Below are 57,671 nucleotides of genomic sequence, written 5' to 3' on the forward strand. Positions count from 1 at the left end.
CCGCGGTCGGGCACGACCTGAAGTTCGCGCTGATGTGGGCGAACCACCATTGGAGCAACATCCATCCGTGGAAGTCCGCCACGCCCGCGACCCAGCTGGAGTCCGGCAGCGTCGACGCGGAGCAGTTCGAAGCCGCGACGGATTACATGATCGAGCGGTACTTCGGTCACCCGGCGTACCTCCGGATAGGCGATGCTCCGTACCTGTCGATCTACGAGCTGGAAACCCTGGTCGCGGGGCTCGGCGGGGTCGACGCGGCCAAGGCGGCGCTGGACGGTCTGCGCACCCGTGCCGCGCGGGCGGGCTATCCGGAGCTCCATCTGAACGCCGTGATCCGGGAACGCGCGGTGCTGCCAGAGGACGGGGTCGCGCTCGACGGTCCGGCCCTGGTCAGCCGGCTCGGCTTCGACAGCGTCACGTCGTACGTGTGGGTGCATCACCATCCGATGCCGACCCGGCTGACGCCGTACGCCGAGATGCGCGCGCAGGCGGCGGACGGCTGGAAGCGGTACGCGGCCGAGTACGACCAGCCGTACTTCCCGAACGTGACGGTCGGCTGGGACTGCTCACCACGAACCGTGCAGTCCGACCGGCACAACCCGGCGTGGGGGTATCCGCACACCAACATCATCTCGGACGCGACGCCGGAGCAGTTCGGGCTGGCGCTCGAGCAGGCGCGAACGTTCGTTGACGCGACCAACGTTCCGCTGCTGACGATCAACGCCTGGAACGAGTGGACCGAGGGCAGCTATCTGGAACCGGACACCCTGCATCGGCACGGGCACCTGGAGCAGATACGCCGGGTGTTCGGAAGCAGCCGCTGAGGTGCCGGCGGTGAACAAGTACACCGGCTGGACGCGGGCGGAGCTGGTCGAGCTGGCCGACCGATCGTTGCTCGCCCTGCGGCCGTGGGCGACGCCCGGGCACGCACGGTTCGACCTGCCGGGTGCGGCGGGGCAGTCGGGTCCGATCGTGGACGGTTTGGAAGCGTTCGCGCGTTCGTTTCTGGCCGTCGGGTTTCGCTTGTCGGCGGCCGACTCCGATCCACACGATCACGCCAGTTGGTACGCGCACGGCCTGATCGCCGGCACCGACCGGGCCGGAGCGGCCGAGCGGGGCGGAGGGGCCGACCGGACCGGGCGGGCCGAACTGGGCGCCCGGGCCGAGCGGTGGCCGTCGTTGGTGGATACGCCGCAGGCGCGCGTGGAGGCGGCCGCGATCGCGATCGGGTTGCACGAGAGCCGCCGGTGGATCTGGGACGCCCTGCCGTCGAGCGCCCAGGAGCGCATCGTCGAGTGGCTCGCCGGTTCGGTCGGCGCGTGGTACCCGGAGAGCAACTGGCAGTGGTTCCACAACGTGACGCACGCTTTCCTGCGCTCGGTCGGCGGACCGCACGACCAGGCGAAGGTGGACGAGTACCTCGAGTATCTCGACAGTTGCTACCTGGACGAAGGTTGGTACACCGACGGCCGCGGCGGCAACGTCGACTGGTACGCGGGTTTCGTCATGCAGTTGTTCTCGTTGTGGTACTGCCGGATGTCCGGTGATCACGAACGGCAGCTCCGGTACGCCGCGCGACTCAAGGCGTACGTGGCGAGCGCGGCGGATCTCTTCGGCGCGGACGGTGCGCCGCTGTACCAGGGCCGATCGTTGGTGTACCGGCATGCCGTCGTCGGTGCGCTGTGGACTGCCGCCGTGTTCGACGCGAGTCCGCTCCCACCTGGTCGTCTCCGCCGGACCTGCTTGGGAGCGATCAAGTACTTCGTGGATCGAGGCGCGTACGACGAGCACGGACTGCTCAGCCAGGGCTGGCACGATCGCTTCGAACCGATGCGGCAGTCGTACTCGGGGCCGGGATCGCCGTACTGGGCGAGCCTCGGTCTGGCCGGACTGGTCCTGCCCGAGTCTCATCCGGTCTGGACCGAACCCGAGGAGCCCGCGCCGATCGATGTCGGCGATCACGTCCACGCGATCCGTCCGATCGGCTGGATCGTCTCCGGTACGGCGTCGGACGGAATCGTCCGGGTGACCAATCACCGGGCCGAGACACCGGACGGCGAGAACCAGCTCTACAGCAGATTCGCGTACTCGACAGTCACCGCCCCGGTGCCGTTGCCTTCAGGTGCAGCCGACCAGGCCGTGGACAACCAGGTAGCCGTGATCGACACCCACGGCCGCTGGTCCCAACGCCCACACATCAAGCTCCAAGTAATCAACACCCACCGAGCCGAAAGCCAACACGTCGCAACCTTCGCGAAGCCATCTGAGCCCGGGCCGACGCTCACCTGTGTGTCGCTGGTGCGTGGAGCGGTTGAGGTTCGGGCGGTTCGGGTTGAACCTGGTGGGTCGTGCGTGGCGCTGGTTGTGTCCGGGTATGCGGTGCCTCGTAGGCCGGCGCCTGGGGCGCGGGTGGGGCTGGTCAGTGGGGTGACGGCTTTGACCGGCGGTGGGCGGACTGGGCACTCGGTGCATTTGCTTGCGTCGCCGTTCGGCGCCGAGCTTGAAGTGCCTTGGTGCCGGTTCGATTCACCGGCGGCTGACCAGTGGTACGTGGTCGCGGTGTGCCTCGGCGGCAGTACGCCGACGTGGCCTATCTTCGACGCCGATCAGGCGAAGGTGTGCTGGCCGGACGGCTCGGTCGACGAGCTGTGACCGTCGGCGAATCCTGTCCTAGTTTCGGTCAACTCAGTCGGTGGTGTGGCCCGGCAAGCGCTCAATAACATCCCAGCATCGACCGGCGAGGAGGTGGGAAATGCAGCAGCGGGTGCAGCGGTTACGGCAGTTTCGGCGGGACAAGGTGCTGGTGGCGCTCGGGTTGCCGGGTGCGATCGCGCTGATCCTGTTCCAGTACCTGCCACTGCTCGGCAACATCATCGCCTTCAAGGACTACCAGCCGTACCTCGGCATCAACGACGCGCCGTTCGTCGGCCTGCGCAACTTCTCGTTCCTCTGGGACGGCAACCCCGAGTTCCTGAACGCGCTGGTCAACACGCTCATCCTCACGCTGGTCCAGGCCGTCTTCGTCTTCCCGATCCCGCTGGCGCTCGCGCTGCTACTGAACAGCCTGGCCGGCGAGCGCCTGAAGCGACTGCTCCAGTCGGTGCTGTACCTGCCGCACTTCCTGTCCTGGGTGATCGTGATCGCGATCTTCCAGCAGATGCTCGGCAACGCCGGCATGCTGAACACGTTCCTGGTCCAGAACGACTTCCCGATGATCCACATCATCGGCGTACCCGAACTGTTCAAGGCGCTGCTGACCACGCAGGTGATCTGGAAGGACGCGGGCTGGGGAACGATCATCTTCCTGGCCGCGTTGTCCCAGGTCGATCAGGAGCAGTACGAGGCGTCGGCGGTCGACGGCGCGAACGCGCGGCAGCGACTGTGGCACATCACGTTGCCGTCGCTGAAGGGGATCTTCATCCTGCTGCTGATCCTGCGGCTCGGTGACAGCCTGTCGGTCGGCTTCGAGCAGATCATCCTGCAGCAGGGCCCGGTCGGGACCGATTCGAGCGAAGTGCTCGACACCTGGGTCTACAACAACGGCATCATCGGCGGCGACTGGGGCATGTCCACCGCGGCCGGGCTGGTGAAGAGCATGGTCGGCGTCCTGCTGGTGATCGGTGCGAACAAGCTGGCTCATCTGTTCGGCGAGCAGGGGGTGTACCAGAAATGAGCACACGTCCGATCTGGATGGAGCCGCCGAATCCCCTGGTGCAGCTGGTCAAGTCGATCGCGCTGGGTATCGCGGTCCTGCTGGTCATCGTCCCGTTCTGGTCGGTGATCGCCACCTCGCTCGCGGATCAGCCGACGATCGACGCCTCGGGCGGCGGCATGGTGCTGTGGCCGGGTGGGGTGTCGATCGGCGCGTACAAGGCGATCTTGTCCGGGGGAGTGGTCACGCGGGCGTTGACCATCTCGATCGCGGTCACGGTCGTCGGCACGCTGTTCTCGCTGACGGCCACCTCCGGACTGGCGTACTGGCTGTCCGGGCGCGGTACGTTCGGCGCGCGGCCGATGGTGCTGGTCGTACTCGGCGCGGTGCTGTTCAGTCCGGGCCTGATCCCCAGCTATCTCGTGGTGAAGCAGTTGGGGCTGCTGGATTCATGGTGGTCGCTGATCCTGCCGGTGATGGTGAACGCCTTCAACGTGCTGGTGATGCGGGCGTTCTTCCAGCAGTTGCCGCCGGAGCTGTTCGAGTCGGCGGCGATCGACGGCGCGTCGAGCGCCACGGTCCTGGTACGGATCGTGCTGCCGCTGTCCAAAGCAGTGCTCGCGGTGATGGGCCTGTTCTATGCGGTCGGGTACTGGAATGCGTTCTTCAACGCGATGCTCTACATCCAGAGCACCGACAAGTGGCCGATTTCCCTGGTACTGCGGACGTTTGTGGTGAACCAGACAACCATCGGGGGTGACCAGGTCGGCGCCGGGGCGGAGGCGATGCCGCCGCAACTCCCGCTGCAAATGGCGATCCTGGTCGTCGCGCTGGTTCCGATCCTGATCGTCTACCCGTTCCTGCAGAAACATTTCGCCAAGGGAGTCATGATCGGCGCCGTCAAAGGCTGAGGCCGGCGGCTGAGAGTTCGGCGGTCGAGTACAACCGGGGGTCGTTCAACAAGGAGGAAGTGATGGACAGGTCTATCGGGCGCCGGTCGTTTCTGGCCGCCGCCGGTGGCGGTGCCGCGGCGCTGCTCGGCGTCGGGTCAGTTGCCGGCTGCAACAGCAGTGGTGGCGGCGCGCAGGCCAACTCGGCGGAGTCGAACACGAAGGTGAAGCTGCCGGCGTACCTCCCGTACACCGGGATCACCCCTGATCTGGCAGCGACTGCCGCCGGTGTCGAGGCGGCGTTCCGGCACTTCCCGAAGGAGCGGCCGAAGTCGGTGCCGGACAAGCCCGGGAGCGGCGAGACGGTCAGCGGGATGAGCAACATCTTCTACGCCGTCCCGCCGGGCCTGGATCGGAACAGTTACTGGTCCGGCCTGAACGACCGGCTCGGGATCGACCTGAAACTGCAGATGGTCGCGGCCGCGGACTACGAGCAGAAGTTCGCCACCACGATCGCGGGCAACGAGCTGCCCGATGTCCTGCAGCTGCGCCCGGTGGCGAACCTGCCGTCGCTGCTGGACAAGCGCTTCACGCGACTGGACGAGCACCTGGCCGGGGACGCGATCAAGAAGTACCCGAACCTCGCCAACATTCCCACCCGGACCTGGAAGTCGGCCGTGTTCAACGGCGGCATCTACGGCGTACCCATCCCGCGCGGCGCGGTGCAGTTGTACAGCTTCATCCGGCAGGACCTGTTCGAGGCAGCGGGCGTGTCGCCGGAGCCGAAGAGTCTGGCCGAGTTGACCGAGACCGCGAAGGCGCTGACCGACCCGAAGTCGCGGCGCTGGGCGTTCGGCTACTGGATTCATGTACGGGACTTCCTGCAGATGATGAACCAGTCGCCGAACGGCTGGCGCGAAGAGGGCGGGCGGCTCACCCATCAGTACGAGACCCAGGAGTACAAGCAGGGGATCTCCGACCTGGCCCAGTTGTGGACGGCCGGCGTACTGCATCCTGACGCGTTCTCGGATCAGCTTCCGTTCAAGAACCTGTTCAACGCCGGCACGATCGCCATCAACGCGATCGACGGCTACCTCGGCTGGAACGCGTACATCCAGAGTGGCGCGAGCAACCCGAAGTTCAAGCTCGGGCTGATGCCGATCTACACGCGTACGGGCGGCACGCTCGCGCCGTGGTGGCAAGGCAGCGGCACCTATTCGATGACCGCGTTGAAGCAGCAGAGCGATCCGAAGAAGATCGAGCTGATCCTGCGGATGCTGAACTGGCTGGCCGCTCCGTTCGGCACCGAGGAGTACGTCTACCGGCTGTTCGGCAAGGAAGGCGTCGATCACACCGTCAACGCCAGCGGTGACCCGACGCTGACGGCATCCGGTCTGACCAACACGGCCCTGCCGATCCGCTACCTGGCGGACGCGCCGGCAGTCATCTACCAACCGGGCCGGCCGCAGGACGCGGACGTCCAGCACGCGTACCAGACGAAGGTACTCGCGAAGGTGGCGGTCAACCCGACGGTCGGACTGTTCTCGAACACGAACGCGACCAAGAACGCCACGATCGACAAGGCATTCGGCAACGGCGTGAAAGAGATCGTGCAGGGCCGCAAGCCGATCGCCACGCTCGACGACCTGGTGAAGTCGTGGCGATCCGGCGGCGGTGACGCGATGCGCTCCGAGTACGAGGCCCAGCTGCAGAGTCGTTAACGGAAGACGTCGAGGTCGGGGTTACGCGTGTAGACCGGGATCACTTCGAGTGGTACCTCGCGGGTCACCAGGCCGTTCGGTACCTGGTCGCCGGTCCACACGTCGTACCAGGTACCTGCGGGGATGTACGTGGTCCAGGTCGTCGCGCCCGGTTCGAGGACCGGGTTGACGAGGAGCTCGTCGCCGAGGAGGTACTGGTGCGGGTGGTTCCAGATCTCCGGGTCGTCGAGGTGGTCGAAGAACAGCGGCCGGAGCAACGGGCGGTCGGTACTGATCGTCCGTTTCGCCTGCTCGGTCAGGTACGGGACGAGCTGTTCGCGAAGCGTCGCGTACGCGCGGAAGACCGGGATGACCCGATCGTCGCCGGTGGTTTCGGCGACGTGCCACGGGGTCCGGTCCCGGAGTGGACGCTGATGGTGGTTGAACTCGGAGTGGTACTGCATGATCGGCAGGAACGTCGACGCGGCGGTCGCGCGCAGGTACAGCTCGGCGTCGGGGACCGGGCCGGAGAAACCGGCCAGGTCCCATCCCCAGTACACGATGCCGCAGGACGCCGCGGTCAGACCGGCGGTGATCGACGACCGGAACGCCGCCCAGGTGGAGTCCTCGTCGCCGGCCCAGAACACGCCGTGCGCCTGTGAGCCGGTGAACCCGGCCCGGGAGAACGTCACCGGCGCCTTGCCGGCCGAGCGGAGCAGGTCGCCGAAGGCCTTGGCGTAGTGCACCGGGAAGAGATTGTTGCCGTCGGCACCGCGGCGCCCGTCGGCGTACCGGAGGTCGTGGCCCCAGGCGTGCTCGCCGCCGTCGGTCTTGAACCCGTCGACGTCGAAGTCCTCGACCAGGTAGCGGCGCTTCTCCGTCCACCAGTCCCGCGTACGCTGAACGGACAGGTCCGGCATCAGTGCCTTCGGGAACCACCAACCACGGTTGTGGTACGCGGTACCGTCCGCTTCCAGGACCGCGTGCCCGTCACGCACCATCGCCTCCGCGTCGGCGGCCACCTGACCCGTACTGAACTCGCTCTTCTGCAACGGGATCTGCCAGAGGATCACCTTGATGTCGCGACCGTGCAGCTCGTCGATCATCGCCTTCGGCGCCGGCCAGGCACCATCCGCCGGGTAGCTGAAGCCGGCTGCCTTGTGCGCGCTGCCGTCGGGCGTGACCGCGTACTCCGCGTCCCGCCAGATCGTGATGCCCTCCTCGTCGCTCCACGCCTCGATCACCACCGCGCCGACCGGGATGTCCAGGTCGCGATGCGCGTCCATCCGGGCCATCACCAGGTCCTGTGTGTTCCACTCGTTGCCGGAGGCCCACAACCGGAACACCCAGTCGGGTAGCTCTTCCGCGCGTCCGACCTCGCTCAGGAAAGCGGTAAGTACTTCGTTCGGGGTGCCTTCATAGATGCCGAGGTCAACGATCGGTTCGTCGCTCAGGGCAACTTCCACCGTCAGCGCGTCGCGGTCCGAGCTGAACCACGTGCGCCTTGAGGTACGCACATGGAAGCCCCAGCCGCCGTTGACCACGTGCGCGAAGGGCATCGGCAAGTACGTACGCCCGTGCTTTCCCTGCGCCTTGTACTGCTCGAAGACGACCGCGTCGAGCTCCTGACCGCGCTGATCGAGCCGGTCGTACCGTTCGCCGAACCCGACGAGGTGGTCGTCCGGTTGCAACGGCAGGACGAACCTCGCCCGGTGCACTCCGGCGGCTGACACCAGCCATTCGACGTCGCGCACTCGGTCCTCGCCGCCGCGTACCTGGCCGGCGTCCGGCACCCAGGACGCGGGGGAGAGGTCGAACCATTCGGTGGTCTCGTTGTCGGTACGGAAGCGGTACCGGATCGGCTCGGTCACCGGCGGGGTGGTCACCGACCAGCCGCCGTCGGCGCCGAGGGACTTCGCCTGCGCCTCGCTCAGATGGCCCTCGCCGCCCGCCAGCGCCGCGGCGTCCGCGCCGTTGCCGTGGCCGGGGGAGAGGTCGAGCGTGATGGTGCCCCAGTCGCAGACGATCGAGGTGACGTCCGGGGAGGCGACGACGCCCAGGCGTACCGGCTCGCCGGCCAGCGGGAGAACGGGGACGCGCTGGTCGGGCGAGGTGGCGTACGGGTGCTCGATGCCGTGCGGGCGATGGGTGATCATGTCAGGCCTTGTCGGTGAGGTTCGAGGGCAGGATGCCGAGCTCGTCGGCGAGGATCAGGTACATGCCGTGCGACCAGAGCAGCGGGGTCGCGACGGTGCCCCAGCGGGCAAGCCACTCGGCGCGTGATCCTGGATGGAGCAGGTGGTGCGGGACCTGCTCCGGGAGATCGCCGTCCGGGGTTGCCTGGTCGGCGATCCAGCGCAAGTACCGCCAGGCGCCCGCGGTGTCGCCCGCGACGGCCAGGTTCCAGCCGAGGAGCGCGGAGAGCAGGATCCATTGGCCGCCGCCGTAGAACACATCGGCGGTGAATCGGTGTACGCCGCCGTCCGCGTCCAGGTCGCGGGCTACCGCGGCCAGAGTCGCGGCGGCGGTGTCACCGGAGACGAGTCCGAACGGTACGACGCAGGACGGGAGTGACCCGTCGACGGCCGTGGTGCCCAGCCATTTCGTCAGGTGGCCGTTCTGGGTGCCTTCCGCGGCGACGAGCGCGCGGATGCGGTCGGCGGCTTCCAGGACCGGCGCGGAGGTGTGCGGCGCGATCGCGGTCAGGCCGCCGTGGATCGCGCCGAGGGTGGATACGTGCCGGTGCTCGACGTGTTCTTCCCACCAGTCGTAGCAGGGGCGGTCCCAGAAGGCGAGCAGGTAGTCGACCGCCACGTCGATGCCGGCGCGCCAGCGTTCGAGGTCGAGGTTGTGGCGGTTCGCGTGCGTGACCACCGACCACAGCCAGATCCCGTACCCGTCGGTCTGGAAGTCCCACCACGGGTCGGACCCGTCTCTCCCGTCGAAGGTGAACCGAGTCGGTAACATCGCCGACTCGTCCGGCTGCTCACCCCGCCGCACCTGCCCGCACAACTCGTCAACCTGCCCCCGCCGCCCGGCCAGCACCCGATCCACCCAGTCATGAAACCGGTTCGCCGAACCGACGTCCCCGTACCGAGAGATGCCTTCCGCGGTAAATCCACCGTCCCGCAACCACGCATACCCCTTGTACGCGGAGAACGTGGGCGCCGCCGGATAGGCACCGCCCTCGTCCTGGAACCTGGTGATGACAGCGTGGCTGTACTCGGCCAGCTCACGCAGTCTGTTGAGATCCACGTCCGATGCGATCACTTCTTCAACAGGCCGTTCACCTTGGTTTGGGCGTCGGCCAGGGCCTTCTCCACCGTCTTCCGGCCGGCGGCGGCCGCGGTCAGTTCCTGGGTCACCGCGTCCTGCATTTCCTGCTGGCGTTCGATCACCGGCGGCAGGACCGGGGACTCGAGCGCGGTGAAGACGGCCGCGCGGTTGGCCGGCTTCGGCTGGTCGAGGTACGACTTCAGCTTGCTCTCGTCGGCGATCGGCGGCAGCTCCCACGACGACGCGAGCCGGGTCTTCGTCGTCTCGTCGGAGGACGACAGGTACGTGATCCACTTCTGCGCCGCGGTCGCGTTCTTCGATGCCGCGTTCACCACCAGCCCGTTCGCGAACATCGCGGACGCCTTCTTCGTGTTCCCCGGCTCGACCACGACGTCCCAGTCGAACTTCGCGTCCGCGAGCGCCGAGAACATCCAGATCCCGGTGTGCCACATCGCCAGCTTCCCGGACTTGAACAGCTTCGAGTCGAAGTCCGGCGTGCCGGCACCGTCCGCCTCGGTCGGCATCGTCTTACCGACCTTCCCGACCAGGAAGTTCGCCGCCTCGACGCCCTGCGGAGAGTTGAACGTGGCAGCGGTCCGATCGGCGTTCAGGAACTCGCCACCGTTCTGCGCTAGTACCTTGTAGAACTCGTTGTACGACACCGGCTGGTAGTCGCCCCACGTCTTGGTCGCCTTGTTCGTCAGCTTGGTGGCCGCCGCCTGCTCGTCCTTCCAGGTCCAGTCGGCCGTCGGCGCGGCCACGCCGGCCTGCTTGAACAGCGTCTTGTTGTAGAACAGCACGACGTTCGAGAACGATTCGGGGACGCCGTACTGCTTACCGTCGGAGCTGAACGCGCTGTACAACGACGGCTTGTACACGGCACCGTCGACGTCCTTCAGCTCGGCCAGCGAGCCGTTCTTCGCGTACGTCACGAAGTTCTCGTAGTTCAGTTCGAACGCGTCGGCCGCGGTGCCACCAGCGACAGCGGTCTGCAACTTGGTGAAGTAGTCGGCGTACGGGACCGTCTCGACCTGGACCGTGATGTCCGGGTTCGCGGTCTGGAACGCGTTCACGATCGCGGTCAGGTCCTTCTCGTGCCCGTCGTTGGACGAGAAGTTCATGTACCGCACCACTGCCTTCCCGTCCGGTGCCGCGGCCTCCTTGGTGGCCGAGCCCTGCCCACAGGCGGTCAGCGCAAGCGCGACGGTCACACCGACGGCCGCGAACCTGAGAATGCGCATTGGCGACTTTCCCTTCACTTGATGCGGAGCTACTTGGTAGGAGTTACTTGATTCCGGTGTGGGCGACACCGGCGATGATGTGGCGCTGCGCGAGCAGGTAGACGACAGCGATCGGGACGATGGAGACGACGGAGCCCGCCATCACGACGTCCCACTGGGTGGTGAACTGACCCTGCAGCGTGGACAGCCCGAGCGGCAGCGTCATGAACTCCGGTGACCGGATCACCACCAGCGGCCAGAGGAAGCTGTTCCAGCTGCCCATGAACGCGAACACGGCGACGGTCGCGAGCGCCGGCCGGATCAGCGGCAGCACGATGGTGGTGAAGATCCGCAGATGCCCCGCGCCGTCGATGGTCGCGGCCTCGTCCAGCTCGGTCGGTACGGCGGTGACCGCCTGCCGGAGCAGGAACACCCCGAACGCGGACGCGATCGTCGGCGCGAGCAGTGCGAAGTACGTGTCCTGCAGGTTCAGTGTCTTCATCTCGATGAACAGCGGTACGACGAGCACCTGCAGTGGCACCATCAGGGTGGCCAGGTAGCAGCCGAAGACCACGTTCTTCAGCGGGAAGTGCAGTCGCGCGAACCCGTACGCCGCCATCGATCCGGTGATCAGCTGGAGCACCGTGGAGGCGCCCGCGATCAGCAGCGAGTTGATCAGGATGCGCCAGATCGGCATCGCGTCCAGCAACGTCCGGTACGCGTCCAGCGTCGGGTTGTGCACGATCAGCTTCGGACCGTCGGCCAGTGAACCTTCGGGCGTGATCGACGTGATCACCGTCCACAGGAACGGGAAGAGCATCACGGCCGCGCCGATCAGGACCGCCGCGTACAGCCAGAACCTACGCATAGTGCACCCACTTCCGCTGGCCGCGGATCTGGAACACCGTGATCACCAGGATCACCGCGAACAGGATCCAGGACAGTGCGGACGCTTCACCGGCGCGTCCGTACCGGAAGGTCAGGTCGTAGATCTGCCCGACCACCACCTGGCTCGATCCGGACGGGCCGCCGGCGGTCATCACGTACACCTGGTCGAACACCTGGAAGCCGTTGATCAGTGAGATCACCACCACGAAGAACGTCGACGGTGACAGCAGCGGCAGCGTGATCCGCCAGAACCGTTGCCAGCCGTTGGCCCCGTCCACCAGCGCGGCCTCGTGGACGTCGGACGGGATCGCCTGCAAACCGGCCAGCAGGATCACCATCACGAACCCGAGGTCCTTCCAGGCCGACGACAGGATGACCGCGGGGAGCGCCCAATGCGGATCGGTCCACCACCCGGGCTGCCCGAGGCCGAGCGCGCCCAGGATCTGGTTGACCAGACCGTTCGCGGGATTGAGCAACCACTTCCAGACCAGCGCGACGACAACCCAGCTGGTGACGACGGGCAGGAAGTACGTGGCCCGCAGGAAGGCCCGGCCTTTCAGCCGTTGGTTGAGGACGAGCGCCAGCCCGAGCCCACCCGCGTACACCAACGGGAGGTATCCGGCGACGTAGATCAGGGTGTGCAGGAAGACGCGGCGCGTCATCGGATCGCTGAGCAGGTTGGTGTAGTTGTCCAGCCCGACCCACTGCATCGGCGAGATCAGGTTCCACTTGTGCAGGCTGACCCAGAGGCTCGACACCATCGGCACCAGCGTGAACACGGTCAGCGGGATCGCGCTCGGCAGCAGGAAGAACAGCACCCAGCCGAGCTTCTTCCAGCCCTGCGCCCGTCGACCTGGCCGGGACTGCCGCGGTGCACTCCGCCGGGCCGACGGCCGGGTCAGCGTCGGCGTACTCATGATGCTCCGAGCCGGGCGCGTACCAGCCGGCCTTGCTCGCCGCCGTTGCCGGCGGAGTCGAACGGGGAGGCGAGTACGAGCGACGCCGCGCCCCGAGCCCACTGATCTTCGGTCCAGGGCTCGACCGCCACGGGCACGCCTTTACGGGCCGGGAGCAACGATCTGCGGAACGACGGTTCGAAGCCGGTCTGCCAGAACTCCCAGGCGTCCACGCCTTCGCCGAGCAGCACGACGACTTCCGGGTCGACCGTGTGGATCACTCCGGCCAATGCGCGGCCGAGAAGCTCGCCCGCTTCCGCGTACACGGCGCGGGCCTGTTCGTCGCCGGTGGTTGCTGCCTGCAACAGTTCGGCGAGGGTGTCGCGCCGGCCGATGATGCGGCGGTCGCGGGCGGTACGGAGCACCGCGTCGGCGCCGATGTACGCCTCCAGGCATCCGGTCGAACCGCAGGTGCAGCGCGGCAGCTCGGCTCCGGTGTCCCAGACGGGGAGGTGGCCGATCTCGCCGGCGCCGCCGTTCGCGCCGCGGTAGATGGTGCCGTCGACAACCATTCCGCAGCCGATCCCGCGGCCGATGGTGACGACCAGGTAGGACGAGTGCTCGCGGCCGATCCCGTACAACCGTTCGGCCGCGGCCAGGGTGTTCACGTCGTTGTCGACCAGCACCGGCGTACCGACCGCTTGCCGGAGGATCGGTCCGACCTGGGCGGCACGCCAGCCGAGGGTGGGGGCGTCGACGATGCCGGACGCCTGGGCGTCGACCGATCCCGGTACGCCGACGCCGACGCCGAGGAGCTCGCCGTCGAGGGCCGCGACCTCGGTGGTGAGGATCTGCCCGAGCCGGTCCAGCGCGCCGGTGGCGCCCGGGTCGAAGTCGTGCGAGCTGCTGGACCGGACGCTGCCGTCCAGCTCGACCGTCACCACCGCGACGTGATCGGCGGTGACCTTCGCGCCGAGCGCGACCCCGGCCCGTCCGGCCAGACCGAGCAGCCGGGCCGGCCGGCCACCGCTGGAGGGGACCGATTCGAGCTCCTCGACGATGCCGCGGGCGATCAGGTCCTTGGTCACCTGGGTGACGGTGGCGGGACTGAGCCCGAGGTCGCGGGCGATCGCGGTCCGCGACGTCGGCCCGCGGGTACCGAGCAGGGCGACAATGCCCGCCGGCACCAACTCACCCCTGGGACTGACACCACTCACGAACTGCCTCCGACTTACTTTGCCACTAAATTTAGTAGAAAAGTAAGCAGGTGGGCGAGGGGTTGTCAAGAGTGCCGAGGTCTTGACCGGTGCCGCTCGGCGGGGATACGGTCCCGGCACTTACTTCGGTGACCTTAGGAAGTGACCGCATGCAGCCGGTCCGGGTGGGCAGCAAGGAACTGATCCGGGAGATCAATTCCTCGCTGCTGCTTGCCGAGCTGCGCGGCGGCCTGCTGTCGCGGACCGAGCTGGCCAAACGGACCGGCCTGAGTCTGCCGACCGTCTCCGAGATCGTCGCCGAGCTGCTGCGGCGCGGTGTCGTCGAGGAGCGCGAAACCGCGCTGTCCGGGGGAGGACGCAAACCGGTCCTGCTCGCGCTGAAGGCAGATGCGGGTTTCGTGATCGGCATCAAAGTCACCGAGACCCGCGTGATCGGCGTCCGTACGGACCTGAACGCCGGCATCGTCGCCAGGGCGACCGCGGCAGTACCGGCCGATGACGTACCGACCGTGGTTCGTGTCATCACCAAACTGGTCCGCGGCCTCCGGCCGAAGTCGGCCCCCTTGTACGGCGTCGGGGTCGGCCTGGCCGGTGTGGTGGATCGGGCCGGCGGGGTGGTTCGGCACGCGACGTACGCGGACTGGCGGGATGTGGATCTCGCCGGTCTGCTCGCGGACAAGCTCGGCGTACCGGTGGTGGTCGACAACGACGTCAACACCCTGGTCGCGAACGAGCAATGGTTCGGCGCCGGCCGTGGCGTGTCCGACATGGCCGTGGTCAGCATCGGCCGCGGTATCGGGCTGGGCATGGTGCTGGACGGCCGGCTCTACCGTGGCGCCGGTGGTGGCGCGGGCGAGTTCGGCCACCTGAAAGTTGCCGATGGCCCGGAATGCGCGTGTGGCGGCCGCGGTTGTCTGGAGGCGGTGATCGGTGGGCCGGCGATTCTGGCCCGGACCGGGCAGCGCACGCTGGACGACGCTGCCGCGCTGGCGCGGGCCGGTGATGCCGGCGCCCGCGCCGTGTTCGACGAAGTCGGCCGGACCCTGGGGACGGCCGTCGGAAACCTGGTCAACCTCCTGAACCCGAAGCTGGTCGTCCTCGCCGGGGAGGGGACGCGGGCCGGTGAACTGATCCGGCCCGGCTTCGACGCGATGTTGCGCAGTTCCGTCTTCGACGGTCTTCAGCGAGACCTGGAGATCGTCGTGGACGAGTGGGACGACGAGGCCTGGGCGCGCGGCGCCGCGGGCCTGTTCCTGGGCGAGCTCTTCCAGCCGAACCTGCGACCGGACGAGGCCGGCCGCCCTTCCCTGACCGCACGCTCCGCCAGCTGAGAACCTGACCCCCGGCCCCGTCCGGCCGGATCACCAGAAGTGAGGCAGTCGATGCGTCATGCCGTCATGTCCAGAAACAGGTGGGTCGCCGCGCTCGTCGTGCTCGCGGCCGTCCTGTTCCAGTTCGCCCCGGCGCCGGCCTGGGCCGGCACCCTCACCGGGGTGTTCCACGCGCCGTACGGCGCCGACGAGCTCTACAACACCCAACCGACCGAACGCGCGCCGCGGGACCCGATGGCCGGTCAGGCCGTCGAGATCAAGGCGACCACCTGGCCGATCTCCAGCGGTCAGACCCTGTGGGTCACCTGGACCAAGAACGGCGTGAACCAGACGCCGATCGGGGCCGCGTTCGACTACAACAGTGGCAACAACACGTACTGGAAGCTGAATCTCGGTACGTTCGCCCGCGGCGACCAGATCACGTACACGGTCAACGCCGATGTGGACGGGGCCAACCAGAAGTCGAGCGGCCCGTTCTCGTTCTCGGTGACGTCGTTCAGCGGGGCCGGCAACGTGACCGGGTTCGTGAACAACGGCTCGAGCGTGGACGTGACCACCACCGACACGGCCGGGAGTTTCACGCCGAAGATCCGGTTCGCGTTCCCCGCGCTGGACCGGTTCCACGTTCAGGTCGCGCCGAAGGGCAGCGGGCTGAACATCACCGGCAGCACCTCGTACACGGTGACCGACAGCGCGTCGACGCTGACGCTCGCGACCACGAAGGTCGTGGTGAAGATCCAGAAGTCGCCGTATCGCGTGGCCGTCTACAAGGGGGACGGGACGACGCTGATCGCGCGGCAGTACGATCCGGCGACCTTCCGGAACACCGGCTGGGCGAGTGACGGCGGTTCGAGCGTCACCAAGATCGAGGATCACTGGCTGAGCCCGGCGGGTGAGCGCTTCGAAGGGCTCGGCGAGCGGTACGACGCCCTCGACCAGCGCGGTAAGGATGTCCATAACTACGTCTACAACCAGTACCAGGACCAGGGGCCGACGCATCGCACGTATCTGAGCGTGCCGTTCTACACGAACTCGGCCGGCTACGGCATCTACGTACCGAGCACGCGCTACTCGATCTTCAACCTGTGCACGTACCTCAGCGACATGGCCGGCTTCACCGTCGACACCGGCGGCGCGGCTGCCTCGACGGCTGACTACTACTTCTTCACCGGTACCCGCGCCGAGATCGTCGACCAGTACACGGCAACGACCGCGCGGCCGAAGCTGCCGCCGAAGTGGGCGTTCGGTTTGTGGGGTTCGGCCAACGAGTGGAACACCCAGGCCGAGGTGACCGCCGAGCTGGGGAACATGACCTCGAACAACATCCCGCACACGGCGATGGTGCTGGAGCAATGGAGTGACGAGGCAACGTTCTACTTGTGGCACGGGGCAACGTACACGCCGAAGCCGGGCAGTCAGGCGCTCACGTACTCCGACCTGTCGTTCCCGGCCGGTGGCGAATGGACGGACCCGAAGGCGATGGTCACGGCCGCGCACAACCAGGGCGTGAAGATGGTGCTCTGGCAGATCCCGGTGCTGAAACAGGAGTTCGACACAAACCCAGCCACTCCACCGCAACAGCACATCAACGACCGCGACTACGCCGTTGCCCAGGGCTACGTTCTCGGTGATGGCGCCGGTGGGCCGTACCGGATTCCGGCGGGTCAGTGGTTCGGCAACAGTACGGTGCCGGACTTCACCAGCACCGCCGCGTCGAACTGGTGGATGAGCAAGCGGGCGTACCTCTTCGACGACATCGGGATCGACGGGTTGAAGACCGATGGCAGTGAGGCGGTGTTCGGGCGCAACGTGACGAGCGCGAGCGGCAAGAAGGGCGACGAGCTGCACAACGCGTACCCGAACGAGTACACCCGGGCGTACAACGACCTGGTCCAGACGAAGAAGGGCAGCCAGGGCACGCTGTTCAGTCGTGGCGGTACGTCGGGCGCGCAGGCGAACTCGATCTTCTGGGCCGGCGACCAGGCGTCCACGTTCGACGCGTTCCAGCAGGCCGTACGCGCTGGTCAGAGCGCCGGGCAGTCCGGCGTGCCGTTCTGGTCGTGGGACCTGGCCGGCTTCACCGGTACGTTCCCGAGCAGTGAGCTGTATTTGCGGTCGGCGGCGCAGGCGACCTTCGCGCCGATCATGCAGTACCACTCGGAGAAGTCGAACCCGAGCCCGTCCGAGGCGCGTACGCCGTGGAACGTGCAGGCACGGACCGGCGACACCAGTGTGGTGCCGACGTTCCGCAAGTTCGCGAACACCCGGATGAATCTGGTTCCGTACCTGTACACCGAGGCGAAGAACGCGTCGACGACCGGGCTGCCGATGATGCAGGCGATGAGCGTCGCGTACCCGAACGACACCACCGCGGCGGCGCAGGACCAGCAGTACATGTTCGGCCGGCAGTTGCTGGTGGCACCGATCACCACACAGGGCGCGACCAGCAAGAACGTGTACCTGCCGGCGGGTGAGTGGTACGACTTCTGGAACGGCGGCCGCGCGCAGGGCGCCGGGACGAAGGTGTACAACGCCGGAACCGGCACGATCCCGGTGTACGCGAAGGCGGGCGCGATCGTCCCGCTGAACCTGAACGCGAACTACGAACTCGGCGGGAACATCGGCAACAGTGTCGACACGTACACAAATCTTGCCTTCCGCATCTATCCGTCCGGCACCACGAGCTACGGGTACTTCGAGGACTCGGCGAACCAGACCCGGACCGTCACCTCGACGGAGAACTTCGCCGGGCACCAGGTCACGGTCAGCGTCCCGCCGTTGAGCACCAAGAGCACGCTGCAGGTGGCCTCGTCGAAGCCGTCGAGCGTGACCAAGGACGGGGTCACGATGACCGCGCACGCCACGCTGGCCGCGCTGCAGTCGGCGACCGAGGGCTGGTACTGGGACCCGGTCCAGCAGCTCACGCTGGTCAAGACCGCGTCGGGTACGACGGCGCGGTCGGTCGTGCTGAACGGGGTCGACAAGGCGGCGTACGAGGCCGAGTTCGGGACCAACACCGGTACGACGACCAACACCGACCACGCGGGCTACACCGGGACGGGTTTCGTCGACGGCTTCGAAACCGCGGGTGACGCGGTCTCGGTCGACACCCAGGCCGACGTGACCGGTTCGCACGTCCTGAAGTTCCGGTACGCGAACGGTGCGGCGACCGCCGCGACCCGGACGATCCAGGTCGACGGGGTCACGGTCGGCACGCTCAACCTGCCAAGCACCGGTAACTGGGACACCTGGGGGACCGCGACGCTGACGACCAGTCTGACCGCGGGTAGACGGGTGATCAAGGCGCTCTACGCGTCCGGCGGGATCAATCTCGACAACGTGACGGTGGCGCGACCATGAAACGAATCGCTGCTTTCATCCTGCTGCTTCCACTCCTGGTCGTGCTACCGACCCAAACCGCGCAGGCGGTCGTTCAGCGGGTGCAGTTCTTGGCCGGAGGCAACTATTTGGTGGTGGAGTTCCTCGACGACGATCTGGTGCATTTCGAAATGGGTACCGGGAGCGGGCCTGGTACGGGGTCGCCGTTGTTCACCACCACCCAGATCGCGAAAACCAACTATTCCGGACCGACGAGTCTGACTCAGTCGGGTGGCGTACTGACCACGCCCGGTCTCAAGGTCGATGTCAATACGACGACGTTGTGCGCGACGGTGTACGACACCACGCGTACGCCGCAGTTGTTGCTCAACACAACGTGTCCGCGCAACCTGAGCCAGGCCTGGAAGGGGCTGAGCTTCACCAAGTCCTCGATGCAGAACGCGTACGGGCTGGGGGAGCAGTTCTTCATGGGCGGAAGCGCTGACGGCGACTGGGTCGGCCGGCAGCGTACGCCGGGTGGGAACTACGGCAACGCGATGGTGTACGACACCGACAACGGGCCGGTCGGCAACACGCAGATTCCGGTGCTGTTCGCGGTCGGCGCGAACAATGCGAACTACGGAATGTTCGTCGACCAGGTCTACAAGCAGCAATGGGATCTGACCGGCGACCCGTGGACGATGGACACCTGGGGTGATCAGCTCCGCTGGTACGTGATGTCCGGGCCGGATCTTCCGGATCTGCGCAAGGATTACCTGGAGCTGACCGGCCGGCCGCCGGTACCGCCGAAGAAGGCATTCGGGCTGTGGATGTCGGAGTACGGTTACGACAACTGGAACGAAATCGACACCACGCTCGCGAGTCTGCGGTCGAACAAGTTCCCGACCGACGGCGTGATGCTGGATGTCAACTGGTTCGGTGGTGTCACCGCCGGGTCGGACAGCACCCGGATGGGTACGCTCGAATGGGATCCGGTCAATTTCCCGAATCCAGCGACCAAGCTGGCGTCCTTGCAGAACACCAACGGTGTCGGCGTGATGACGATCGAGGAGTCGTACATCGGGAAGAACCTGCCCGAGCACACGTCGATGGCATCGGCCGGGTACCTGATCCGGGCCGGCTGCTCCAGTTGCAGTCCGGCGTACCTGACCGGGAACGACTGGTGGGGTCGCGGCGGCATGATCGACTGGACGCAGCCGGCCGCGAGTACGTATTGGCACAACACGCAGCGGCAGCCGCTGGTCGACGCCGGCGTGATGGGGCACTGGCTCGACCTCGGTGAGCCGGAGATGTACGACAGCAACGACTGGACCGCTGGTCTGCTGGCCGGCAAGCATGCGCACGCCGATTACCACAACCTGTACAACCTCGAGTGGGCGCGCGGGATCGCCAAGGGGTACGCGGACAATGCTGTCCAGCAGCGGCCGTTCATGCTGGCGCGATCGGGTGCTGGTGGGATGCAGCGGACCGGTGCGGCGATGTGGTCCGGTGACATCGGCTCGAAGCTGACCGCGCTCGCGTCGCAGCAGAACGTACAGATGCAGATGTCGATGTCGGGGATCGACTACTTCGGGTCGGACATCGGCGGGTTCCGCCGGGAGATGCTGAACAGCGACCTGAACGAGCTGTACACGCAGTGGTTCGCGAACTCGGCCTGGTTCGACGTACCGATCCGGCCGCACACCGAGAACCTGTGCAACTGCGCCAAGACCGCGCCGGACTCGATCGGCGACGTCCCCAGCAACCTGTCGAACCTGCGGCAGCGGTACGAGCTCACGCCGTACTACTACTCGCTGGCGCACAAGGCGTACACGACCGGCGATCCGTTGATGCCGCCGCTGGTGTACCAGTACCAGAACGATCCGAACGTCCGTGAGATGGGCCACGAGAAGCTGATCGGCAAGGACCTGCTGGTAGGAGTAGTTGCCGGTGCCAACCAACGGCAGCGGGACGTGTACCTGCCGGCCGGGACGTGGTTCGACTACTACACCAACACCAAGACGGTCAGCACCGGTCAGACCCTGACGAACGTACCGCTGTGGCGGAACGGGAAGTTCCAGCTCCCGGCGTACGCCCGGGCCGGCGCGATCATCCCGAAGATGTACGTCGACGACCAGACGATGAACGTGCAGGGCAAACGGGCCGACGGGAGTACGCGCAACGAACTGGTCGCGCGGGTCTACGGCAACTCGACCGCCTCGTCGTTCACGCTGGCCGAGGACGACGGCAGCACGGTCGGGTACCAGTCCGGTAGCAAGCGGACCACCGATCTGACGCAGCAGGTGTCCGGCAGCACGGCGACGGTCGGCATCGCGGCGGCATCCGGTACGTACACCGGTGCTCCTTCGTCCCGGTCCAATGTGGTGGAGCTGGTCGCCGACACGCAGGCGTCCGCGGTCGCGCTGAACGGGACGGCGCTGACGCAGTACGCGAACAAGGCAGCCTTCGACGCGGCGACCAGCGGCTGGTACAACGCCGGCGGCAACCTCATCGTGGCGAAGTCGGCGTCGCTGGCGGTCAGTACGGCCAAGACCTTCACGTTCACCCTTGGCCAGGCGGTCGTCTCGAAGACCTTCAGCTGCGCGAACGGCACGACCACGTCCGGCCAGTCCGTGTACGTGGTCGGCGGCGCTCCGCAACTCGGAGCGTGGTCGGTGGCGAGCGCGGTCAAGCTCGCGCCCACGTCGTACCCGACCTGGACCGGAACGATCACCAACCTCCCGCCGAGCACCACCATCGAGTGGAAGTGCATCAAACGGCAGGAGGCCAACTACCCAGCCACCGCCGACCAATGGGGTCCCGATCCGAACATCTCGTTCGTGACCCCGGCGACCGGCAGCGGGGGAACAACGAGCGGAGGCTTCTGATCCACCCCGGCGAAGCGGCTCCCCGGTGAGCCGCTTCGCCGGGGCACTCGTTGGTTACCAGGGCGGGGGCGCTGGTTGGTTCGGGTTGGTTCAGAGCAGGCCGGATTGCCAGGCCCAGACTGCTAGTTCGGTGCGGTTTCGGGCGCCGAGTTTGGTTTGGATGCCGGCGATGTGGCCCTTGACGGTGCTCAGTGAGATGAACAGGTCGGCGGCGATCTCGTGGTTGGTACGGCCGCGGCCGACCGCCTGAACCACCTCCACCTCCCGATCGGACAACGGCTTCCGGGCGCGCCGGGCCGTGGTCGCATCCGGCGTCAGCCGGCGCAGCAGCCGGACCAGCGTCTTTCAGGATGAACGCGACCGCCCCATGGCACCACCGGCTGCGATCACGATGGCTTGAAGCCGAGGCAGGGTGGCGATGGCAGACCCGACCAGGACAGCCAGCGCAAGCGCCATCGCCGGCCCCGGTTCAGTCGGTAGCTCTTCTCGCCAGTTGCATGTGGCCAGAGTACGGAACCGGCCGCGCGCACAGTACCGGCCGAAAGTACGGCGTCGAGGGTACTTTCGGCTAGCAGCGCTGGTCGTGGCGGCGGATGGCGCGACCCATTCCCAGACGCCACAGCACGGCCGCCCGGGAGTTGGTTCGGGAGGTGGCTTCCTGCTGCATGGCAGCGAGGAAGTGGGTGGCGAAACCTGTCCGCGGAGCTCGTGCGTGGACCTCGGTGAGAGTGGATGTGGCGAGCTCGGAGCGTCGGGTGCCGGCTACATCCAGGTGCGTGCCGGCGTGCAGGAGGTGGGCTTCGGCGCCCCAGGAGACGGGTACGGTGACGTTGAAATGCGCCGCGATCGCGTCGGCCACGGTGTCGGCGAAGGGTCCGGACGCGCCTGCATCACGAACTATCTGACGTGCGACGGCCGCCCCGTGGACCGCGAAACAGGATGCGTCGGGGCCTGGGTGGTTGACCAAGGCAACGTCGTGGAGGAGTGCGGCGACGTACAGGCGTTCGTTGTCGTACGCGAGGTGGTCGAGGTCGCCGAGCATGCCGGCCCAGATCCACGAGCGCAGGGAATGCTGCAGCAACGGCTCCGGCAGAAGCGCCTGCGCGTACGCGCTCACGTGCCGCGCGATCGGAGTATCCGGAAGGAGCCGGTCCGGGGCGAGTGTCAGGTCCGGTGAGCGTCCGCGCCACGCTCGGCCGCCCGCGCCCGAGCGGAGGCTCTTGAGTTCGTGGACGATCGCCTGGACGATGAAGCGCACCTGGTCCACCGGGCCCAGCGCACCCCCGGTCCGCGCAACCCACGCCGACGACCCGATCTCAACCACGTCACCCTCCGAAACAACTCTTGCAACAATTACAAGAACCACCAAATCCTACCGCCCCCACTTTCACCCCCTGCCCCATTTGAGGCGTTAACGTCCCGCAGTACCCGTTCACCGGGCGCATGCGGGGGGTGAAGGGTGCATTTGAGAGGTGAACGTCTGAAATGGCGGGCAGGCAGCAGGCAGCAGGCAGCAGGCAGGCGGCAGGCGGGCAGGCGGGCGGGCCGCGGGCGGGCGGGCCGCGGGCGGGAGGGAGGGGGTGTGGGGTTGGGTTGGGGTGCGGGGTGGGGTGAGGCGCCGCGGCCGGGGCTGCTGAGAGGGAGTCCCGGCCGCGGCGGATTATGGGGTCAGCCGACGGGGGTCAGGTGGCCGGTGCCGGTGAGGGTGGTGAGGTCTATGTCGGCTATGCAGCGGACGGGCTGGAAGTTGAGGGTCAGGGTGCCCTCGACGTGGACGTTGCCGGTCGCGGTGGTGAAGTCGGCGGTGCCGAGGTCGGTGGCGTCGTCGATGCGGACGCCGAGGTCGGTACCACCGCGGGTACCGGTGAACTTGAGGAACACGTACTTGAGCTCGGTCAGCCGATGGTGGAACTCCTCCACCGACGGCGCGGGTCCGCCGACGGCGATGTCCTGTCCTTCGGCGCTGAGACGTTCGACGAGACGGTCCATGAAAGTGCCCTCCTAGGCTGTTTGGGTGCCGTCCATCTGGACGCGAAGGCTGCGCGGGCGCATGTCCGTCCAGACCTCGTTCACGTAGGCCAGGCAGTCGTCCTTCGACCCGCTCACCCCGGTTTCCTTCCAGCCGGCGGGTACGGTCAGGTAGTCCGGCCAGAGCGAGTACTGCTCTTCGTCGTTGACGAGAACCTTCTTCACCTCGGTGTCATCCATTGCGTCTGCTCCATTTGTCGGGTTGCACAAAAATCAGGAAAACAGCCACGGCGCTTCAATCCGGCGGCGTTCCTCGTACGCGAGCACGTCGCCGCGATGTGACAACGACCAGTCGACGTTGTCGAGTCCGGCCAGCAACGACCGCTTCTTGAACGCATCGATGCCGAAGGCAAACGTATTGCCGGCACCGTCCGAAACCGTTTGTGCCGGCAGATCCACGAACCACCGCGCGCCGGGAACATCGAGCGACTTGACCAGTACGTCGATCTCCGCCACGTCCAGCGTGATCGGCAGGATCCCGCTGTTGAAGCAGTTGTTGTGAAAGATGTCGGCGAACCCGGGCGCGACGATGCACCGGAACCCGTACTCGTTCAACGCCCAAGGCGCGTGTTCCCGCGACGACCCGCAACCGAAGTTGTCGCCACCGACCAGAATGCTGGCGCCTTCATAACGCGTCTGGTTCAGTACGAACGCGGGGTCGGGAGTCACCCCGTCCGCGAGGTACCGCCAGTTGCCGAACAGCCCGACCGCGAAACCGGTCCGCCGGATCGACTTCAGGTACCGCGCCGGGATGATGTCGTCGGTGTTGACGTTCGCCCGCGGCAACGGCGCGACCAGGCCTTCGTGGGTGCTGAACTCCTTCATCACCGGATCTCCTTCCACCACAGCTGGCGGGCGTCGGCGAAGTGCCCGGCGACCGCGGTCGCCGCCGCGGTCGCCGGGCTGACCAGATGGGTCCGGCCGCCGCGGCCCTGGCGGCCTTCGAAGTTCCGGTTGCTGGTCGACGCGCAGCGTTCGCCGGCGGACAGCCGGTCGCCGTTCATCGCGATACACATGCTGCAGCCGGCCGCCCGCCACTCGAAGCCGGCGTCGCGGAAGATGTCGGCCAGCCCTTCGGCCTCGGCCTGCCGGCGGACGTTCATCGACCCCGGTACGACGATCGCGCGCAGCCCGTCCGCGACCCGCTGTCCCTTGACCTGCCCGGCGGCGGTCCGCAGGTCCTCGAGCCGCGAGTTCGTGCACGACCCGATGAACACCGTGTCCACACCGATGTCCTGAATCCGCTGCCCGGCCTGGAGCCCCATGTACTCGAGCGCCTGCCGCACCCCGGCGCGTACCTCCGGATCGCTCTCCGTCTCCGGGTCGGGTACGGTCCCGGTCACGCCCGTGACCATGCCCGGGTTGGTGCCCCAGGTGACCTGCGGCGCCAGGTCCGCCAGGTCCAGTTGGTGTACGACGTCGTACGCCGCCCCGGGGTCGGCGGCCAGCTCCCGCCACTGCGCCGCGGCCTGCTCGAACAGTTCGCCCGCGGGCGCGAACCTGCGGCCGCGGACGTACTCGATGGTGCGCTCGTCCGGTGCGACCATGCCGGCCCGGGCGCCGGCCTCGATCGCCATGTTGCACAGCGTCATCCGGCCCTCGATCGACAGCCCCCGTACGGCCGACCCGGTGAACTCGATGACGTGGTTCGTCCCCGCGTCCGTGCCGAGCCGGCCGATCAATGCCAGCGCGATGTCCTTGGCGGACACCCCGTCGGCAAGCCGTCCCTCGATCGAGATGTTCATCGTCCGCGGCTTGTGCTGCAGCAGGCACTGGGTGGCGAGCACGTGCTCGACCTCGCTGGTCCCGATGCCGATCGCGAAGATCCCCAGCGCGCCGTGCGTGGACGTGTGCGAGTCGCCACAGACCAGCGTTGTCCCCGGCAACGAAAGCCCGAGCTCGGGACCGATCACATGGACGATGCCCTGGTCGTCGTGGTCCATGTCCAGCAAGGTGACGCCGAAGTCGCGCGCGTTCTCCGCCATCGTCTCGATGCAGAGCACGCTCGGCTGGTCGACGACGTCCATCAACCGGCGCCCGGGCAGCGTCGGTACGTTGTGGTCGACGACGGCGACCACGGTTTCCGGCCGGTGCACCGGCAGTTCGCGGACCCGGAGCCCGGCGAAGGCCTGTGGCGAGGTGGCCTCGTGGGTGAGGTGCCGGTCGATGTACAGCATCGGGATCTCGCCGGGTACGTCCCGGACCAGATGGGTGTCCCAGATCTTGTCGAACATCGTCCGCGGCCGGTCACTGGACTTCATGAATCGTCCCTCCTTCGTGATAGCAGCCTTCGCGGTAGCAGGCTTCCAGGTCGGCCGGGGTCAGCTCCCGGCCGAGTTCGTTGGCGCGGGCAAGGACCCGCTCGATCAGCGCCGGCGTCAGCTCGCGCGGATCGCGGCCGCTGTTCAGGTACGCGAGCTTGACCGTGCTGTGTCCGCTCCACGGACTGACACCGACCGACTGGACGCCGCCGATCGTGGCGGGATCGACGGCCGAGTACACCGTGCGGGCCATCTCCCGAAGCTTCGTCTCGAGGACGAAGTCCTGGTCCGCGCGGGCGTTGTCGGCCAGGCCGTGCGCCTTGAGGATCGCGTCGGCGTGGATTCCGGACGAGGTGTGGCTGTACCGGCGGCCGAGTACGCCGTGCTCGGGTGTGGGTACGCCGACCATGTCCTGGTAGAAGGAGATCAGTTCGAGCAGCCGGTCCAGCTTCCACGGCACCGGCAGGCCGGCTTCTTGCTGGATCGCCGCCAGGTTGAGCACTACCTCTTCGAGCGCGGCGTTGCCGGAGCGCTCGCCGACGCCGCGGGACACCACGTGGACGCGGTCGATCCCGGCGGAGATCGCGGCCATCGCGTTCGCCAGTGCGTTGCCGGTGTCACGATGCCCGTGCCAGTCCAGTCGCACTTCCGGCCTGCCCATGTCCTCCAGTTCCTGCCGGACGAACGACACCAGCCGGTACGTGCCGAGCGGCCGGATGACGCCGATCGTGTCCGCGAGCGCGATGCAGTACGCCCCGGCGGCCACCTGCGCGTTCAGGATCGCCCGTACTTCCTCGGGGCAGGTCTGGGTGGTGTGTTCGGTGCCGGCAATTACCGGGATACCCAGATCGGTCGTACGGCGGATGTACGTACCGAGCTTGTCCAGTACGAAAGCGATGCCCCAGCCCTGCGCGAGCCGCCGCGACGGCGCGGTGCCCATGAACACCAGGGACTCCAGTGCCGGGTGGATCTGCCGGCATTGGGCGGTCCACTTCAGCGAGTCGTCCGTGCACAGTGACAGCACCGTCGGCACGATCGACGGGACCTCGTCGCGCATCCGGGCCAGCAGTTCCTTCATCGCGGAGTCGAGCGAGTCCGCGTTGCCCGGGTAGATGCCGACCGTCGCCTGCCGGATGCCGAAGTCGTCCAGCAGATGCAGGTAGCGCACCATCAGATCGGTCGACGGGTACCGGGGGACGCCCTGCAGGCCGTCGCGCAGGCACTCGGACAGCAGCACCGTCCGGGCGGCCGCCTCGGGTGGCGGTTCGGCGGGGATCGCGGCCGGCATCGGGGCGATCGGGTTCTCGTCGCTGTTCCAGTTGAAGTTCGTGGGTACGTCAGTGCAGTTCATGTCCAGCCTCACAATGCGTCCGTGGGTGGCTCCCGTCGAAGCTGATCGGCGAGATCCCGACCGAGAAGCGGATGTAGTCGTCCGAGTAGCCGAAGGTGGAGCCCGGGATACCGGCGATTCCGGTCTTCTCGAGCACCTCGAAGCAGTCGGCTCCGGGTCTGAGCCGGCTCCAGTTGTAGATGGTCGCGTCGTCGTCGAGGTAGATGTGGTCGAACAGCCGGTGCTCCGCGTCGTACTGCCGCAGCTGCTCGCGCAGGCGGGTCCGGCGCAGCCGGTACAGGGCCCGGATCTTCGGAATCAGTCCGGGATCGCGGCGGAACAGCGTGTGGTACGCCATGTAGCGCAGCTGCCAGTCGCCGGGGAGAGAGCCGACGCTGTTCGTCCAGCTCGCGCCCATGGCGGTGGCGAACGCGGTGTCGCCGAAAGCCACCCAACCGAACCGCTCGCCGGTCAGGGTGTGTGTTTTGGAGAAGCTGCCGACACAGATCAGGTACGGCGCGAGGTCGGCGTTCGCGGACAGGCGGCGCATCCGCTCGTGATCGTCGTCCGGCGGGCCGGTGCCTACGTACGCGAGGTCGGCCAGCAGGTACACCTGTGCGTCGGTGAGGACGGATTGGAGTTCGGAGAGTTCGTCCGGGGTGTACGCGAAGGTGGTTGGGTTGTTGGTGATGGTCAGGTAGACGACTGTGATGTCGGGGTTCGCGGAGACTTCTTGCTGGAGTACTTGGGCGGTGAGTTTGAAGTTGTTGTCGGCAACTGTTCGGACCGGGTGCAGGCGGTAGCCGTACGCGGTGGCTTGGAGTTCGGGCATGTTGAAGCCGGGGGTTGCGAAGAGGATCGCGCCAGGAGAACCGCGGTGGGCGAGGCCGCGGAGGACTTTGTCGATGCAGTCGGTTGCGCCTAGTCCGAGGGCGATGTTCGCTGCTGAGAGCGTGAATCCCCAGGGGCGGAGGTCATCGGCCAGGCGGCCGCGCAGGATCGGGTTGCCGATGCCGTGGATGTCGTAGACGCGGGGGTCGTAGCCGGTGGCAAGCAGTTCGCGTTCGGCCGCGGTCATTTGTTCACGGAGCCAGTGGTGGACGCCGCCGGTGGCGACGTAGCCGTTCAGGTTCTCGCCGGGGAGGGCGATGCCGAGTTCGTCGGCGAGCATCCGGTAGTCGCCGGGGCCGCCTTCGGGGCCTTCGCATTCGGTGACCAGACGGAGGTTGACGTCGCCGATGGTCCGGTCGACGATCTCCAGCCGCGCCGCCACCGGATCGAACCGCCGCGCCGCACACTCCCGCCGAAGCTCCTGAACAACCCGAGCCATCACCCGAATAGGCGGCTCCACCCCACCCCCCGCCGCCCTGCCCACCACGCCCGCGCCACCCCCTGCGCCCGAGCCAACCGCCGCACCCGCGCCGCCCGTCGCGCCCGCGCTGCCCACCCCGCCCGCGCCGCCCGCGCCGCCGGGTGTGGCGGCGCGCCGGCGATGGAGTTGCAGGAGCTCGGTGCGGGCTTTCCGGACGATCCGGCGCTGCTCTTCGAGGTTGGTGTCTGTGGTTACCATTGCCGCCACCGCTGGTTTTGCTGGTCCGCGATCGCCAGTTGCTCCCGGACTCGTGACCCGAGTTCGGCGGTTCCGATCGCGGTGCCTCCGGCATAGGCGATGTCCTCGGTCCGGAACCCGTCGGCAAGTACCGCCTCGACGGCCGCTTCGACCGCCGCCGCCTCCGGATGCAGGCCGAGCGAGTGCCGCAGCAGCATCGCCGCCGACAGGATCGCGCCGATCGGATTCGCCCGATCCTGCCGCGCGATGTCCGGCGCCGACCCGTGCACCGGCTCGTACAGCCCGAACACCCCACCAGGCGTACGCCGGGAACCCAGGCTTGCCGATGGCAACATCCCGATCGACCCCGCCAGCATTGACGCCTCATCGGTCAGGATGTCCCCGAACAGGTTCTCGGTGACGACCACGTCGAACTCGGCCGGGTTCCGGATCAGCCGCATCGCGCACGTGTCCACCAGCATGTGCTCCCAGGTCACCTCGGGGTGCTCCCGCGCGACCCGTTCGACCACCCGCCGCCACAACACGGACGAGCTGAGCACGTTCGCCTTGTCCACCGAAGTGACGTTCCGCCGCCGAGTGCCGGCAAGCTCGAACGCTGTCCGGACAACCCGTTCGATCTGGTCCTCGGTGTACAGCAGCGTGTCGATGGCTTCCATCCGATTGCCACGCCGCCGGATCTCGCTCGGTTTACCCGGCACCGTCTCCAGATGCCCGTAGTACAGCCCCGCCGACAATTCGCGTACGAACAGCAGATCCGTGCCCTTGAGGTACTCGGGTTTCAACGGCGACGCGTCGATCAGCGCACCGAACGGCCGCACCGGCCGCAAGTTCGCGAACAACTCGAACTCGGTGCGCAACCGGAACAGCGCCTGCTCCGGTCGCGGACCGTCGCCTACCTGGGTGAGTCCACCGACCGCCCCGAACAGGATCGCGTCGGCCTGCGCGCAGTCGGCCAGCGTGTCGTCCGCGATCGCCGCGCCGTACGCCTCGATCGCGTCCATCCCGACCAGATCGGTCCGGATCGTGAAGCGATGCCCGTACAATTCGGCGACCGTTTCCAGTACCTCGACGGCCTGGTCCGTGACCTCCGGCCCGGTCCCGTCGCCGGGCAGCACCATGATCAGCGCGTTCATCGAGCCGCCACCTTCGCGTGGAAGGACAGCAGCCGGTCGACCAGCGAACCGCGCCAGCAGATCAGGTCGTGGCCGCCCATGTATTCGGAGTAGTCGACCTCGTACCCCTTCTCCTGCAGTACGTCCCGCATCGCCCGGTGCGTACCCATCGGGTCGTACTCACCGATCGGCCCTTCCAGACTGCCGATCTCCATCGAGAACCGGATCGGCAGCTTCGGGCTGTTCCGGTACTGCACGGTCAGCCACTCGTCTTCGAGGTCGCTGTTCTTCCCCGGCCACCAGAACGAACCGGATTGCGAGATCACGTTGCCGAAGAGGTCCGGGGACCGGTACGCGACGTACGCGGCGGCCAATCCACCGAAGCACGATCCGCCGACGACCGTACGCGCCGGGTCCGCGGTGACGTTGTAGTTCCGGCGCAGCCACGGCATCAGCTCGTCCCGGAGGAAGTCGTGGAACCGCGGATGACATGGCAGCTCCCGCGCCCGGACCTGCTGATCCAGATTGCTGTGCATGACCAGTACGTACGGTGGGATGCGCCCGGTGTACTGCAGGTTGTCCAGCACCGTCGTGACCGCGGCGAAGTTGTAGTACGCCCAGCCGTCGAACAGCAGGAAGACGTTGTAGTCATCGCCGTTCGGCGTGTACCCGGCCGGTACGTGCACGCTGACGTGATGCTGCGTACCCAGCGCGGCACTGTCCATCGTGTGCAACTGGCTCTTGCCCATCGGTACGCCGCGCCGTGCGATGTTCCACGGCTGCGCCGGTGCATCAGGCAGTTCGAGTACGGACACCACGTACTTGTTCTGCTCGTTCCCGAAGATCGGGTAGTCGCGCCGGTTCAGCGGATCGGGCCGGTACAACGGCAGCCGCTCCAGAACCTCCGCGTACGACGTGTACGGCTTGAGCGAGTCGTTCACCGACAGCAGGTACGTCGTACGCAGATCAGATGGCAGGAGGTACGACACGTACCAGAGGTCCGTGCCCTCTACCTGCTTCATCGTGTACCGGCTGAGGTCGCCCTCGCTCGGCGCGCTGTACAGCACGACCAGGACGTTCTCGGTGTCGCCGGGGTCACGCCAGACGAAGGTGACGAGCGTCTGCCCGTCCTCGCCGAGCTGCTCCATCAGCGGTGCCCCGGCGGTGTCGAGATCACGCCAGAACTCGTCCAGTGCGGTCAGGTCGCCAGTACGGGCCGCGTCCGTGACCTTGGCGATCCGCGGACTCAGCAAAGATGTCTCCGGTACGAATTTCATCGCGGCTCCTTGTCCGTCGCGCGGGTCACAACAGATCGAACAGTTCGGAAGCGTCCGGGCGGTCGTCCTCGCCGCCGGCGACCAGCTCGTCGACGGCGACGGCGAGCTGGGCGACGGTCCGGTTCTGGTAGACCATCGGCAGCATCAGTGCGATGTCCCAGCGTTCCTGGACCTCGGTCGCCATCGATGCCACCAGCAACGAATGGCCGCCGAGCCCGAAGAAGTCGCTCTGGATTCCGACCCGATCCAGCTTCAGCAGCCGCGCCCAGAGCTCGGTCAGCACCGCCTCGGTCGCGGTTGTCGGCGGTACGTAGGTGTCGCCCGTCTGGGCCTGTTCGATGATCTCGGACAGGTCCGGCAACGCCTTGCGGTCGACCTTGCCGTTGGCCGACAACGGCAGTTCGTCCAGTGCCACGAAGTACGTCGGCACGGCGTACTCCGGCAACCGCTCCAACAGATGCGACCGCAGCTCGTCCTCGGTCGCTGGTCGGCCCGGCACCGTGGTGAGGTACGCGGCCAGCCGTTTGTCAGCGGCCGTGACCTCGTGCAGCACGATCACCGCCGACCGGACCGCCGGATGGTCGGTCAGCACCGCCTCGATCTCGCCGATCTCGATCCGGTAGCCACGGATCTTGACCTGATGATCCTTCCGGCCGGCGTACTCGATCGCGCCGTCCGCCCGGAACCGGGCCAGGTCACCGGTCGCGTACAAGCGGCCCGGACCGAACGGGTTCGCGACGAATCGCTCGGCGGTCAGATCGGGACGAGCCAAGTACCCGCGAGCCAGTTGCACTCCGCCGATGAACAACTCGCCGATCACACCGTCGGGCACCGGCGCCATCGCCCGATCCAGGATGTACAGCTGGGTGTTCGCCACCGGCCGGCCGATCGGAACCGTGGTCGCACCGGCAGCGCACTCCCAGAAGCTCACATCGACCGACGCCTCGGTCGGGCCGTACAGGTTGTGCAGCCGCGTGCCCGGCAGCGCCTCCTGCAACTGCTCCTGCACGTCGAGCGGCAGCGCCTCGCCACTGCACACCACATCCCGGAGGCCCGTACAGCGTTCGCGAACCGTTCGCTGCCGGAGGAACGCCTCCAGCATGGACGGTACGAAGTGCAGTACGCCGATGCCCTGTCGTTCGATCAGCTCCGCGAGGTACGCCGGGTCGCGATGACCGTCGGGACGGGCGAGATGCAGTCGCGCGCCAGTGATGAGCGGCCAGAAGAACTCCCACACCGACACGTCGAAGCTGAACGGTGTCTTCTGCAGGACCCGGTCGTGCGCCTGCAGCTCGTACTCACTCTGCATCCAGAGCAGCCGGTTGCAGATGCCGCGGTGCGACAACATCGCACCCTTCGGCCGTCCGGTGGAACCTGACGTGTAGATGACGTACGCCAGGTTGTCCGGGCTGAGGTCCACGTCGAGCGGAGCCGTACTGGTCAGGTGATCGTCGCGGACCTCGATCAGCCGTACGTCGTCGAGGAACTCCAACTGACCAGGCTCGACGAGTGCGATGCCCAGCTGTGCGTTCTCGGCCATGTACGCGATCCGGTCCGGCGGATAGGACGGGTCGAGTGGTACGTACGCACCACCTGCTTTGAGGATCGCCAGCAGTCCGATGACCAGCTCCAGCGACCGCTGCAGACAGACACCGACCCGAGTCTCCGGACCGACGCCGTGCTGTTGCAGCGTGCGTGCCAGTTGGTTGGCACGGGCATCCAGTTGGCCGTACGTCAGCTGATCGTCCTCGAACGACAGCGCGATCCGGTCAGGACTACTGCGTACCTGCTCCTCGAACAGGTCATGCAGTGTGGTCGGCCGCAGCATGTCGGCGTCGTAGGTCGCGTTTCGCTCGGACAGGATCTGCTCGCGCTCGCTGACGCCGAGCAGTGGGAGCTGCGCGACCGGAGTGCGTGGCTGGTCCGCGACGCCGGCCAGCAGCGTCTGGAAGTGCTCGCCAAACGTCGAAACCGTGCTCTGCTCGAACAGCGCGGTGCTGTACTCGAAGGTGAACTGCAGGCGGCCGCTTCGGCGTTGCAGACTGAGTCCCAGGTCGAACTTCGACACCCCGACGCCGGCCTGGGTCACGTCGTGAATCCACTCCGGCTGCTCGTCCGCGGTGTCCTCGAACAGCTCGTCCAGCCCGGCGAACATCACCTGGAACAGCGGCTGGTAGCTCAAACTGCGCTCCGGCCGCAGCTCCTCGACGATCCGGTCGAACGGCACCTCCTGCCGGCTCTGCGCTTCCAGCAGCTTCCGGCGGACCTGGTCGAGTACCGCGGTGAAGTCCGGATCGCCACTGAGATCGACGCGGAGCGCGACCGTGTTGACCAGGAATCCGATCAGCGGCTCGGTTTCGACCCGGCCGCGGTTGGCGATCGGGATGCCGATCACCACCTGGTCCTGACCGCTGTAACGCGACAGCAGGACCGCGAACGCGCCAAGGATCGTCACGAAGTGCGTCGTCCGCGTGTCCCGACTGAGCGCGTCCAGCCGGTCAGTCAGCTCAGCCGACAGCAGACAGGTCAGGTTGGCGCCCTCGTAGGTCTGGACGGCAGGTCGTGGGTGATCGGTCGGCAGCGAGATCAGCGCCGGCGCATCCGCCAACTGCTCCTTCCAGTACTCCAGATGCGGCCGTACGCGCTCCTCCTGCAGGCACTGCTCCTGCCAGACGGCGTAGTCGGCGTACTGGATCGGCAGCGGATCGAGCGTCTCCGAGTTGTACAGCGCGAACAGCTCGGCGTTCAGGGTCCCGACCGAGTAGCCGTCGACGATCGCATGATGCGCGCTGAAGGCCAGTACGGCCTCGTCACCGGGGAGCTGGATGAGCAGCACCCGGAACAGCGGTCCGGTGCTCAGATCGAACGGTTCGGTCCACAGCTCGTGGGTGAGCGCCTGCACCGACTGCTCGTCGTACCTAGGTAGATCGGCCACCGAGAGGACGACCGGGCCGGTGTCGGCGATGGTTTGCCACAACCGACCGTCGGCCTCCTCGAAGGTAGTGCGTAGTGTCTCGTGCCGCTGGATCAGCTCACCTAGCGCACGTCGCAGCCGGTCCGGGTCGACCGCACTGGTGCGGTGCAGCAGCCAGCCAACGGTGTACAGCGGACTGTCGGGGTGCAGCCGCTCCAAGTACCAGACCCGGCGCTGATCGAACGTCGCCGGAATCCGCCCGTCGCGCGGTACCGGGACCAGCGGGACAGCCCCACCGGCCTGGTCGAGCCGCACGAGCTGGTCGACCTCGGCCGCGACCTGCGCGATCGTCGGCTGCTCGAAGATCACCCGGACCGGCAGCTGGACCGCGAATGTCTGCTGCACCCGGGCAACCACCTTGGTAGCCAGCAGGGAGTGCCCGCCGAGGCTGAAGAAGTCATCGAAGACACCCAGCGACCCCTGCTCGAGCACCTCCGCCCAGATGCCCGCTAGCTGGGCCTCGGTCGCGCTGCGCGGGGGAGTGGCGCCGGTACGGGAAGCTGGGTTGTCGCCGGGCAGCGGGAGTTCCTTGCGGTTCACCTTGCCGTTGCTGTTCAGCGGCAGCCGATCAAGCAGTACGAAGGTCGACGGGACCATGTACGCGGGCAGTTGCTCCCGCAGGTGCGCCTTGAGCAGGTCGGTCAGGTCAGCCGGTTGCTCGTGCGCGGCGACGTACGCCACCAACCGCCGGCTGGAGCCATCCGGTTGGGCGAGCGTGACGCAGCTGTGTACGAGCGGGTGCTGGTCGAGGACCGCATCGATCTCGCCGAGCTCCATCCGGAACCCGCGAATCTTCACCTGGTTGTCCGTGCGCCCGACGAACTCCACATTCCCGTCCGGCAGGTACCGAACCAGGTCACCGCTCTTGTACAGCCGCCCGCCGGGCTCCGGGCCGAACGGGTCCGCGACGAACGTCTCGGCCGTCAGTCCGGCCCGGTTCAGGTAGCCCCGGGTCAGACCGGCGCCGCCGATGTACAGCTCCCCGGGTACGCCCGGCGGGACCGGCTGGAGGGTGGAGTCGAGGACATAGACGCGCGCGTTGGTGATCGGCCGGCCGATGTGGATGACGTCGAGGTTCTCGTCGGTGTGCGTGCCGGTGGCGAAGATCGTCGTCTCGGTCGGTCCGTACACGTTGAAGAAGTCACGGCCGGGCGCCCAGGTCCGGATCAGGTCCGCGGGGTACGCCTCGCCGCCGACGACCAGCGTGCGCAGGTGCGGCAGCGGCGGCTCGGTCGGGAGCGTGGCCAGCGCGCCCGGGGTGAAGTTCAGACTCTCGATGGCACGCTCGGTCAGGACGCCGTGCAGGTCGTCGCCGATCATCCGCAGGCCCTCGGGCGGGATCACCAGGGTGCCGCCGGTCATCAGCGGCAGCAGGATCTCCCAGACCGAGAAGTCGAAGCTGAGCGACGCCACCTGCAGGACGTTCTGGCGCCGGCTGAAGCAGGCGTTCCGGTCGATCCACGGCGCGACGTGCTGGAGGCACTCGTGGGCGACCATGACGCCCTTCGGCTTCCCGGTCGAGCCGGAGGTGTAGATGAGGTAGGCGAGGTTCTCGGGGGTCAGCCCGCTCACCGGTGACTCGGTCCGGTCCGACGCCACTGACGCCCAGTCGGTGTCCAGACAGAGCGTCGGCAGGTCGGCCGCGGGTACCTTTGGCAGCAGATGTGACTGGGTCAGGAGCAGAACCAGGCCGGCGTCGCGCACTACGTACGACATCCGTTCCAGTGGGTAGCGCGGGTCGATCGGGACGTACGCTCCACCGGCCTTGAGGACCGCCAGCAGGCCGATCACGCTCTCCAGCGAGCGTTCAAGGCAGAGGCCGACCAGGGTTTCCGGTCCGACGCCGTGGTCGCGCAGCCAGTGCGCCAGCTGGTTGGCACGGCTGTTCAGCTCGACGTAGCTCAGCTGCTCGTCGTGGTACACGACGGCGACCGAGTCCGGAGTCACCCGGACCTGCTCGCGGAACAGCTCGTGCAGATACGTCGGTCCGTCCTCGGAGGTGCTCTCGCTGCTCCACACCTCCACAGCGAGGCTGCGCTCGTGGTCAGTGACCATCGCGACCTGGCCGAGCGGCTTGTCCGGTGTGGCCGCCAGGTCAAGGCAGATGTGGCGCAGGTGCTCGAAGAGTGACTCGATCGAGGGGTCGTCGAACCGCTGCGGGTCGAAGAAGACGTTCACACCGATCCGCGCGTCCGCTGTGATCACGACGTTCAACGGGTAGTGCGTCTGCTCCCGCGAGCTGGTCGCCTCGAGCCGCAGTCCGCCCGTACGCCGGGTGTCCTCCGGGTAGTTCTCGAAGACGAACAGTGTGTCGAACAGTGGCGTACCCGGTGGGAGCTCGCTCCACTGCTGCACTTGCCCGAGCGGGCTGTAGTCGTACTGGCGGAGCTGTACGGTCTGCTCCTGCAGTTGGCCGAGCCACTCGACTACGGACGTACCCGGAGGCACCTGGACGCGCAGCGGCAATGTGTTGATGAAGAGACCGGCCATCCGGTCGACACCATCCAGGTCACCCGGCCGGCCCGCACTGACCGTTCCGAAGACCACGTCGTCCGTTCGCGCGTACCGGCTGAGCAGTAGTGCCCAGGCGCCTTGCAGGACGACGTTGAGCGTCAGTCCATGCGCTTGCGCGAAGTCCCGGAGGCGGGTGCTTTCGCTCTCGGTGAGGAAGAAGTCGGTCCGGAGCTGCGGAGCCAGCTGGTCTGGACCGTCAGTGATCCGCGAGCCGAGCGGAGTGGGCGGTTCGAGTCCTTGGAGGGTCTCGCGCCAGTAGCTCTCGGCCTGGTGCAGGTCCTGCTGCTCCAGCCAGGCGACGTACTCGCGGTACGGCAGCACGGGCAAGTTGGTGAGGTGACTACCGGCGGCGAGCGCGTCGTAGTACTCAGCGGCATCGTTCAGGACCAGGCCGATGCTCCAGCCGTCCAGGATCGCGTGGTGGGCGCTGAACACCAGCTGGTAGGAGCTGTCCGCGGTGCGGGCGAGCAGCATCCGCCACTGCGGCGCGTCCGGCGGTACGAAACCACGCTCGCGATCATGACCGAGGTACTGCTGGAGGAGCTCGTCGGCGTTGCCGGAACGCCAGTCCTGCGTCCGCAGCGGTACGTCGAGGGTGTTCCAGACGAGCTGATCGGTCTCGCGGAAGCTGGTGCGCAGAATCGGGTGGCGGCGCATCACGTACGCCCATGCCTGCTGGAAGGTGGCGACCTCCAGGTCGTGGTCGATCCGTACGATCAGCTGGACGTGGTAGATGCCTTCACCCTGCGCGTACCGGCTGTGGAACCAGAGTCCTTGCTGAATGGGCGTCTGCGGGTAGCAGTCCTCGAGCGGACGTGGTGCCGAGGTCCACGCAGGGTGTTCCTGCAACTCGCCGATCAGGGTGTCCAGGGCGTCCTGGTTCATCCCACTCAACGGGAGATCGGCGGGGGAGTAGCCGTTGACCTCCGGCCGGGCCGCCTCCTCGCCGAGCTGCCGCAGCACGTCGCGGGCCTGGTCTGCCACCCGCCGGATGGTCTGCCGGCGGTGCGCGTCGTGGTTGTAGACCCACCGCAACCGCAGCCGGCCGGCGTGGAGGTGGCCGACGATGTCGATCAGGTACGGACGTTCGTTGCGCCCGTCCTCGTCCGGTCCGACCGAACCGAAGGACTGGTCGACTTGGCCGAGGTAGTTGAAGCTGATCTCCGCAGGTAGCTCAGTGCCGTCCGCAAGCAGCCCGTACCCGATGCCGTTGCGTGGGCGTTGCCGTAGCGACTCCTTGACCTGCTTGAGACCGTCGCCGAGACCGGTCGGAACAGGCAGTCGAACAGGTGAGACCGTGGTGAACCAGCCGACAGTCCGGGTGACATCGACCTCTTCGAAGAGCTCCTCCCGACCATGTCCTTCCAGGTCGATCCGTACGTTGCCGTCCTGAGTCCAGGCGCCGACCGCGGCCGCTACTGCGGTCAGCAGCACGTCGTTGATCTGCGTGTTGAACCGGGCCGGCACGGCGTGCAGCAGCGCATTGGTCTCCGCGACAGTCAGAACGGTGTCAACGACGCGGCTGCGGTCGACGGTGTTCCGGTCGGTGGGTCCGTCGAGGGGTAGCGGTCGTACCGGTTGGGTCTGTTCCGCCCAGTAGTCGCGCTCGTCAGCCGGTACGTCCTGCGTGAGGCGGGCGGCCCAGTGCTGCCAGGAGGTGGTCTTCGGCGGCAGCGGCTCGTTGCTGATCAGCGTACGCAGGTCTTCGAGCAGGATGCGCCAGGAGACGACGTCGACCACGAGGTGATGGATGACCAGTAGCAGCTTCGAGTCCGAGAAGAGCACTGCCCGGACGAGCGGTGCCTCGGCAATGTCCAGGCTGGCTTGCACCTGTCCCACGACGTCCGTGAGCTCGTCCAGCTCGTGCACCTGGAAGGGCAGCTCAGTGGGTACACCGGTGATCTCAGCCCGCCAGGTTTCGCCGTCCTGGTGGAAGCGGGTCCGCAGTACGTCGTGCTGTTCGAGCAGGCGGCGCAGTACGCGAGGCCAGTCGACGTCGGCGGGTACGTCGATGAGTACCGACTGGTTGAAGTGGTTGCGGTTGGTGAGCTGCCGCGACAGGAACCAGCGCTGGATCGGAGTGAGGTCGACCGGCCCGGTGACGATGCCCTGGTCGGCGTCGAGAGTCGTGGCGGCACGCTCCTGCACCACGGGAGCGAGCTCGGCGATGGTCGGGTGCTGGAAGAACTGTTTGACGGTGAAGTGCAGGCCGAGCTGCTTCGCGCGGAACACCACCTGCAGGCTGAGGATCGAGTCACCGCCGAGCGCGAAGAAGCTGTCCTGCACTCCCACCGGCTGGTCGAGGCCCAGCACCGACTGCCAGATCTCGGCGAGGTGCTGCTCGACCGGCGTTCTTGGCGCGACGTGGTCCCGGCCGGCGGCCGCGGGGTCGATGGGTACGGCGGTCAGTGCCTTCCGGTCGATCTTGCCGTTCGTCGTCACCGGCAGGCTGTCCAGGGCGACGAAGCCGGCCGGGATCATGTACTCGGGCAGCCGGTCGCTCAGGAACGACCGCAGCTCGTCCACGTCGAGCGTGTCCCGTGGCTTGAGGTACGCGATCAGCCGCTTCTGCTCGTGCAGCAGAACAGCGACCTGGCGTACCTCCGGATGCAGCGCCAGCGTGGCCTCGATCTCGCCGAGCTCGACCCGGAACCCGCGGATCTTGACCTGGTCGTCGACCCGTCCGAGCAACTCCAGGTTGCCGTCGGGGAGCATCCGGGCCAGGTCACCGGTCCGGTACAGCCGGCCGCCGTCGCCGCCGAACGGGTCCGCGACGAAGCGGTCGGCGGTCAGATCCGGCCGGCCGAGGTACCCACGAGCCACCCCGGCACCGCCGACGTACAACTCGCCCGCGACGCCTTCGGGCAGCGGCTGGTGGCTGTCGTCCAGGATGTACAGCTTGGTCCCGGTCAGCGGCCGGCCGATGTGCACCCGCGCCAGATCACTGGTGTACTGCGCCAGGCAGACGCCGACGGTGGTTTCGGTCGGGCCGTAGCCGTTGACGAATATGCGGCCGTTCGCCCAGGCGCGGACCAGGTCGAGCGGGCAGGGTTCGCCGCCGACAGTGAGACAGCGCACCGACGGCAGCGAGTCCTCGGGCAGCGTCGACAGCGCGGACGGCGTCAGGCTGACGTTCTCGACGTACTCCTCGAGCAGCAGCTCGGCCAGCGCCGGGCCCATCATCGGCAGGTCCGGCGGCGGCAGCACGAGCGTGCCACCGGACAGCAGGGCCATGGCGAGTTCCCAGACCGAGATGTCGAAGTTGAGCGAGGTCCCCTGCAGTACGCGCTGGGGTGTTTCCAGGCCGTAGTTCCGCTGCTGCCATTGGGTGAGTGCACGGAACCCGCGGTGGGTCACGGCGACGCCCTTGGGCCGGCCGGTCGAGCCCGACGTGTAGATCACGTACGCGAGGTCGTCCGTGCTGCTGTCTGGCGCCGGAGGTTCGGTGGGCAGCTGACTGAGCTGCTCCCACAGCTCCTCGATGGTCAGCACTGTCGCCTCGTTGACAGGCAGGACGTCGACCGTGCCGCGCTGCGCGAGCACGATCGACGTAGCGCTGTCGGTGACCATGTACTCGAGCCGCTCGCGTGGGTATGCCGGATCGAGCGGGACGTACGCGGCACCGGCCTTGAGGATGGCCAGCAGGCCGATGACCATCTCCAGCGAGCGCGAGATGCAGAGGCCGACCAGACTCTCCCGGCCGACTCCACGGGCCTGGAGGTTGTGCGCCAGCCGGTTGGACCACTCGTCCAGTGCTCCGTACGTCAGCTGGTGGCCGCCGTACGCCACCGCTACCCGGTCCGGGTACCGCTCGGCCCGCTCGCGGAACAGCTCGTGGAAGGGCGCCGGGCGGTGCAGTTGTTCGAGCCGCTGCCGCAGTGCGGTCTGCTGCTCGGTCGAGAGGTTCCCGACTCGCTGGGCAAGGGATTCACTCATTGTCCGACTCCTCTCGATCGGTGCTGGCCTGTACCTCCGCGAGCAGTTGCTCAAGGATGAACCGCTCCTCGCCGCTCGCGATCCCGTCCAGGAACGTCGTCAGGTCGGTCCCGTCGGTCTCGCCCTGCTCCAGTACGCGCCGCCGCTCTTCGTCGGTCAGTACGGTGATCTCGCCGAGCCGGATGCCTGGTTGCCGGACCAGCTGCGTACAGATCTGCTCGAACTGCGCCAGCAGGCGACTGACCGTGCGCTCGTCGAAGTACCCGGCGTCGTACTGCGCCGACAGCGCGACCGCCTCCTCAACCGCCACGACCAGAGCCAGTGGGTAGTTGCTGCGCTCCTCGGAATCAACCAGCTCGAACTGCAAGGACGCAGCGTCGTCGCGGCCGACCGGGTAGTTCTCGAACACGAACAGCGTGTCGAACAGCGGCGTACCGGTTGGCAGTGCCGCCCACTGCTGGATCTGGTTGAGCGGCGTGTAGTCGTACTGCCGCATGTGTACGTTGCGCTGCTGCAGTTGATGCAGCCAGTCCAGTACGCCGGACTGATGCGGCGTACGGATGCGCAGCGGCAGCGTGTTGATGAACAGACCGACCATGTTCTCGACGCTCGGCAGATGCGGAGGCCGGCCGGAGGTGATCGTGCCGAAGGTGACATCGGTCGAGTTGGTCTGCCTACTGAGCAGCAGCGCCCACGCACCTTGCAGGACGGTGTTCAGTGTGAGCTGGTGACGGTGGGCGAACTCGCGAAGCTCAGCTGTCAGAGCAGGGCTCAGCTGACGATCCGCCCGGGCCTGACCGGCTCCGGTGGTCCGGGGCTCGGCAGACAGCGGAGTTGGTGGCTGTAGCTCTTCCAGAGCTTGGCGCCAGTACGCCTCGGCCTCCTGCAGGTCCTGCTCCTGCAACCAGGCAACGTAGTCGCGGTACGGCGGGGTAGCCGGCCGCTCACCGGTTCTGTTCGCCTCGTAGTAGTGCGCGACATCGTTCAGGATCAGGTGGATGCTCCAGCCGTCCAGGATCGCGTGGTGCGCGCTCCACACCAGCTGGTAGCTGCTCTCGCCGGTGCGAGCCAGTAGCAGTCGCCACTGCGGCGCATCCTCCGGTACGAAGGCTCGCGCGCGATCCTGTTCGAGGTAGTGGGTGAGCTGGTTGTCCGTACGCCAGTCCTCGGTTCGCAGTGGTACGTCGAGGGCGTCCCAGACGAGCTGCAGCGGCTGGTCGGCATCGGCTCCGGAGAAGCTGGTGCGGAGGATCGGGTGCCGGCGCATGACCTGCGACCAGCTCTGCCGGAAGGCGGCGACGTCCAGGTTGGGGTGGTCGAACCGCAGGATCAGCTGGACGTGATAGACACCTTCGCCTTCCGCGATTTGACTCTGGAACCAGAGACCTTGCTGGATTGGTGTTTGCGGGTAGCAGTCCTCGAGCGGTCGTCGAGCGGCCGCCCACCGGGGGTGTGCCCGAAGCTCGTTGCACAGGCTGTCGATACCTGTCTGGGACAGACCACTCAGGGGAAGGTCCGATGGGCTGTACCCGTTCACCTCGGCCCGGTTGGCTTCGGCGGCGAGCTGCCGGAGCGTGTCCAGCGTCTGCTCGGCGACCCGTTTGATCGTGCGCTCGTCGTGCGCCTGGCTGTAGGTCCACTCCACGTGCAGCTGGCCGTCGCGGAGGTGGCTGACGATGTCGATCAGGTACGGGCGCTGGTTGTCCGCATCCCAGTCCGGTCCGGCCGACCCGAGCGCATGCTCGAACTGACCGAGGTGGTTGAAGCTGATCTGCGCCGGAGCTTGCCTGTCGAAGTCGGTGCCGTACGCAAGTAGTCCGTACCCGATGCCGCGCCGTGGCCGGTCGTGCAGCTGTTCCTTGATCTGCTTGAGCCCCTGGGTGAGGTCACTGGGCACCGGCAGCCGGACCGGCGAGATGGTCGTGAACCAGCCGACGGTCCGGGTGACGTCCACATCGGCGAACAAGTCCTCGCGGCCGTGCCCTTCGAGGTCGATCCGGACGTGGTCGTCATGTGTCCAGGCACCTATCGCCGCGGCGACCGCCGTCAGGAGCACATCGTTGATCTGGGTGTTGAAGGTAGCCGGGACGTCATGCAGCAGCGCGTCGGTCTCGTCCACGCCGAGCACGGCTTCGTACACACTGCTGTGGCCGATGGAGTTGTCGTCCGCGGGCCGGTCGAGGGGGATCGGCCGGGTCGGAGTGGCCTGCTCGTTCCAGTAGGCCAGCTCGCCGGGTACGACGGCTTGGCCGAGCCTGCTGCCCCACTGCGGCCAAGAGGTCGTCTTGGGCGGCAAGGGCTCGTCGCGCAGCAGCGTGTGGAGGTCTTCCACGATGATGCGCCAGGAGACGACATCGACGACCAGGTGATGGACGACGAGGAGCAGCTTCGACTGTTCGCCAGTGAACAGGACGGCGCGTACGAGTGGCGCGTCGGCAAGATCGAGGTCGGCCTGGACCCGCGCCGCGATCTCGGGCAGGTCGCCGAGTTGGTGTACCTCGAAGGGCACCGCGTCGGGGAGCCCGGCAATTTCGGCCCGCCACTCGGTCCCGTCGTACTGGAAGCGGGTGCGCAGGGCATCATGATGTGCGAGCAGTTGGCGTAGTACGCGGTCCCAGTCGGCCTCCGCCGGCACGTCGATCAGCACGGACTGGTTGAAGTGGTCGGGGTTGGTGAGGTTCTGCTCGAAGAACCAGCGCTGCACGGGTGTCAGCTCGGCCGGACCGGTCACCAGCCCTTGCTCGGCCTGCAGATCCGGTGCTTGCTGTTGCTGGGCGATCGGAGCGAGCTCGGCGATCGTCTGGTACTGGAACAGGTGCTTGACCGCGAAGTGCAGCCCGACCTGGCGGGCGCGGAACACCACCTGCAGGCTGAGGATCGAGTCACCGCCGAGCGCGAAGAAGCTGTCGTGTAGGCCGATCGGCCGGCGCGCGCCGAGTACGCCCTGCCAGATCCGCGCGAGCTGCCGCTCGACGGCGGTCCGCGGCGCGACGTACTCGCGTCCGCTCGCGGAGTGGTCCTCCCACGGCACTTCCGCGAGTGCCTTCCGGTCGACCTTGCCGTTCGGGCTGAGCGGAAGCGACGGCACCGGCACGTACACGCCGGGGACCATGTAGTCGGGCAGCCGTTCGCTGAGGAAGGACTGCAGGTCCTCGACGACGAGGGTGTCTCGCGGCCGGACGTACGCGACCAGCCGCTTGCTGTTGCCGTGGACGAGGACGGCGCACTCACGGACGTCGGGATGCTGCGCGAGGGTGGCCTCGATCTCGCCCGGCTCGACCCGGAACCCGCGGATCTTGACCTGGTCGTCGGCCCGTCCGAGCAGCTCGATGGTGCCGTCCACCCGCAACCGGGCCAAATCCCCGGTCCGATACAACCGCCCACCCGCGCCACCCGTGCTGCCCGCACCTCCCGCGCCGTCGCTGCCGAACGGGTTGGCGACGAAGCGCTCGGCCGTCAGGTCCGGTCGGCGCAGGTAGCCGCGTGCCAGCCCGGCGCCGCCGAGGTACAGCTCACCGGCAACCCCGACCGGAACCGGCTCCATCCCCGCATCGAGAACCAGCCCGGCCATGTTGTCCAGCGGCCGCCCGATCGGGATCAGCGACGGCACGTCATCCGTCGGCGCGATCCGGTAGCTGGTCGCGAACGTAGTCGTCTCGGTCGGCCCGTAGCCGTCAACGATCGTCAATCCGGGACAGGCCGCGCGTACCCGGCGCACCGCGTCCGCCTGCACCGCGTCACCACCGGCCCAGAGTTCGGCCAGCCCGGACATGCACCCGGGATCCTCCTCGGCAAACAGATGGAACAACGCCGCGGTCAGCCAGGCAGCCGAGATCGCGTACGTCGGCACGAGCTCGCGCAACACCTCCGGGCTGATCGCACCAGGCGGCGCGAGTACGACCCGACCGCCGGAAAGCAACGGCGCCCACAGCTCGTACGTTGACGCGTCGAACGCCTGCGGCGAATGCAGCAGCACGCACTCGTGCTTCTCGAACCGGCTGTCCATCGCCAAGTACGCGACATCGGCATGCGTGACAGCAACGCCCTTCGGCCGTCCGGTCGAGCCTGACGTGTACATCACGTACGCCAGGTCGTCGGTTGTGCTGTCGAGCGCCGGTGGTGTCGCCGGGAGTTGCGCGAGCTCGGCCCAAGCGTCTTCGACGGTCACGGTCGTCGCGTCGGACTCGGGGAGCACGTCCACGGCCGACTGCTGCGCCAGTACTACTGACATCGCCGCGTCATCCACCAAGTACGCCAACCGGTCACGCGGGTAGGACGGGTCGAGCGGTACGTACGCGCCGCCGGCTTTCAGTACTGCGAGCGTGGCGACGATCAGCTCCACCGAACGGGAGATGCACAACCCGACCAGACTCTCCCGGCCGACGCCGCAGCCGAGCAGTAGCTGGGCCAGCTGGTTCGAGTGCTGTTCCAGCGCTTCGTACGTGACCTGGTGGTCGCCGAAGGTCACAGCCACCTGGTCCGGGCGCTGCTCGGCCAAGTCCTGGAAGAGCTGATGAACCGGCTTGACTGTCACCTCGGTCCGGGTGCCCTGAGCAGCAGCGGTGAGTTGCCGGCGTTCGGCGTCGTCGATCATCGGCAGGTGCTGTACACGACCCTCTGGATGCGTCAGCACCGACTGGAGCAACAGCTCGAAGTGGTCGGCCATCCGGGCAACGGTCGGCTCCGCGAACAGATCAGTGCTGTACTCGAACCCGAACCGCAGTCCCTCCGGCGCGGACTGGATCATCAGCGTCAGGTCGAACCGGGAGACGCCGACACTCATGCCCTGTTCAGCCAGCTCACGCATCCACGGCTTCGGTTGCGCCAGTGCGGACGCGTGGTCCAGCATCGGCAGGCTCTCGTCCGCGAACATCACCTGGAACACCGGGTTGTGACCAAGGTCGCGCACCGGGCGCAGCGCCTCGACCAGCCGCTCGAACGGAATGTCCTGATGGCTCTGGGCGTCGAACAGCTTCCGCCGTACCTGATCCAGTACGTCCTCGAAGCTCGGGTTGCCGCGCAGGTCGACGCAGAGCGCGACCGTGCTGACCAGGAAGCCGACCATCGGTTGCAGCTCGGCGCGGTACCGGTCCGCGATCGGTACGCCGATCACCACCACGTCCTGGCCGCTGTAGCGCGACAGTAGTACCGCGAAGCTGCTGAGCATGGTGATGTACTGCGTCACCTGGTGCTCGCGACTGAGCTGTGCGAGTTGCTCGGTCAACTCGGCCGACAACTGCCGATTCAGGAACTCACCGGTGAACCGCTGCTCGTCCGGCCGCGGGAAGTCAGTGGGCAGTGTCAACAGCTCCGGTGCATCGGCCAACTGCGCTTTCCAGTAGTCCAGATGGAAGTCGAGCAGGTCCTCCTGCAACCAGTGCTGTTGCCAAACGGCATAGTCGGCGTACTGGACCTCGAGTGGCTGTAGGGCAGCCGGGACCTCATCAGCCAGTGCCCGGCAGAGCTGGAGGAACTCCTGTCCGAACACACCGATCGAGTAGCCGTCGAACACGGTGTGGTGCGCGCTGAGTACCACTACCTGGTCAGTGCCGGACAGCTTGATCAGCTCGGCGCGTAGTAGCGGTCCGGCGGACAGGTCGAACGGCTGGTCCCACCACTGACGGATCTCGGCCTTGGCGCGCTGCTCGCATTCCTCCTCGGGTAGCGCGGAGAGGTCGACCTCGGGCAAGGCGATGGGGGAGTCCGGTGCGATCACCTGCCAGACCTGACCGTCGGCCTCGCGGAACGTCGTACGCAGCGGCTCGTGGCGGTTGATCAGCTCGTGCAGCGCGTTGCTGACGATCGCCGGCTCGATGTAGGTCGGCAGCGGGATCAGCCAGTTGACCGTGTACGAGGTGGTGCCCGGGCTGAGGCGGTCGATGAAGAACAGCCGCTGCTGGTCGAACGTCGCGGGCAGTGGACCGCCGCGCGGGGTGGCGACGAGCGGGCGAGTCGGTACGGGCAGCGCGGCGACCTGGCGTTGCTGGAGTTCGAGCGCGACCTCGGCGATCGTGGGGAGGTCGAACAGCAGGCGTACCGGGAGCTCCAGGCCGAACACCTGGCGGATCTTGGTGACCAGTTGGACGGCGAGCAGCGAGTGCCCACCGAGGTCGAAGAAGTTGTCGAGCACTCCGATCGGGGACCGGGCCAGGATGCGCTCCCAGATCGAGACCAGCAGTGCCTCGGTGGTGTTGCGCGCCGGCACCAGAGTGGCGGACTCGGCAACGGCCGGCGTACGCGGCAACAGCAGCGCGTTCCGATCGAGCTTCCCGCTGGCCGTCACCGGCAGCGCATCCAGCGCCACCAACTCACTCGGCACCATGTACCCAGGCAGCCGCTCCTCCAGATAGGTCTTCAGCTGAGGCAGCAGCAGTTGCTGAATCTCCCCCTTGAGCGGCTCGTTGGCGAAGCCCACCCAGTCATCAGCTGCCGAGCCCGGTACAACGAGCTCAGCTGCTGTGAAGTCGTCCGCCCCTCGGCTGATCAGGACCGCGTAACTGCCGTCAGCCCCGTGGCGGCTCCAGTCGACCGCGCAGGTGTAGCCAAGGGCAGCCAGGGCTTCCCGCAACTCTTCCGGCTCGACACCCTTCGGTTCGAACGTCTGCGCGCGCCAGGCCTCAACGGTCTCCAGCCCGGATCCACCCTTCAACCAGCGCAGCGTGCTTACAGCTTCCTCAACTCGCGCGTTCGGCACATTGAGCAGTCGCAGCCGCGCAGGCTGATCCGTCGTCAGCCGCGTACACAACTCGTCGAGCGTGAGCTGCTCATCGCTCCAGTCGACCTCCGGAGCAGCCGTTCCAGCGCCGTCACCCAAACCGCCGACGTGCAGCACCACCTGGTACCGGAACATCGCCATCTCGTTGGCGTCGCGGGTAGCGTGCGGCCGGACCTCCACCCGCGACACCCGGCCGCTGTCCGCCGCCCACGCCCGGAAGAACGCCGGCGCGACGGTCAGCTCTTCTTCCTGCTGTACGCGGTGTTGTACGCGCTGCCGCAACTGCTGCCGGGTAGTACTGCCGGGCGCGCGGCTGATCTCAACGCTCGCGTGGAACGTCTCCAGCAACGGAAAGCTGCGAACGTCCCCGACGACGATCCGCCCGCCGTCACTCACCCGATCGAGCGCACCGTCCAGTACCCGACGCAGGTAGTCAGCACCAGGGAAGTACTGGATGACCGAGTTGATCACCACGGTGTCAACCGGTTCGACCGCCAGCCCAGCCAGATCATCAGCCTCACACCGGTGCAGTACGACCCGCTCCGCGCGATCAACCCCGAGCCGAGACCGGACCGCGTCCAGTGCCGAGGCAGAGAAGTCCGTTCCGTAGTACCGCTCGCAGTGCTCGGCCAACGGGAGCAGCAGCAAACCGGTTCCACAGCCGATCTCCAGTACGGTCTGTGGCTCGTACCGGCGGATCAGCGCCACCGTGGTCTCCTGCCACGCCCGCATCTGCTCAACCGGGATGGCCTGCCCGGTGTAGCTGCTGTTCCAACCGGAGAAGTCGTTTCCGTCCTCGGACGAGAGCCCGGCGGCCGGATCGAACGCGTCGTACACCTCGCGCCACCGATCGACCCGTCGCTCAGCCAGTGAGTCCGTCTGCCGCTGCACGACCGACCGCGCCCGCTGCGGATGCGGCACCAGATACGAGACCAGTGACCGGTTGCCGGTCTCGTCCTCGCGCACCACGGTCGCCGCGTCCTGCACCACCGGATGCTCGGTCAGCAGACTGTCGATCTCGCCAAGCTCGATCCGGTACCCGCGAATCTTGACCTGGAAGTCGGTCCGCCCGAGGAACTCCAGGTTGCCGTCCGGCCGCCACCGCGCCAGGTCACCGGTCCGGTAGATCCGCTCACCCGGCACGGTCGCGAACGGTGACGCGAGGTACTTGCTCGCGGTCAACTCCGGCTCGTTCGCGTACCCGTCGCTCAGACAGGGCCCACCGATGTACAGATCACCCGGCACATCAAGTGGGCACGGGCGCAAGCTCCGGTCGAGTACGTAGTACCGCGCGTTCTGAATCGGCTTCCCGTACGGGATGCTCGACCAGGCCGGGTCCACCACGTCGATCGGGAAGAAGTTCGACCACACCGTCGCCTCGGTCGCGCCACCAAGACCGATGACGTTGACGTTCGGGAACGCGGCCTTCAGCAGCTCGGGCGACTGCACCGGAATCCAGTCACCGCTCATGAACACCAGCCGCAGCGCCGGCGACGCCGGTTGGATCGATCCATCGTCATCGGTCGGCAGGAACGGAACCATCTGCATCAGCGCCGCCGGCGCCGAGTCCCAGAACGTGATCGGCTCACCGGTCAGATACGCGAGCAGGTTCGCGGGCTCCTGCACGTCCTCGCCGGTCGCGATCCGGATCGACCCGCCGGCCGCCAGGATGCCGAAGACGTCGTACACGGACAGGTCGAAGGTCAGCGCGGTGATGAACAGGATGCGGTCCCCGGCGCCGACCGAGAACGTGTTGTTCACCCACTCGATCAGGTTCACCGCCGGGAAGTGCGCGACCGAAACCCCCTTCGGTGACCCAGTGGATCCGGAGGTGAAGATGATGTACGCGATGTCCTCCGGCCGGCCGCGCAACGGCAGGTTGCCCACCGGCATCCGGTCCAGCACGGCCGCCGAGTCGACACAGACGACGTGCGCGAGGTCGGGCAGCGGATCGGCGGACCGGATTCGCGGTACGAGCACCTCCTGGGTCAGCAGGCACTTGATCCGCAGCGAGTCGAGAATCCAGTGCCAGCGCTTGACCGGCGCGTTGGCATCGAGCGGAACGTAGGTCGCGCCAACCTTCAGGATCCCGAGCAGCGCCGGCACCATCTCGGCCGACCGTTCCATCACGATCGCGATCTGGTCACCGCGACCGAGCCCGAGCTCCTTCAAGTGGTGCGCCACCTGGTTGGCCCGCTCGTTGACCTGGCGATAGGTCCACACCTCGTCCTCGAACAGCAGGGCAGTTGCCTCAGGCGCCTTTTCCACCCGCTGCTCGAACAGTTGCTGGATACACAGCTGCTGTGAGTACGGCGTGTCGGTGTCGTTCCACTTGCGGACGATCTCGGTCGACTCGGCCGGCGTGAGCAGCGTCAGCTCACCCAGCAACGCCTGCGGTTTGCCGACCAGCTCCGCCATCAACTGGCGGAGATGTCCGGTCAGCCGGGCGATCGTCGGCGAATCGAACCGTGCGGTGTCGTAGTGCACGGTCAGCGTGAGCCGATCGCCGGTCGTCGCCACGATGCTCAGCGGGTACGCGGCGTGGCTCTCCTCCCAGCACTTGACCAGCCGGCCGTCAGTCTGTGCTTCCTCGACCGTGACAACCGTCTGGAAGAGCTCTTCACCCGGCCCGATCCCGCTCCACTGCTGAATCTGCAGCAGGGGAGCGTACTCGTGCCGCTGTGCTTCCTCGTACCGTTGCTGCAGGCCACGCATCCACTCCGTCCAGCCCATCGAGGGCGGTACGGCCATGCGCAGCGGCAACGTGTTGACGAGTAGTCCGGCGAGGTCCTTGATCCCTGACAGGGCAGCGGATCGGCCGGGGCTGGTGACGCCGAAGATGACGTCGCCGGTGCTCTGGTAGCAGCTCAGCAACGTCGCCCAAACTCCTTGGACGATGGTACGCAGCGTCAGCTCGTGCCGTTGAGCGACCGCACGCAACGCGGTGGTCTCGCCGTCGTCCAGTACGACCGCCTGCTGCGCGTACGCCGCGGACGTCGGCGCCTCACCGGTGCCCGGCTTGAGCTCGAACGGGAGTGGACTTGCCGCGATGGCGGCCTGAAGTTCCTTGCGCCAAAAGGATTCAGCGTCCTTGTGGTCCTGGTGAGTTGTCCAGTCGACGTAATCCCGAAATTGCGTCACTTGTTGTTCGTGCACCGTTTCGCCGGCGGTCAATTGCGCGTACGCCTGCTCGACGTCCCGAATGACGATCGCCTGGCTCGTGCCGTCCAGCAGCGCGTAGTGCAGACTCCACAACACCTGCCATCGCGCGTCATCCAGCCGGGCAACGTGTACTCGCCACAACGGCGCCTTGGACAGTACGAAGCGTTGCTCGTGATCCAATTTCAGCCGGGCCGCGAGCGCGCGGGCCTGCTGTTCCGGGTCGAGTGTTCGCAGGTCGACCTGTTCGAGCGGAACGGTGTCGCTGTTGCCGACGAGGTGTCGCGGCTCGTCACCGGCCGGTGCGTGAAAGCCGGTGCGGAGCGCCGCGTGCCGGCGCATCGCGTACGCCCAGCTGTCGCGAAAGGCACCGAGGTCCAGGTCGCCGGCCAGGTCGTACACGTTCTGGACGTGGTAGAGGCCGGTTCGGCCGCCGTGGCGGGACTGGAAGAGGATTCCCTGCTGAGCGGGCGTCAGCGGGTACGTCGAGGCGTCATGGGTATGCACAGCCGCATTCCTCCGGAATCAGGGATGTGAGGCGTCCTGTTTTCGGCATGCCGGCGCATTAGGGCAGCCCGAAGAATCACCGAACCGGCCGCGACCGAAGGGCAGCACGGATTCGAGCGATCTGGTGATCAGATCTGTGCCGGTAACGCACAGAAAATGATTGTGAAAGCGTCCGGAGCGGGACCGGAAGGTCAATTCCGCGGTAACGGCGAAAGGAAGTTCCCGGGCCTACCGCGGGCCGCGCCTGCCGAGCAGGCCGGTGCGGTGGTCCCAATCCGTCGCGGACCAGCGGGCGGTCCGGAACGCGGCGCGGCGATGGCGCCGGCGGGAGGCGGTCCGGCCGCGATGATCGCGCGGGCCGAGGTGACAGAGAGCCGTTGAAGACTTGCGATCGCCGTGGGCACAGGCGGCGCGGCGCGGCCCGGCCGGCCGGCGACTCGACGGGGGCGGCGGCTGAACGGATCCAATCGTCATAGGGCGTCCTCGATGACCAATCCCTGTGGAGTGCACAGGTGACGCGGCTTTGGCTGGTTGGGGACCGAGCTCGGGGCGGAGCCGGCGTCGATCCGTATCGTGGTACGGGTCACTGCTTTCCGTCAACTGTCAAATCACCCGGCGGATTGTTTCGTGCGCAACTTGTTGCTCAATTCGTAACTGTCTCACGTGGTCAATGAGAAATAGCTGGTGGCGGCGTTTTACTGAAGAGTATTCACGCTTTTCGGTCGGCCGTTCCGGACCTGGCCAGCGCGGCCGTGACGATCTCCAGCACCCAGGCCGGCTCGCACCGGTCGCCGCCGGCCCGTGCGCTCCGGCGCAGCCGGGACCACAGACCGGCCTTCGTCCAGGAGTGGAAATGCCGGTGTGCGGTGGCTTGCGAGATGCTGAACGCCGGTGGCAGTTGCCGCCACGCGCAGTCGCTGGTGAGCACGTAGACGACCGCGGTGAAGACCGTGCGGGCCTCGATCGGGGCCGTGCCGCCCCCTTGCGGGCGCGAGCTGAAGGACGGCAGCAGCGGGGCGACGACCGACCACAGCTCGTCGGTCACCAGGCGCTTCGAGAGCGCGCTGACGCCTCCGCTGGAACCGTTACCACGTGAGACGGTTTTGTGGCCGGGAGCAACTTGTTGGGCGCGGGCTGGGGGCGACGAAACGGCTTTGGGCGGCATAGACTCAGTTATGCCGCAGGGTCGGCCGCGCAGGCAAATCCGGGCCGCGCGCTGCCGAGCTGCTTCGAATGTCTTGTACAGAAGGGGATACCGCCCCATGGTCCTCCTGTTGTTGAACGCTTGTGCAATTCTCGCCGTGGTGATCGTCCTGCACCGCTACCTGTACCGGCGACTCGTTGCCGACGTGTCCTTCGGCTGGTGGCGACGGATCGGCGCGGTGCTGCTCGGGCTGCTGCTGGTGATGACGATCGCGGTGCTGATAGCCGGTCCCTATGAAGCACCGTTCGAGCTGTCGCGGGTGCTGGCCGTGCCGGGCCTGCTCTGGCTGACCCCGCTGCTGTACCTGACCGTCGCCCTGCTGTTCGGCGAGATCGTCAGACCGCTGCTCCGCAACGCCCTCGCTCGCAGAGCCTCCCGCGCCGCCCAACCTTCCGGCGATCCCCGATCACCCGACCGGCCGGATGCCGATGCCGATGCCGATGGTGGTCCGGTGCCGGCGGGTTCGGTGGCGACGGCCACGGATACCGACATGTCGCGGCGGGTGTTCGTGGCCCGTACGGTGGCGATCGGGAGTACGACGGTGGCCGCGCTCGCGACCGCCGAGTCGATGGCCGGATCGCCACGCCCGCCGGGCCCCGGCCTGGACGCGGTCGAGATCCTGCTGCCGTTCGCCGGCCGGTGGTCGGTCCGGAACAGTCCCGCCCGCCAGGTGCCGAGCCACGGTACCAACCTGTTCGGCTCCAGCTACGCGATCGACTTCGTCGGCGTCGACGAGCATCACCGGACGGCCGGAAGCAGCAGCTGGCGGACGATGTTCGCGACCGAGCCACCGGAGCTCTTCTTCGCGTTCGGTGTTCCGGTGCTGGCTCCGGGCGACGGCACGGTGGTCGCGATCCACGACGGCGAGCTCGATCACGAAGCACGCCGATCCCGGCTGGCGCTGGTGCCGTACATGCTCGGTCAGGCCGGCCGGCTGGCCGACGGAGTGCCTGGTCTGGCCGGCAATCACGTCGTGATCGCGCTGCGGGACAGTGGCGCGTACGCGACCCTCTGCCATCTGCGGCGTGGTTCGCTGCGCGTCGTCGTCGGCCAGCAGGTGACCGCGGGCGAACACGTCGCGAACTGTGGCAACTCGGGCAACTCGACCCAGCCGCACGTACACATCCAACTCACGAACACTTCGGACCTCGAGGCCGCGAAAGGCGTCCCGATGGTCTTCCGGCGCTTCCGCGAGTGGCCGTCCGGCTCGAAGCAGCCCCGGCTCCGCGAACACGCGATCCCGGAAGAAGACAGTGTTGTGGAATCCGTCTTGTAAGACCACAAGGAGAAGCAAGTGCGCGCAGTCGCCTTGGTGCTCGCCGTGGCGTCGACAGTTCTGTCGACCGTGCCGGCGTACGCCCAACCAGTGGGGAAGATCGTCAACGCCGGTAGTGCCGATGCGGTCGGTGGCAGTTACCTGGTGGTGCTGAAGGATGGTGCGCCGCCGGAGGTGGCCGCGAAGTACGGCGCGCGGGTGGTGGAGCGATTCGGGAGTGCACTGTCCGCGGTGCTGGTCGAGGCCCGCGAAGAACAGGCGCGAGGCTTGGCGGCGGATCCGTCGGTCAGCTTCGTGGAGCAGAACACCAAGGTTCACGGCGCATCGAAGGACCGGCCCGTGCAGTCGGCGGCAGTGCCGTGCGGGCTGGATCGGCTTGATCAGGTCGCGCTGCCGCTGGACGGGGTATATAGGTATCCGCCGAGCGCGGGCGCCGGGGTTAGCGTTTATCTGGTCGACAGCGGCATCGACTACCAGCATCCTGATTTGAAGCCGCGCGCCAAACCCGGCTTCGACGCGTTCGGCGGCGACGGCAGCGACCAGAACGGTGACGGCACCGCGATGGCCGGCGTCATCGGGGGTACGAAGTACGGCGTCGCGAAGAAGGCGACCCTGGTTTCGGTGAAGGTGCTGGACGCGGACGGCGGCGGCACGCTCGCCGGAGTGATCGCCGGGCTCGACTGGATCACCGCGCACGCGAAGAAGCCCGCGGTCGCGAACTTCGTCATCGGCTACACGTTGAGCGACGCGCTCGACGACGCCGTACGCAACTCGATCGCATCCGGCGTCACGTACGTACTGTCCGCCGGCGCGAGCACCCACGATGTGAGTACGACCTCACCCGCGCGCGTCGCGGAAGCGATCACCGTCGGATCATCGGACTGCGCCGACAAGGTCGCTGCCTTCAGCAACTACGGCGCCGGCCTCGATCTGTACGCGCCCGGGGTGGACATCCCCACCGACGCGCCAGGCGGCGGTATCACCACGCAGGAAGGCACCAACGTCTCCGCCGCCCACGCCTCGGGCGCTGCCGCCCTCTACCTCAGCAACCACCCCCGCCGAACCCCCGCCGCGGTAGCCGCCGCCCTGACCACCACCGCCATCCAAAACACCCTGACCGGGGTACCCACGCCGACCACCCCGAACAAACTCCTCCACATCTCCCGCCGCTGACCCACCCCCACGACGGTTCAGGAGGTGGTGAGGGATTCGGCGAAGTGGCAGGCGGATTGGTGGGTGGCGACTACGCGGAGGGCTGGGGTTTCGGTGCGGCAGCGGTCTTCGGCCAGCCAGCAGCGGGGGTTGAAGCGGCAGCCGGACGGGGGATCGAGCGGTGACGGCGGTTCGCCGGAGAGTTTGCGCCGGCGGGTCAGCGTGCCACGGGCGCTGCGGTCGGGTGACGGGACCGCCGACAGCAGCGCCTGTGTGTACGGGTTGGTGGGCGAATCGTAGATCGCGGCGGTGGGGCCGAGCTCGGCGATTCGCCCGAGGTACATGACCGCGACGCGATCGGCCAGGTGGCGTACGACGGACAGGTCGTGCGCGATGAAGACGACCGTGACGTCGAGCCGTTCGCGCAGGTCGGCAAGGAGGTTGATCACCTGGGCCTGCACCGAGACGTCCAGCGCGGAGACCGGTTCGTCGGCGATCAGGACGGCCGGGTCGAGCGCGAGCGCGCGGGCGATACCGATCCGCTGCCGCTGCCCGCCGGAGAACTGATGCGGGAAGCGGTTCATCAGATCGGGTGCCAGTCCAACCAGTTCCAGTAGCGAGCCGACCTTGTCGCGGCGGGACGCGCGGGTGCCGGCTCCGTTCGCTGCCAGTGGTTCGGCCACGATGTCCAGTACGGTCATCCGCGGATCGAGGGACGCGTACGGGTCCTGGAAGATCATCTGCACGCCGTCGCGCAGCAGCTTGCGTTCGCGCCGGCCGCCGGCGGTCACGTCGCGACCGCGGTAGGACAGTGTCCCGCTGTCGGGGCGTTCGAGGCCGACCAGCATCCGGGCGAGGGTCGACTTGCCGCAGCCGGATTCGCCGACGACCCCGACGATCTCGCCGCGGTGCAGCGTCAAGCTCACGTTGTCGACGGCGGAGACCCGTCCGCGGCGCAGCGCCGAGCCGACCGCGTACGTACGGACCAGGTTGTCCGCCTCCAGTACGACCTCACCCACGGCAGCACGTGGCCGCAGGATCTCAGACTTGCTCACCGAGCAGCACCTCCGACTGGTGGCAGGCGACCCCGCGGCCGCCGATGGACAGAAGCTCCGGCCGTACCGTCGAGCATTGATCGACGACGCGATGGCACCGCGGATGAAACGCGCACCCACTCGGTACGCGGGCAGGGTGCGGTGGCGAACCAGGGATGGTGAACAGGTCGCCACCGTGCTGATCCAGTCGCGGAACGGATCGCAGCAGGGCCTCGGTGTACGGGTGCGAGGGATGCGCCAGGACGACGTCCGCGTCGCCGGTCTCGACCACGCGACCGGCGTACATGACCGTGAGCTGGTCCGCGACCTCGCTGACGACGGCGAGATCGTGGGTGATCAGCAGCACGCCCATGTCCAGCTGTGAACGCAGATCGGCGAGCAGATCCAGGATCTGCGCCTGGACGGTGACGTCGAGCGCGGTGGTCGGTTCGTCGGCGATCAGCAGTTCGGGTTCGAGCGCGATCGCCATCGCGATCAGGATGCGCTGCCGCATCCCGCCGGAGAACTGATGCGGATAGTCGGCCAGCCGCTGCACCGGCGCCGGGATTCCAACCAGCCCGAGCAACTCGGCGGCGCGGTTGCGCGCGGCCTGCCGCGATGCGCCTTGGTGTACGCGGAACAGCTCGCCGACCTGATCGCCGATCGTGAGCACCGGGTTCAACGCGGACAGCGCGTCCTGCAGTACCAGGCTCATCCGTCGGCCGCGCAGGGTCCGCGGGTCGACGGTCAGCAGGTCCGTGCCGGCCAGGTTGATCTCGTCGGCGGTCACCGTCGCGGCGCTGCCGCTGAGGCCCATCACGGCGCGTGCGGTGACGGATTTGCCGGAGCCGGATTCGCCCAGCAGCGCGACCAGGCGGCCGCGCGGTACGTCCAGGTCGACGTGCCGGACGGCGTCCACCTGGGCGCCGTCGATCCGGAACGAGACCGACAGGCCGCGTACCCGCAGAGCGTCGGGAGATGCGTTCACAAGCTCCATCCTCACCACACTGTGTTGCCGATAAGTTTCACAGAGATTGCCGAGATGCCGAGTTTTGAAGCAACCGTTGACATCGGCGCCGGATAGTGATGAAACTCTGAGGCATCTCACCGGGCACGTCAACCGGTGCCGCCGAAAAATCCGCGCAGACAGGAGGCCCAGCGTGCTGGAGCCCGCTCCCCGCTACACCGGGTACACCGCCTACGACTACCTCGAGGCAGGTAAGGACTACCCAGAGTTCAGGTACGCCCAGCAACTCGGCCGCGTCCCGGCGTACCAGGGCCTCGATCTCTCCACCGAACAGGAAGAACGAACCCGCCGCCTGCTTGCCGAGGAAACGGTCATCTCGCTGCACGAACACGTGCAGGTCTTCCCCGAGGACATGACCGACCTGCGCGAGCACATCCGTCGCGGCCGGGAACCAACCGGGTACGAAGGGCTGTCGCGCTCCGGCCTGACCGCCGTCTTCGACAACGGGATGGACGGCACCTGCTGCATCAGCTCCGACGCGGGCTGGAAGTACCAGGACGTGCTGTTCGATCTGGGCGTCCGGATGGCCGACCTGGCGCACCAGGACTTCGTGCTGAAGGCCGAGTCGATCAAGGACATCGAGTACGCCGCCGAGACCGGCCGGGTCGCGCACATCTTCGCGCTCGAAGCCGCCACCCCGATCGAGAACGAGATCGACCGGCTGGACGTGCTGTACGGCTTCGGCGTCCGCCAGATGGGGATCGCCTACTCCGAGGCGAACCTGCTCGGCGGCGGCCTGAAGGAACGCGGCGACGGCGGCCTGACGTACCTGGGTGACCGCGCCGTCGAGCGGATGAACAAGCTCGGGATCGCGATCGACATCTCGCACTCGGGCGACCGGACCGGGCTCGACGTGATCAAGAAGTCGACGCTGCCGGTGTTCATCACGCACGCGGGCTCGCGCACCGTCTGGCCGACGAACCGGATGAAGGACGACGAGACGATCAAGGCCTGTGCCGAGCGTGGTGGCGTGATCGGCATCGAGGCGGCGCCGCACACGACGCTGTCCCGCAAGCACCCGCTGCACTCGCTCGAGTCGGTGATGGACCACTTCACCTTCTGCGTCGACCTGGTCGGCATCGACCACGTCAGTTTCGGCCCGGACACGCTGTTCGGCGACCACGTCGGTCTGCACGACGCGTTCGCGGCGAACCTGTCGCTCGGGCAGGCGCACGGCGGGATCGAGTTCGAGAAGGTCCCGTACGTCGACGGCCTGGAGAACCCGGCCGAAGGCTTCTTCAACATCATCGGCTGGCTGGTCGGCCACGGCTACAGCGACGACGAGATCCGCAAGGTTGTCGGGGGCAACACGCTACGAG

Annotated in this window: 32 protein-coding genes (2 of these 32 cut by a window edge); 11 read left to right on the forward strand and 21 right to left on the reverse strand. The window is 67.3% G+C overall.

What is annotated here, in order from left to right; genetic code table 11:
• From HDA44_RS03805 to HDA44_RS03825, 5 genes are all read left to right on the forward strand, one after another.
• Positions 1–824, forward strand: partial view of a glycoside hydrolase family 99-like domain-containing protein gene (locus HDA44_RS03805; protein WP_184831382.1) — the 3' portion only. The gene continues 310 nt to the left of window position 1, outside the view; 824 of the gene's 1,134 nt are visible here — the last part of the coding sequence; its start codon lies off the left edge, out of view; its stop codon occupies positions 822–824.
• Between the two features lie 10 nt (positions 825–834).
• On the forward strand, positions 835–2,652 hold the full coding sequence (locus HDA44_RS03810) for a DUF2264 domain-containing protein (protein ID WP_184831383.1): 1,818 nt from the start codon (positions 835–837) through the stop codon (positions 2,650–2,652).
• 100 nt (positions 2,653–2,752) lie between these two features.
• Positions 2,753–3,673 (forward strand): ABC transporter permease, encoded by a 921-nt coding sequence (locus HDA44_RS03815; RefSeq protein ID WP_184831384.1) that lies wholly within the window; start codon positions 2,753–2,755, stop codon positions 3,671–3,673.
• A complete protein-coding gene (locus tag HDA44_RS03820; RefSeq protein WP_184831385.1) occupies positions 3,670–4,563 on the forward strand; it encodes a carbohydrate ABC transporter permease in 894 nt (297 codons plus the stop codon). Before HDA44_RS03815 ends, HDA44_RS03820 begins: the two co-directional genes overlap by 4 nt.
• A gap of 62 nt (positions 4,564–4,625) precedes the next feature.
• Complete coding sequence (locus HDA44_RS03825; RefSeq protein WP_184831386.1) at positions 4,626–6,263, forward strand: extracellular solute-binding protein; 1,638 nt, start codon at positions 4,626–4,628, stop codon at positions 6,261–6,263.
• On the opposite strand, the gene HDA44_RS03830 is transcribed toward HDA44_RS03825, so the two are convergent.
• From HDA44_RS03830 to HDA44_RS03855, 6 genes are read right to left on the reverse strand one after another with little or no spacing between them, the layout of a single operon-like run.
• Entirely contained in the window at positions 6,260–8,398 is a 2,139-nt protein-coding gene (locus tag HDA44_RS03830; protein ID WP_184831387.1) for a glycoside hydrolase family 31 protein, read from the reverse strand. The two genes, HDA44_RS03825 and HDA44_RS03830, sit on opposite strands and share 4 nt — an antisense overlap.
• A gap of 1 nt (position 8,399) precedes the next feature.
• Positions 8,400–9,497, reverse strand: a complete 1,098-nt coding sequence (locus HDA44_RS03835) for a glycoside hydrolase family 15 protein (protein ID WP_337905616.1) — start codon at positions 9,495–9,497, stop codon at positions 8,400–8,402.
• An 11-nt stretch (positions 9,498–9,508) separates the two neighbouring features.
• The gene (locus HDA44_RS03840) at positions 9,509–10,759 is read right to left on the reverse strand and encodes an ABC transporter substrate-binding protein (RefSeq protein WP_184831390.1); all 1,251 of its coding nucleotides are present in this window, start codon (positions 10,757–10,759) and stop codon (positions 9,509–9,511) included.
• A 43-nt stretch (positions 10,760–10,802) separates the two neighbouring features.
• The gene (locus tag HDA44_RS03845) at positions 10,803–11,606 is read right to left on the reverse strand and encodes a carbohydrate ABC transporter permease (RefSeq protein WP_184831392.1); all 804 of its coding nucleotides are present in this window, start codon (positions 11,604–11,606) and stop codon (positions 10,803–10,805) included.
• Positions 11,599–12,543: a carbohydrate ABC transporter permease gene (locus tag HDA44_RS03850; RefSeq protein ID WP_238352352.1), complete on the reverse strand. Its 945-nt coding sequence runs from the start codon at positions 12,541–12,543 to the stop codon at positions 11,599–11,601. The genes HDA44_RS03845 and HDA44_RS03850 overlap by 8 nt, the downstream gene beginning before the upstream one ends.
• The gene (locus HDA44_RS03855) at positions 12,540–13,709 is read right to left on the reverse strand and encodes an ROK family protein (protein ID WP_337905617.1); all 1,170 of its coding nucleotides are present in this window, start codon (positions 13,707–13,709) and stop codon (positions 12,540–12,542) included. Before HDA44_RS03855 ends, HDA44_RS03850 begins: the two co-directional genes overlap by 4 nt.
• A 179-nt stretch (positions 13,710–13,888) precedes the next feature.
• On the opposite strand from HDA44_RS03855, the gene HDA44_RS03860 reads away from it, so the two are divergent.
• The 3 genes from HDA44_RS03860 (at position 13,889) to HDA44_RS03870 (ending at position 21,276) form a co-directional block, all read left to right on the forward strand.
• On the forward strand, positions 13,889–15,070 hold the full coding sequence (locus HDA44_RS03860; protein WP_184831395.1) for an ROK family transcriptional regulator: 1,182 nt from the start codon (positions 13,889–13,891) through the stop codon (positions 15,068–15,070).
• 66 nt (positions 15,071–15,136) lie between these two features.
• A complete protein-coding gene (locus HDA44_RS03865) occupies positions 15,137–18,430 on the forward strand; it encodes a TIM-barrel domain-containing protein (RefSeq protein ID WP_238352353.1) in 3,294 nt (1,097 codons plus the stop codon).
• Positions 18,427–21,276: a TIM-barrel domain-containing protein gene (locus HDA44_RS03870; protein ID WP_184831397.1), complete on the forward strand. Its 2,850-nt coding sequence runs from the start codon at positions 18,427–18,429 to the stop codon at positions 21,274–21,276. The genes HDA44_RS03865 and HDA44_RS03870 overlap by 4 nt, the downstream gene beginning before the upstream one ends.
• Before the next feature lie 90 nt (positions 21,277–21,366).
• Here HDA44_RS03870 and HDA44_RS03875 read toward each other — a convergent pair whose 3' ends face one another.
• The 13 genes from HDA44_RS03875 to HDA44_RS03935 all read right to left on the reverse strand — a co-directional run bounded on the left by HDA44_RS03875 (position 21,367) and on the right by HDA44_RS03935 (position 51,704).
• Complete coding sequence (locus HDA44_RS03875; protein WP_238352354.1) at positions 21,367–21,552, reverse strand: response regulator transcription factor; 186 nt, start codon at positions 21,550–21,552, stop codon at positions 21,367–21,369.
• 292 nt (positions 21,553–21,844) lie between these two features.
• The gene (locus HDA44_RS36930; RefSeq protein WP_184831398.1) at positions 21,845–22,600 is read right to left on the reverse strand and encodes an HD domain-containing protein; all 756 of its coding nucleotides are present in this window, start codon (positions 22,598–22,600) and stop codon (positions 21,845–21,847) included.
• A gap of 344 nt (positions 22,601–22,944) precedes the next feature.
• Entirely contained in the window at positions 22,945–23,265 is a 321-nt protein-coding gene (locus HDA44_RS03885; RefSeq protein WP_184831399.1) for an MbtH domain protein, read from the reverse strand.
• 12 nt (positions 23,266–23,277) lie between these two features.
• Positions 23,278–23,484, reverse strand: coding sequence for an MbtH family protein (locus tag HDA44_RS03890; RefSeq protein WP_184831400.1), 207 nt, complete (start codon positions 23,482–23,484; stop codon positions 23,278–23,280).
• A 33-nt stretch (positions 23,485–23,517) separates the two neighbouring features.
• Complete coding sequence (gene leuD, locus HDA44_RS03895) at positions 23,518–24,129, reverse strand: 3-isopropylmalate dehydratase small subunit (RefSeq protein ID WP_184831402.1); 612 nt, start codon at positions 24,127–24,129, stop codon at positions 23,518–23,520.
• Positions 24,129–25,565 (reverse strand): 3-isopropylmalate dehydratase large subunit, encoded by a 1,437-nt coding sequence (gene leuC, locus HDA44_RS03900; protein ID WP_184831404.1) that lies wholly within the window; start codon positions 25,563–25,565, stop codon positions 24,129–24,131. Before leuC ends, leuD begins: the two co-directional genes overlap by 1 nt.
• A complete protein-coding gene (locus HDA44_RS03905; RefSeq protein WP_184831406.1) occupies positions 25,552–26,928 on the reverse strand; it encodes a hypothetical protein in 1,377 nt (458 codons plus the stop codon). Before HDA44_RS03905 ends, leuC begins: the two co-directional genes overlap by 14 nt.
• On the reverse strand, positions 26,903–28,465 hold the full coding sequence (locus tag HDA44_RS03910) for a pyridoxal phosphate-dependent aminotransferase (protein WP_184831408.1): 1,563 nt from the start codon (positions 28,463–28,465) through the stop codon (positions 26,903–26,905). Before HDA44_RS03910 ends, HDA44_RS03905 begins: the two co-directional genes overlap by 26 nt.
• Positions 28,459–29,598, reverse strand: coding sequence for a 3-isopropylmalate dehydrogenase (gene leuB / locus HDA44_RS03915; protein ID WP_184831410.1), 1,140 nt, complete (start codon positions 29,596–29,598; stop codon positions 28,459–28,461). Before leuB ends, HDA44_RS03910 begins: the two co-directional genes overlap by 7 nt.
• On the reverse strand, positions 29,595–30,854 hold the full coding sequence (fes, locus tag HDA44_RS03920; protein WP_184831412.1) for an enterochelin esterase: 1,260 nt from the start codon (positions 30,852–30,854) through the stop codon (positions 29,595–29,597). The genes leuB and fes overlap by 4 nt, the downstream gene beginning before the upstream one ends.
• 25 nt (positions 30,855–30,879) lie before the next feature.
• Positions 30,880–40,278, reverse strand: a complete 9,399-nt coding sequence (locus HDA44_RS03925) for a non-ribosomal peptide synthetase (RefSeq protein WP_184831415.1) — start codon at positions 40,276–40,278, stop codon at positions 30,880–30,882.
• Positions 40,271–50,659, reverse strand: coding sequence for a non-ribosomal peptide synthetase (locus HDA44_RS03930; protein ID WP_184831417.1), 10,389 nt, complete (start codon positions 50,657–50,659; stop codon positions 40,271–40,273). The genes HDA44_RS03925 and HDA44_RS03930 overlap by 8 nt, the downstream gene beginning before the upstream one ends.
• A gap of 709 nt (positions 50,660–51,368) precedes the next feature.
• The gene (locus tag HDA44_RS03935; protein WP_184831419.1) at positions 51,369–51,704 is read right to left on the reverse strand and encodes a transposase; all 336 of its coding nucleotides are present in this window, start codon (positions 51,702–51,704) and stop codon (positions 51,369–51,371) included.
• Positions 51,705–51,960: 256 nt separating this feature from the next.
• On the opposite strand from HDA44_RS03935, the gene HDA44_RS38395 reads away from it, so the two are divergent.
• Both HDA44_RS38395 and HDA44_RS36935 read left to right on the forward strand, forming a co-directional pair.
• The gene (locus tag HDA44_RS38395) at positions 51,961–53,139 is read left to right on the forward strand and encodes a M23 family metallopeptidase (protein WP_337905618.1); all 1,179 of its coding nucleotides are present in this window, start codon (positions 51,961–51,963) and stop codon (positions 53,137–53,139) included.
• Between the two features lie 18 nt (positions 53,140–53,157).
• A complete protein-coding gene (locus HDA44_RS36935; protein WP_202887144.1) occupies positions 53,158–54,312 on the forward strand; it encodes a S8 family serine peptidase in 1,155 nt (384 codons plus the stop codon).
• 17 nt (positions 54,313–54,329) lie between these two features.
• Here HDA44_RS36935 and HDA44_RS03950 read toward each other — a convergent pair whose 3' ends face one another.
• A complete protein-coding gene (locus tag HDA44_RS03950) occupies positions 54,330–55,346 on the reverse strand; it encodes an ABC transporter ATP-binding protein (RefSeq protein ID WP_337905619.1) in 1,017 nt (338 codons plus the stop codon).
• A complete protein-coding gene (locus HDA44_RS03955) occupies positions 55,333–56,313 on the reverse strand; it encodes an oligopeptide/dipeptide ABC transporter ATP-binding protein (RefSeq protein ID WP_202887148.1) in 981 nt (326 codons plus the stop codon). Before HDA44_RS03955 ends, HDA44_RS03950 begins: the two co-directional genes overlap by 14 nt.
• 172 nt (positions 56,314–56,485) lie before the next feature.
• Between HDA44_RS03955 and HDA44_RS03960 the strand changes: the two genes are divergently transcribed.
• Positions 56,486–57,671, forward strand: partial view of a dipeptidase gene (locus HDA44_RS03960; RefSeq protein ID WP_184831423.1) — the 5' portion only. Its footprint extends 23 nt past the window's final position; 1,186 of the gene's 1,209 nt are visible here — the first part of the coding sequence; its start codon is at positions 56,486–56,488; the stop codon falls past the right edge of the window.

Origin of the sequence: Kribbella solani, from assembly GCF_014205295.1 — a bacterium.
Taxonomy (GTDB): Bacteria; Actinomycetota; Actinomycetes; order Propionibacteriales; family Kribbellaceae; genus Kribbella; species Kribbella solani.

Coding starts and splice junctions, on each gene's coding strand:
- HDA44_RS03815 (WP_184831384.1), top strand. CDS start 2,753: ATGCAGCAGCGGGTGCAGCGGTTACGGCAGTTTCGGCGGGACAAGGTG.
- HDA44_RS03820 (WP_184831385.1), top strand. CDS start 3,670: ATGAGCACACGTCCGATCTGGATGGAGCCGCCGAATCCCCTGGTGCAG.
- HDA44_RS03825 (WP_184831386.1), top strand. CDS start 4,626: ATGGACAGGTCTATCGGGCGCCGGTCGTTTCTGGCCGCCGCCGGTGGC.
- HDA44_RS03830 (WP_184831387.1), bottom strand. CDS start 8,398: ATGATCACCCATCGCCCGCACGGCATCGAGCACCCGTACGCCACCTCG.
- HDA44_RS03840 (WP_184831390.1), bottom strand. CDS start 10,759: ATGCGCATTCTCAGGTTCGCGGCCGTCGGTGTGACCGTCGCGCTTGCG.
- HDA44_RS03845 (WP_184831392.1), bottom strand. CDS start 11,606: ATGCGTAGGTTCTGGCTGTACGCGGCGGTCCTGATCGGCGCGGCCGTG.
- HDA44_RS03850 (WP_238352352.1), bottom strand. CDS start 12,543: ATGAGTACGCCGACGCTGACCCGGCCGTCGGCCCGGCGGAGTGCACCG.
- HDA44_RS03860 (WP_184831395.1), top strand. CDS start 13,889: ATGCAGCCGGTCCGGGTGGGCAGCAAGGAACTGATCCGGGAGATCAAT.
- HDA44_RS03865 (WP_238352353.1), top strand. CDS start 15,137: ATGTCCAGAAACAGGTGGGTCGCCGCGCTCGTCGTGCTCGCGGCCGTC.
- HDA44_RS03870 (WP_184831397.1), top strand. CDS start 18,427: ATGAAACGAATCGCTGCTTTCATCCTGCTGCTTCCACTCCTGGTCGTG.
- HDA44_RS03885 (WP_184831399.1), bottom strand. CDS start 23,265: ATGGACCGTCTCGTCGAACGTCTCAGCGCCGAAGGACAGGACATCGCC.
- HDA44_RS03890 (WP_184831400.1), bottom strand. CDS start 23,484: ATGGATGACACCGAGGTGAAGAAGGTTCTCGTCAACGACGAAGAGCAG.
- leuD (WP_184831402.1), bottom strand. CDS start 24,129: ATGAAGGAGTTCAGCACCCACGAAGGCCTGGTCGCGCCGTTGCCGCGG.
- leuC (WP_184831404.1), bottom strand. CDS start 25,565: ATGAAGTCCAGTGACCGGCCGCGGACGATGTTCGACAAGATCTGGGAC.
- HDA44_RS03910 (WP_184831408.1), bottom strand. CDS start 28,465: ATGGTAACCACAGACACCAACCTCGAAGAGCAGCGCCGGATCGTCCGG.
- leuB (WP_184831410.1), bottom strand. CDS start 29,598: ATGAACGCGCTGATCATGGTGCTGCCCGGCGACGGGACCGGGCCGGAG.
- fes (WP_184831412.1), bottom strand. CDS start 30,854: ATGAAATTCGTACCGGAGACATCTTTGCTGAGTCCGCGGATCGCCAAG.
- HDA44_RS03925 (WP_184831415.1), bottom strand. CDS start 40,278: ATGAGTGAATCCCTTGCCCAGCGAGTCGGGAACCTCTCGACCGAGCAG.